We start from the raw sequence: 57671 nt of genomic DNA, 5'->3' as shown, positions 1-57671 counted from the left end.
ATTCATTTTCATTTCCTTTCTTTAATCCTTTAGTAGTTTTTCTATAAATGGAAGGGTGATTCCAATTAATGCTGGTAGGAAGATAATAATTACAAGCATTGAAATTATCGCACCTCTTGCCAAGAAAATACAAATAGTCGAAACAATCTCCATTTTTGAATAGATACCAACGCCAATTGTCGCCGCAAAAAAGGCTAGGGCTGATGTAACAATTGATTTTGAAGTTTCCCTGACTGAAAGGTCGAGGGCCTTTTCGAGATTTCTGTGCTTTTTATATTCAAAGAGGAACCTATCCATCATCAGGATTGAATAGTCAATGGTTGAACCTAATTGAACTACCCCTATAATTATCGATGTAATAAATGGGATGGTGTGGCCAAAATAAAATGGGATTCCCATATTTATAAAAATAGCTAACTCAATTGCAGCAATCAAAACTATTGGAATTGCAAGTGACTTAAAGACTAGGGCAATGATTAAAAATACCACTGCGATTGATACGATATTTACCATTTTAAAGTCCCTGTCTGATAATATTGTCAAATCCTTTGTAAGAACTGCTTCACCAGTGAGCTTGCCCTCTGGGTCATGGGCCTTTACAATCTTATCTATAGCTGAAATTTGCTTATTTACCTCATCTGAGGCTGTCTGATATTTGGAATTTACCATTATCATCTGATAGCCAGCTTGCTCAAAATTCTTCTTAAGCTTATCTGGTAAATATTCGCTAGGTAGGGTTAGGCCTGTCATAGAATTTATACTAAGTACATTGTTAACCCCATCCACATTTTCAATTTCTTCAATCATGGAATTAACAGATGTCTTTGATAGGTCATCTTTTACTACTATAAAGTGGCTTGAAGCCATCTTGTAGTCCTTTTTCATCTTATTTAGCGCAACTATTGAATCCAAATCTTGAGGGAGAGACCTATCTAAGTTGTAGTAAAGGTCGGTATTCCTTGACCCGTAGATAGCTGGTAGGAACAAGAGCAAAAATACTATGAAGAGTTTCTTCCTATTTTTAATTGTAAAATTGGCTGTTCTTTCAAAACTAGGTAGGTAGACCTTGTGGTTAAACCTATTTACAAGTTTTTCTGCCATCAAAATCATTGGTGGTAAGACAACTACTGTTGAAATAAGGCCCAAAAGTACGCCCTTACTCATTACCAAGCCAATATCTTTACCAAGGCCTAATTGCATAAGTAAGAGGACCAAAAATCCTGCAAAGGTAGTAAGGGATGAGGCAAAGATAGACGCAAGGGTTGAATCAATGGCCTTGGCCATAGCCTCGTTTTTGCTTTCATTTTTCCTCTTCTTTTCTACATACCTGTGATAGAGGAAAATCGAATAGTCTGTAGTAACAGCCAGCTGCAAAACAGCTGCAATAGCCTTGGTAATATAGGAAATTTCCCCAAGGAATAAGTTGGTCCCAAAGTTATACAAAATCGCATAGCCAATATTTAGCATAAACAAAAATGGGATAATAGTTGATTCGTTGGCAAAGGATAAGACCACAAGGGCAAGTGCAACAGCAAGAGCCACATAGATTGGAGTTTCCTTATCAATCAAATCCTTAGTATCCTTAACCAAAGAAGAAATCCCGCTTAGGTATTTTTCCTTAGACTCAAGGCTCTTTATGGCATCAATAGCCTCCATAGTCCTTATAGATGAAGATGATTCAGAAAATTTAACCATAAGCAGGGTAGAATCCTCCGCATAAAAGGCATCCCTGATTTCATCTGGCAAAAATTCATTTGGAACCGTATCGCCAAGTATAGAAGACTTGGAAATTACATCCTCCACCCCATCAATCTTAAGGATTTCATTTTTAAGCACATCCGCATCATGGTCAGTCCCCTTAAGGATTAGCATGCCCGTAGCAGCATTTTTAAAATCCTTATCCAAGATTTCCTGGCCCTGGGTGGACTCTAGATCAGCTGGCAAATATGACAAGATATCATAATTGACACCAGTAGACTTATATCCTATCCAAGAAGGAATGAGCAATAAGGTCATAATAAGTAAAACTAATCTTGGATGATAGGAAATAAATTTAGATATTTTTTTCATTTCTAACTTCCTTTCTAAATTCGGACTAAATAATTCAGCCACAAGCTAAGACCTAAAGATTCTTTAAAATTGGCTTTTATGAAATATTCCTACTAGTAAAAGGCACTTAATAAGTTATGATTCATAATATATTATTTACACTTTATTAAGAAACTTAATATTGTAAATGTTTTTAAGCCATCTTTTAAGAAATAATAGGTCTTAACTTATATATCTTAAAATATATTTTTCATGTCCTGGCTATATAATACGCCCGCCAACATAATGTTCAAGTTTTGAAATAATATGATTTATAATTAATAAAATATAAATATTTATCTATTATTGAAAAAAAGTCCTAATTTAAGCCAAAAGGCCAAGAAGAAAAATATTTTAAAAAATTAGATTTTATAAAAAAGAATATAAAGAAAACCCTAGCCAAGCTAGGGTTAATAGTGTAATAGTAGTTAATATTTAGTTAAATGTATTTGTGGGATTTGCAAGTCATAGCTTGGCTATGGCTATTTTCACAGACTAATGAGCCTATTAATCGTATAGGCCTGCATCCTCCATTACCTTTCTTAGGGTAGCGGCAGACTTGTCCATTCTTTCTTGCTCTGTATCTGTTAAAGGCACGTCGATTACCCATTTTGCCCCATCCTTGCCGATTACTGTTGGCACTCCTATATAGATGTCCTTTTGGCCATATTCGCCATCAAGATAGGATGATGTGGAGTAAACTGCCTTCTCATCATTAATTATAGCTTGGGCTAGGCGGGCAAGGGCTGCTCCTATTCCGTAGAAGGTTGCACCCTTCTTATTAATAATCTCATAGGCTGCGTTTTTAACCTTATCGAAAGTAGCTAATAGCTCCATCTCATCGACTTGCGAATGCTTAGACACCCATTCGTATAGTGGAAGGCCACCTATATTGGTATGGCTCCAAACAGGGAATTCTGTATCTCCATGCTCTCCTAGGATATAGGTATCCACACTTCTTGGATCGATACCAACAAGCTTGGCTATTTCCTTCTTAAACCTAGATGTATCAAGGCTTGTACCAGATCCTATAACCTTGTTGCAGTCTGCACCTGAATATTTCCAGGTAGCATAAGTTAGGATATCAACAGGGTTGGCAGCTACTAAGTAGATTCCTTCAAAACCTGAATCCTTAATCTTGCCAATCATATCCTTAAAAATCTTCAAATTCTTATCTACAAGGTCTAGACGGGTTTCGCCTGGTTTTTGTGGTGCACCTGCTGTAATTACAACAAGCTCAGCATCAGCACAATCGCTATAGTCAGCCTTATAAATCTTCTTAGGTCTTGCAAAACTTAAAACATCAGATAAGTCCATGGCATCGCCCTCAGCCTTATCCTCATTGATATCTATAATTCCAAGCTCTCTGCCGATGCCCCAAAGGGTAGCAGCATAGGCAAAAGATGAACCTACAGCTCCATCACCAATTAATATAATCTTACTATCTTTAATCATTATTTTTCCTTTCAATCTATTCTACTCAACGTTTCTATAATAATTTTATCAAAAATATAAAAACTTACTATGACCTAGGTCACAAAAAGAAAAAAATATTTTAAAGAGAATCGAGAACTTCCCTAGCCATCTCAATTTCTATGCCGACCGCATAAGAATAATCGCTAAAATCCTTGCCAAAATTATTATAGGAGGTCTCTGTTTGGTAATAATCTCTAGCTGACATATGGAAAGACTCAATCCCAGTTTTTTCGTAAATCTCCTTGATATTTGAAGAATTTATTCCAGAACCAGCCATAATTTCGATTTTGTCACCGTATTTTTCTTGCAAATCTCTTATTAAATCTAAGCCATCTATAGCCTTAGGCTTCTTGCCAGATGTAAGAATTCGCTCAACTCCCATCTTAATTAAGTCCTCAACCTGATCTTCCCCACCAATTGAATAATCAAAGGCCCTGTGAAAGGCCACAGACTTTGGATAGGCCAGATAAACAAGTTCTTTCATAGTTTCTATGTCAATTTTGCCATCAGCATCAAGGACACCAAAGACAAAGCCGTGGATTTTCATATCCTTAAAGGCCATAATCTCCTCTTTCATCTGGGCAATTTCTAGCCCATCATAGGTAAAATGCCCAGGACGAGGCCTAATCATCACATATTTTTCAATATCAAAAGACTCGCACATCCTAACAAGTCCAATGGATGGAGTAAGACCATCAAGGTCAAGAGCTGAACAAATCTCAACCCTATCAGCCCCAGCCACTACAGCTGAAATCATCGAATCATAAGAATCAATACACACTTCTAATTTCATAAGCCCTCCTAAATATTATCCTGCCTCAAATTCTTATAAAGGCCTGGTATAAATAGTCCCAAGACCTCTTTTTGTATATCCTTATTGTCCAAAAGCAAGCTATAAAAATCCCTATTTTGGTCAAAGCCAGCAATCAAGGCATCTTCTACATCAGAATAGAAGGAAAATCTAAAGTCATCCTCGCTATTATTTCTCGCTGACTTTCTAAGGTCATCAGACCTCATCATCAGGTCCCTAATCTGCATGATAGCCCTTGATGCCTCATCCACATCCAGATTCAACCCAGTCCTAGCATTTATATCATCAATTATTTCAGAAAGCTTTTTCTTATTATCAGACCCTAGGCTTCCCCTACCCATATTCATGGTTTCATAGGTCACATATTACTGGAGGACATCGATGATAAAGCCCTCCTCGATGGCTTGCTTCATGGAATATAGGTGAAAGGCCAGCTCTCGGCCCTGCCTATCCTTGCTTCAAAACATCTTATATTTTTAAATTACCTTTAGAAAAATTTATGGTAGAAGCATGAAGAATCTTTCAAATCCCAAGCGCCTTGTTTTACATAAAAATTATAGGCTCGAGAATTTTTTAAAGTAGTGAAAAATGCACCGCTTATACCTCTTTCCTGCAATTCTTTTATACTTGTTTGGTAAAGTTTTTTTGCCAGACCTGTCCCCCTATATTCTTCAGAAATGAAAAACTCATCAATATAAAAAGTTGATTCAGTCGCATATCTTCTTATATGACCAATTATTGCACCAATTATTTTATTTCCATCGACAATTAGATTGCCAAAAAATTTAGGAAAATCTGAAATATCGGTTAAAGATTCTAGGGCTGTTTCTGCTGTCCATTTATCATTCCAAGGTGGACCATTATAGACATCTACCATTAACTTTGCTAATTCTTCTAAATCTGATTTTGATATTTTTCTAATTTCCAAATTTTTCTCCTTGAGATTTCTTAATCAAATTTATTTTATAATCCCAGTAACACCACTAGCCAAGCTTGGACTATGGATACTATTGGAATTAGTAATGGCATCAAGATAAAATGTTCCTTAATGGCCAAATGTTTCATCCAATTTCCAAATTTGTAGTCCTCATGCCCTTCTGTGCCTGGTATGACTATCCTATCCTTGTACTTTCCTTGGAATAAAAGTATATCCAACAAAAGGAAATCTCCAAAGTTTAATATTATCCACTGAATATAGCTCATCCAGAAAAAATCTCTAAGTCCTCTTGTTCCCGTATGTAAAAGAGAGGCCACTCCATATATCAAACATATTATTGAAATTACATATGTAAGTATGAAATTTATTCTTTTTTCTCCCTTTGTCATTTTTACTGGAGCCGAATTTTGAATTGCCTTTGGATAAGAATCGAAGAAAAATCTTGGGTTAATCAGTACAAAAGCTGCCACTGAACCGTTAAAGATAGCAGCCATTGCAATTCCATCTAATATTGCTCTTGTTATATCCATAATATTCTCCTTATTTATTTTCTAAAAAGTTTTTTAGTTTCTTAGCGTATTCTTGAGGGTGTTCGTGGAGAAATTGTCCGTGGCCCATTCCTTCAAATACTGCCTTTGCATTTTCTACCTTTGCATACTCAAGCATCTGATCCTTGTTCTTTAAAACATTTTTTGACCCCAAGAAGTCTTACTATTTCTGATGCAATTTTATAAGTCAAACTCATTTCACACCTTCATTAATAATCATTTATAAGTTTTTACCAATACTTATTTTTGTAACTTAACTTTATTCTCTATCGCCTGTAATAAAATAATCACAACAATCTGCTCCATTTGCTATGGTATCTTTTCTGTGAAGTATTCCATGCTCAAGACTTATCATAAGCTCATCAAGCTCACAAAATAGGGGCATTAATTCATCGACACCCAGCTTCTTTGTGTAAGCACAAATGGGACAGCGTGTAATTCTATAATAACAAGCACCCTCATAGGGTTCTCCCACAAAATCAACCTTAAAGGATGTAGGATAGAGCTTTTCTTTTTCATCTGTATACCACTTGTAATACTTAAGAATATTTTTCTTATTGGCCTGTTTTCCAATCTTAGTATTGAGGTTGATTAAAGAAAAATACCATTTAAAAGAATAAAGAGTTCTTCGCATCATCTCTTGAATGATTTCTGGTGAAATTTTTTTCTCACTTGCTATATATGGAGCAACAAAGACAAGGGCGAACATCTCATTGTATGCCATTGGATTGTCATCGCCGATATCATCTGCCTCTTCTATTAATTTTCGATAAATTTTTTTACTCTTCTTAATAATTTCTGAACTATATACTTTATCATACTTTTCTGTAAGAACTTTCTTCATTGGACCTTTAAATAATAAGAAATAAAAAGCTTTGTATTTCATCTTGCACACCCTATCAACTTTCTAAATTTGTCTAATAATTTATATACAATTTTATTTTCTCCCAATAAGAAGAGTTGAGCCGTAAAGTCCCAAGAATAAGGCTTCTTTGTGACCCATAAAAAGCCCCTTTGTTGTATCAATTAATTGCACATCTTCGTAGCCGTCTTTTTTAAGCTTTTCGATAAATTTATTCATATCTCCGTATCTTGACTTGCTCATCAGATCATGGATAACAAAAACTCCACCTTTTTTTAGCACACGCAATGTCTCCAGTAAAAGTTTTTGTTTGTTTTTCCCACTTATATTGTGATAAACGTAGTTGCTTGTTACTGCATCAAAACTTTCATCTTCAAACGGAAAATCCACTGCATTTCCTTCTTCAAATCTCACATTCTCTACTCCCTCTAATTTTGCATTATTTTTACAGAGTTCTTTAGAAAATTCAGTTTTATATGAACCTTTCCATATGTCACAGCCCACCATGGTCGCCTTTGGATTTCTCTTTGCACAAGCTATAGTAAGAGCTCCACTACCACATCCTACGTCAAGTCCAAGTCCACCATCAGGAATTTTTACATAAGCTGCAGTCTTTTCTATAATTATTTCGGCAAGCTTTCTTTTTCCATTGTAATCAAAAGCCCTATATAGTAATCTCATCCAAATTGCAAAAAAAGTAAGTTTCAGCGTTGCATATCCAAAAATAATGGCAAAGATAAGACGAGTTCTTCCGCTAAATACAAAGTCACTAACACCAAGGGCTATAAATAGGATAAAAGCCACGAGGCTTGCAAGTATTAAATTCCTTAACAAGCTTTCAGGAACCCAGTTTTTGTAGTCAGCTTTTGTTTTCTTGTTGTCAATAAAATTTAATTTTCTCATAAATTTTCTCCTGTAAATAATAAATTTAATCCCTGACTTATAAGCTTATAAATTCATATTTGTATAGTTTATCAATAAGGTTAGGTAGTAAACAAAATATATTAAGTTAAACCAACCACCGCGAATAATCATATGCAAACCCTTTGGAAATCTATCAACAAGGGGAGTGAGAATCAAAAGAAATATGGGTGTAAATAGGGCTTGCCATCATAATCATTAGGATCATAATATAAGGTCATATCTCCCAAAAACATCAAGAAGAAGCCCAAATGACCTATCAATATAGTCTTGTATAAAGTAACAGTTAAAGGCCTTCTTTTATCGCATGATATCAATTATCACTTTCATTGTATCATATAAGACTGGTTCCTTTCAAATATATAATCTACTGCCTTAAACTAAGAAAAAAATAAAGGCAACCCGAAAATATACTGACCCCGAAAAGTTAGACCAAAAAAATAACCAAAGGAGGTAAATTTTTTAATGGCAAAATATAGCACAGAATTTAAAATAAAAGTAGTAAAGGAATATTTTGAAACAAATATCTCATATAAATCTTAATCAGAAAAATATAAACTTTCTCATCAGTAAATAGTAAAAAGATGGGTAAATGCATACAAGTCACAAGGCTATGAAGGGCTAAAAGTAAAGAAAAAAATACACAATACAGTAAAGACATGACTTTTTCTTGTATTTTAGATTCTATTTTTGACATAAATCCTTGCCCATACTCCTTTCCTACAAATTGCATTTTTATTGCTACTCTTCCTTGTAGTCTTTAAAAATTTCATCCTTAGTCGGCTCAAGGACGAATTCAAATCTCCTAATTATTGTCATTGGGATGATGACATCCCCGTATTTGTCAGGCATATAGACGCCCCTTAATTTATTGGCTATGGCCCATATAAAATTAGCTTCCTGGCTTATGTCTATTGACTAATCTGGGTCGATATTGCCAGTAGCTGTTAAGTTTTCAGTCATGATTTCTCCTCTGTTTACGATTTCTTAGCTTTATTATATAATATTCTCCCTGCTTATATATATATCAAATTATCTTAAAATGTCCCGATTTAATTTAATAGGTATTGAAGTAACTTTAAGGATAGTCTTAGTCTATCTTGTATTATTAATACTTGTATATTCTCTTTTAAGTTTGCTTTAATATCCCCCATTAACTTTCTTTTAATATCCCCCTTTAAATTTATTTTAATATATAAGCAAATCCTGTGGCATAAAAATAGAGCTAAGCCAAGGCCTAACTCCGTTTTTGTTTTTAATTTTTTATATGTTTATAAAGAGCGCCTATTAGGTTGGCGTCGTTGAAAAATTTGCAGTTGATTACTTTTGGCACCCTTAGGTCAAGTCCCATTGAGTCGTATATTTTTTCTAGCTCTTCTTTTAGGATTGTATGGGTCAATTCTTGCCTGCTTATGCCTCCGCCTACGGCAAAGATTTCTGGGTTTAGTACTAAGTTTAGGTTATAGATCAAAAAGGCTATGATTGATAGGTAGGCCCTTATTTCTTCTAGGGCTACTTCATCGCCATTTTCTGCAAGGGAGAATACATTTTCCCCATTTGCATTTTCTTTTGATAAATTTAGCCTTTCTACCACTTTTCCCACCATTTGAGGCACACTTGCTATGGCACACATGGAATTTTCCATTTTTCTTTCTGCCATAATATTTGTAAGGATAAAGGATAATTCTCCTGCTATTAGGTCACTTCCCCTGTAGATCTTTCCATCTATCATGATTGCCCCGCCTATTCCTGTTCCTAAGACTAGGGTCACAGAGTTCTTATAGGCTTTGAGATTTCCTTGCCAATATTCAGCTAGGGCTGCGCACCTAGCATCATTTTCTACTGTCACAACTTTGCCAAATCTCTTGCTTAATTCATCAACTATTGGCCAATTTTTGATATAGGCAAGGCTGCCTCCATTTACCATAAAGCCTTTTTCTGAATCTATGAAGCCTGGCATGGATAGGCCTATACCACTTATTTGGTCCTTGTATTTTTCTACTATATTTTCAAGGGATTTGACAAAGTCTTCTCTATTTGTCCTTACTGTGTCAAATTTTCCCCTTTCTTTAATTTCGGCCTTGTAATCCATCAGGGCATATTTGCTGTAGGTGCCGCCTACATCAAAAACTAAATACATTAGTCAAGGTCCTCGCCATTTGATTCTATCACTTTTTTGTACCAGTCAAATGATTTTTTCTTAGATCTCTTGAGACTTCCCTTGCCATAATCATCACGGTCTACATAGATAAAGCCGTATCTCTTACTCATTTCACCAGTGGATGCTGATACTAAATCTATTGGTCCCCAAGTTGTGTAGCCTATGACATCTGCTCCGTCAAGCTCTACCGCATCTTTCATGGCCTTGATATGGTCTCTTAAAAAGTCTATCCTATATTCATCATCCACATAGCCATTTTCATCAGCCTTATCGACAGCTCCTAGTCCGTTTTCTACTACAAATATTGGCTTTTGATACCTGTCATAGATTTCGTTTATGGTTGTCCTAAAACCTAGTGGATCTACTTGCCAACCCCATTCGGTTTTTTCTAGGTATGGATTATCTACTGTGATTTGTAGGTTAGATTCTGAAAGCTTGATGTCTTTGTCAGCACTTACTGTTTTTGTGGTGTAATAGGATATTGATACAAAATCTACCGGATTTTCCCTTAGGATTTTCTTATCTTCTTCTGTAATTTCTGGTAAAATTCCTTTTCTTTCAAGCTCTCTTAGTTTATAAGTTGGATAATAGCCCCTTACTTGTACATCTGTAAAGAAATAATTATCTCTGGCTATCTTTTGTGCATGGAATATGTCTTCTGGGTTAGATGTGGCAGGATAAATTGTTCCTGAATTTAGCATGCAACCTACTTTTATCTCTGGATCTATCTCGTGTGCAATTTTTGTAGCGTAGGCGCTTGCCAAGAACTCATTATGGATGGCTTGGTACATGGTCTTTTCAATGTCTTCACCCTCTTCAAAGCATAAGCCTGCTCCCATAAATGGTGCTGCAAGGATTACATTTATTTCGTTAAAGGTTAGGTAGTATTTGACCTTGCCCTTAAATCTTGTAAAGATTGTCCTTACGAGATTTTGATAAAAATCGACAACTTTTCTATTTCTCCAGCCCCCATATTCTTGGATTAGATGCATTGGAAAATCGAAATGGGTTATGGTAATTAAAGGTTCTATATTATATTTTAGGCATTCATCTATGAGGTCTTCATAAAACTTTAGACCAGCTTCATTTGGCTTTTCTTCATCGCCCTTTGGGAAAATTCTTGTCCATCCTATTGAAAACCTATAAACTCCAAAGCCCATTTCCGCAAAAAGAGCTATATCTTCCTTGTACCTGTGATACATGTTTATGGATTCCTTGGCTGGATAAAAGTGGTCATCATCAAATTCAAACATCTTTTTTCTGCCTGTAATTACATCGACCCTGTCTTCTCCCACAGGACATAGGTCAACATTGGCAAGACCCCTGCCATCTACATCATAGGCTCCTTCGCATTGGTTAGCAGCTGTTGCTCCTCCCCACAAAAAATCATCTCTAAATGTCATCTTACTCTCCTTATTTTTCATAAAAATTTTATGCAAAAACTATCTTCTTATAAAAGTACCCAATTATAGGGTCTAAAAATCATAAAAATAAAAGCTTAAGCAGGAGATTTTGCTTAAGCTTTTTATTTTTAAAGGTCTTGGGATTTTATTATATTAACCTGGCAAGATTTCATGGCATCTATGGCTGTTTGGTGGGCTGCTTCGCTTGTGGCCTTGCAGAGGTCTTCTATGACTGTGACTTCTGTATCAAGAAGGGCATTTTTGATCATAAGGGCGTTGGAAATCACGCAAATATCTGTGCAAATTCCTACCATATAAACTTTGTCAATTTTTTCTTTTTTGTTTAAAGCTTCTAGATATTCGACAAGCTCATAAGAGCCGAAGGATGGCTTGTCTATGATTTTTTTGCCCCTGGTGTCAATTCTTACTTGCCATCCGTCAGTCCCCTTTATGCAGTGGGTTACTGGAAGGTGCTTGCCTTCAAGGCTAGCTAGGTAATCATCATCGTGGGTATCTCTTGTAAAGATAACTTCCCCATCAAAATTTTCTACTAGCTTATCAATCGGATCAACTATCGCGTCATTGCCAGCATTGCCTAGGGCCCCATCTATAAAATCATTTTGTAAATCCACTACTATTAGTACTTTCATTTTTTATCTCCTAACTTTCTAAATCAGCGATTTGCTCATCTAATTTATCGGATATTTTTCCTACAGTATGCCTAAGTTCTTTGAGAGCCAGTAAATTTTCTTTTATCTCCCCTTGGACTCTGATATCGGTGAAGATATTGTCAAAGATTGTGTCAAAAAGCTCATCTGATAGCCTATCTGGCACGCCTTTTGGCAAGCTTATACCTACATCGCTAAGCTCTTTATTTAAAGATTCTAAATTTTTTGGCAGGTCCTTTAAAATATCATTTGCCTTGCCTATCTTATTTCTTTTTACGAGGCTTGGAATAAAATCTCCTCCCAAAAGGTCAAGGATACCCCAATTTGAGGCAGAATTTAATTGCTTTATAGCTTGGTCAATTTTGTCAATCACAGCCTCTGCGGCCACCTTTGCTTCCTTTAATTCTTTTAACCTATCCACGCTTGCCTCCTTTGTTGATTAGCTATAGTCTATTAATAATTTTAAATCCTTCATAATTTTATTTACGACTTACCTATATTATAGCACAAAAATCTATGTGGTGTTTAATTATATTTTTATGCAAATTTTATGTTTACAAATTATCTGCAAGGGTATATATTTAATACACGATATTACGTAAATTTATGGAGGATAATATGAAATTAACTGAAACAGTTCAAACTGCAGATTGGAAAGCTGAAAAACACGTTCCTTTTCTAGAAGCTAAAAGAGAAGGCAACCTACTTCACATCAAGGCATTTGTAGGTGAAGAAATTGCCCATCCAAATACACTTGAACACCATATCGCTTGGATCAAAGTGTTCTTCAAGGCTGAAGGAGCTAAATTCCCAATTGAAGTTGGTTCTTATGAATTTAAGGCTCATGGCGAAGATGAAGTCTTCTCAATTCCAGAAGTAGAAGTAAGCATCCAAACAGAAAAAGCTGGCGAAGTTTATGCCCTAAGCTACTGCAATATCCACGGCCTATGGGAAAACTCTATAGAAGCTTAATTATATAACATTGAAAGCGAGGATTTAATTCCTCGCTTTTTTGGTGCTTATTTTATTCTAAGAAGATTTTTTACTTCTTTCTCATCTACATCAGCAAGGCTTGATACTGGCCAGACTGCTTCATTGTCCTTATCTATTAGTTTGGCCCTGATGCCTTCTTTGATAGCGCCTGTCTTTAGGCCGTATCTGATTATATCTAGGTCTAGGTCGATTGTCTCCTTGCGGGTTAATTTTTTGCCTAGGAAATATTTTTCAAATTGGACCTTAACCATGAAGGGGTCTCTTGATTCTAGGACTTCTAGGCTTTCTCTTGCAAAATCATCATCAGCTTCTTTAAGGCTAGCTACGATTTCTTCTACAGAATCTTTAGCGAAGTGGGTCTTTATCTTGGCCTCATTTTCTATATTTGGGCTGGTGCCTTCTTTTATGGCAAAGCCTGAAATTTCATTCTTTATGTCCCCTATTAAATCTTCGCTTGTTTCTGATAATCTTACTATTATTTCTAAAATCTCTTGATAATCTTTATGATTTATTAGGATATGAGCAAGCTTATTTTTTACCAAATCTATTGGATATAGCCTTGATCCTATTAGGCCTACATATTGGCCGAGGGCCCTGTCAAGCCTTGATATATAATAACCTACGGATACATCTGGCACAAAGCCTAGACTTGTTTCTGGCATGGCCCAGTTTGTTGTTTCATCTGCTATGATTAGGTCAGAGTGGATGGTAAGGCCAATTCCCCCGCCCATGGTGATGCCAAACCAATGGCTTATGATTGGCTTTGGATAGTCCATGATGTATTTATTGAGGTCAAATTCCTTTTTGAAGAATTCTTCCTTCTTAGTTTCTTCATCATTTGTAAGATAATTATAGTAAATTTCTTTTAGATCTCCACCTGCTGATAGACCCTTTTCTGCATGAGAATCAAAAAGGATTGCTCTTATGTCCTTATCTTCTTCAAATTTCTTAAGGGCTTTATATATTTCATCGACCATCTGGCCATTTATGGCATTTAGGGCCTCTGGCCTATCTAGGTAGATTATACCAATTTTATTTCTAACTTCTGTATTTATCATATATCCTCCAACTTTATTCTTAATCCTATCTTATATATACCTATTAGCTCGCAGGGTTAAACAATTTTTTGCAATCTTTGCATGTTGGACTTAAATGATTTGTCATAAAAAAAGAAGCCCCGAGGGACTTCTCTTGATATTTTCTTAGTTTTTGGCATTTTCTGCTGCGTTTTCGCCTGCTATCTTACCAAATACTGTGATGTCTGTCATTGCTACAGATCCTAATCTGTTTTCGCCATGGATACCGCCTGTTACTTCGCCTGCTGCGTATAGGCCTTCTATCCATTGTCCGTCTTTGTTTAGGACTTTTGCTTCTGTGTTGATTTTTAGACCACCCATGGTGTGGTGAACTGCTGGAGCTGCCTTCATCATGTAGAATGGTGCATCCTTTACTTGCCAGCCTAACATTCTTAGGTTGAAGTCTGGGTCTTCTTCCTTGGCTGAGTTTTCGTTGAAGGTTTTTACTGTTTCTAGTAAGGCATCCTTGTCTATGCCAAAATGCTCTGCTAATTCTTCTAGAGTGTCTGCTTTTACCATTAGGCCTCTGTCAAAGAGTGATTTTGCTTCTTCTGGGTTTGATGCCATGGTGCCTGTCTTTTCGTTTGATGTTTCATCCCAAAGAACATAGCCTACATAGTCTGTTTGAGCCTTGATTGCCATTGAGATTTCTCTTCTGGTACCTAGCTCTTCTACAAATCTCTTACCTTCTTTATTTACTAATAAAGCTCCACCAACTAGTCTTGTATCGCCGCAGTATAGAAGTTTTCCTGTTTCTACGTCACATACTGGGTAAAGTTGGATTTTATCCATATCTACTGTGTCTGCACCTAGTTTTTCAGCCATAGTGATACCATCACCTGTTGCTCCTGGTGAGTTTGTTGATAGGACGTGTTCGTCAACTTCCTTGTCATTTTCGTAGCACATTTCAGCATTTGCACCAAAACCACCACTTGCAAGAACTACTGACTTAGCATTTACTACAAGTTCGCCATCTTTTGTCTCAGCCTTAACTCCGCAAACCTTTCCGTCTTTAGCTAAGATTTCTTTTACGTCTGCTTCTGTAATTACATCTATGCCAAGCTCTTGGCATTTCTTTGTGTAATTTTTGATTAGCTCGTTACCTGTGTGGGCTGCTGGTATTAGAGATCTTTTTACTGAGTGACCACCAAAGAACATTAGTGAATCTAACCACTTAACTCCTATGTCATCTCTTAACCAGTAAGCATCTTCTGTAGCCTTATCTGCTAGGACCTTGATTAATTCTGGGTTACCACCAGCTTTTTCTACGTCTTCTGCAAATTTTTCCTTACTATCTTCGATGCCTTCTTTTTCTTGAAGTTCATTGGCTGGGGCTGCGTATTCACCACCAGAAATTAGGGTATTACCACCAACTGCTGATAGTTTTTCAAGTAGGACTACATTTGCTCCTGCTTCCTTGGCAGATACTGCTGCTGCAAAACCTGCACCACCACCACCGACTACTACTACGTCTACATCTTTTTCTGTAGTTTCGCCCTTGGCCTTTTCAACTTGGCCTTCGTAGTTTTTAACATCCCTACCGCTTGCTTCTATAGCAGCCTTAACAGCTTCTATAAGGGCAGTAGATGTAACTGTAGCACCTGAAACTGTATCTACATTGATAGAGTTATTAGCTATGATTTCTTCAACAAGCTTGTCAGCTGCCTTATCTCCAAGACCTTCTGTCTCTTCGTGAGTAAGGTCGATTTTTGCAATCTTATCTCCATCGAATGTAACAACAGCCTTTAGGTCTCCATTCATACCTGCTGCAGTTCCTTCTCCAGTTTCCTTACCTGCACTCTCTTCTACCTTAGTATCTTGATTATCTCCTGCCTTCTTATCAGCTGTGTTAGATCCACAAGCAGAAAAAAGCATAGATAGTGATAACAATAATGCTAACGTTTTACTTTTATTCATATTGTCTCCTTTATATGTATTATGCTAATATTATAGTAAAGATTTACTTTTTGTGCAAGGCTTTGAAATAATTAGTTAAAGCATTTTTTATAAATATTTAATAAAACCCTAAATTTATGCTTAAATGCATAAATTTATAAGGCAGGTAGAATAAATAAACAATTGTTTTTTTACAAATCATGATAGAAAAGGCAAGGTTAGTACGAATATATAGGTGAAGGAGGCAATGATGGATGATTTAAAAATAATAAAGGGAATTAAAAATAAAAACGAAAAGTACCTTAGAATCTTCATCGACACCTACGGCCCGGTAATGAAAGCATCTATCTACAAGGTCTTGACCTTTAATGATAATCTGAGGATGGAAGTCTTAAATGAAGCAGTCCTAGCAGTCTGGGATAATATAGGATCCTTTGACCCAGAAAAGTCATCCTTTAAGAATTGGTGCGCAGGTGTGGCTAGATACAAGGCCATCGATGCCCTAAGAAAGGAAATAAGGCATAAAAGCGTAAATTTAGATGAAATCTCAAATTATCTAGAAGATGATGATGAGATTTACCTAGATAATACAGATGAAATTCTTAAGGTCCTTGATGAAAGGGATAGAGAAATTTTTAGGAAATTATTTATAGAGGGCTTCTCCTACGACGAAGTGGCTAAAATCTACGACATATCAAAGGCAAATCTCTACAACAGAGTTTCAAGAGGTAAGAAAAAAATAAGGAAGGAGATTCAAAATGAAAAATGTTTATGATGAAATTAATAATTTAGAATTTGAAAGCGAAGAGTATAAATTAAATGATATAGAAAAGGAGTCTTTATATAAAATGGCAAAATCTTATAAGAAAAATTCAAAGAAAAAATATATAGCAGTGGCAGCAGCTCTCCTTCTTGCGGCAGGCCTTACCGTTCCTCCTGTAAGGGCACAAGTTTCCAAGGCCTTCACAGACATAAAGGTCACCATGATGGAAACAATCGGGGCAAGCCCTGAGTCCTATAAATATGTAACAGAACTTCACAAGCCAATAGAAATAGGTAATCAATCTATCGTTCTTGAAAATCTTGTAATCGAAGATAACAAGATTTACTCAACTATTCTTATGGATCCAAAAGGAAAAAGCATAGAAGAATCAAATGAAACAGCAAGTATCTACAAAGTTGTAATAAAAGGCGAGACTTACAAGGCTTGGGGTTCAAGTGGATCAAAAGGAATGTCAGACGATGGCAAGGCCTTTGTTTCAGAATCAATGACCGATTTTGATAAGGTTTTTCCTGAATTAGACCAGGCTGATATTGACCTATATATATCAAACGGAACAGCTAGCGAGGTTGTATCAATCAAAGCAAGCTCAAATATAGTTAATAAGGAAAATAAAGTCCTAGCCAAGGATTACAAGCTTGAAAATGGGGGAAGTATCAGACTAATGAAGCTAAACCCAATCACCATGACCGCTATAATTGAAGGTCTTGATCCAGATTATGTTTACGAACTTGAAGGAGTCGACAAGGACGGCAAAAAAATCGAACTTGACCTAAGGACAGTTTCTGATGGAGTATTTACCTTTATCTACAATAAAGACTTCTCAGACCTTAGCTTAGATGAGATAAAAGATGGCAGGGAAATAGACTTTAGCCTATCAAGATCAAAAATAAATGAAAACTCCGGCAGACTAACAGACGGTAACTACGAAAAGGTGGAAGAATTTACTCTTTCAGCAAAATAAACATCAAAAAAAGTAGGTGAGATTAAAATCACCTACTTTTTAATATGCATAATCAAGCATCTTTTTGGTCATATAAAGCTGGTAAGACGCAGCTATTGCAAATAAGTTTAAAAATTTAATGCTCAAGCTTACAGAAAATGAGATAGCAAGACCCATGAGGGCAAATGACCCATAAAATAGATACTTATACTTTTTATCAATGCTTTCTAAATAATAATTTGCTTCCTTATTAAATTTGATTCCTAGGCTTTTTTGATAAAATAAAGCTATAAGTGACCAAACTAGGGTGGCTACAAATAGGTACCAAGTATCATAGACCCTAACTTCATAAACTACACCGACCATCAAGATGTACATGATAACCATAAGTCCTAAATATGTATTTTTTTGTTTATTAGATAAATTTCTAGCCATAAGATTTCCTTTCTCTTTACTTTTTATATTTATACCCAATCTCCCCCCTTAATCAAAAAAAAGAAGGCCGTGGCCTTCTTGATTTTTTATATAATTTTTCTAAATTGTCCCACATTTGTAGGATTCTCCCATCAATTCACTAATTGAGATGAGTTTTACTAACTAGGCATTTATTATTACTTCAACTTGCTCTTCTAGGACGTCCTTATTGTGTTTGGTTTCTGATGAGTAGGCAAATATTAGGCCCTCATCTTCTATGCCTAGGGTTTTTTGGACTTGTTTTAGGTGTTTTTGGACCTGGCCCTTTTTGATCTTGTCAAACTTAGTTGCGATAACAAAGCCCATGTAGCCTGATTCTAGGATCCAATCATACATTTGCTTATCCAGGGCTGTTGGCTCATGGCGGATATCTACCAAGAGGAAGACCTCTTTGAGATTTTCCCTCTCGTGGAGGTATTCATTTATTAGTTTATCCCACTTGGCCTTTTCGGCTTTGGAGACCTTGGCATAGCCATAGCCTGGCAAGTCTACCAGCCTAAAGGCATTGTTTACCCTATAAAAATTGATTGTTCTGGTCTTGCCTGGTTTGGAACTGGTCTTGGCAATGGCCCTCCTATTTGAAAAGGAATTGATAAAGGAGGACTTACCGACATTTGACCTACCTACAAAGGCAATTTCTGCCAAATCATCATTTGGCCACTGGCTCTTAAAACCTGCAACTTGTTCTAATTCTATGTCTTTTATCTTCATATGAGGGCTCTTTCTATGACTTCTGAGACATTTGAAACTGGGATGAAGTTAATCTTATCCCTGATTTCCTTTGGTATATCTTCTGTATCTCTCTCGTTATCCTTTGGAATAATCACATTTGTGACCCCATAAGAATAGGCTGCTAGGGCCTTTTCCTTAAGACCGCCTATGGCTAGGACATCACCTGTGATTGTGACCTCCCCTGTCATGGCTAGGTTATTTCTCACCTTCTTGCCTGTGAGAGCAGAGGTGATAGCTGTGGTCATGGTTATACCTGCTGATGGACCATCTTTTGGTGTTGCCCCTTCTGGAACGTGGACGTGGATGTCCTTATCTTCATAAAACTTATCTTTAATACCAAGCTTGTCAGCATTTGACCTGATGTAGACAATAGCTGCTTGGCCAGATTCTTTCATGACATCTCCAAGAGAGCCTGTAAATTCTACATGTCCTTTACCTTCCATAACATTGGCCTCAACTGTAAGCATAGTACCACCCACAGATGTCCAAGCTAGGCCATTTACAACGCCTATCTTTTCTTCCTTAGATATGTGATCGTCTATAAATTTCTCACGGCCCAGGTATTTGATGTAATTATTCATAGTAACTCTGACAGACTTCTTACCTTCTAGGATTTCCTTGACTGCCCTACGGCAAATCTTGCCAATTAGCCTTTCTAGCTCCCTAACACCTGCTTCTCTGGTATAGTTTTTAATGATTTTTTCTATAACATTGTCTGATAGGGCAAGCTCTTCATCGCTTAGGCCTGTATTTTTCATTTGCTTGGCTATGAGGTATTTCTTGGCAATGTTCATCTTCTCACCCATGGTGTAGCCTGATAGCTCGATGATTTCAAGCCTATCGTAGAGGGCATCTGGGATTTGGTTGATGTCATTGGCTGTGGTTAGGAAAAATACATCCGATAGGTCAAAAGGTATGTCTAGGTAGCGGTCGATAAATTTATCGTTTTGCTCAGGGTCTAGGACTTCAAGAAGAGCTGATGATGGGTCACCCCTAAAATCAGATCCTAATTTATCAATCTCATCTAAAAGGAAGACTGGATTTTTAACCCCTACCCTGTTGATATTGGCTAAAACCCTACCTGCCATAGCTCCTACATAGGTCCTCCTATGGCCTCTAATTTCTGATTCATCTGTCACACCGCCCAGCCTCATTGAGACAAATTCACGGTTTAGGGCACGGGCTACAGACTTGGCAATGGAAGTCTTTCCCACTCCTGGAGGGCCTACAAGACAGATTATTGACCCCTTTACAGACTTATTTTTAATCCTAACGGCAATTGATTCTAGGATTCTTTCCTTGACATCTTCAAGGCCGTAGTGGTCTGTATCAAGGATTGTGCTTGCCTTTTTGATATCAAGGCTTTCCTTAGATTTTTTATTCCAAGGTAGGCCAACTACAAAGTCTAGATAAGAAATGATTACCCCATAGTCTGGGCTCATCTCTGGTATGGAGTCAAGCCTATCTAGGTCTTTATTTAGGGATTTCTTGCTTTCCTTATCAAATTTTATCTTGGCAATTTTTTCCCTGAACTCATCCACCTCATTATCAGCCTGACCTGTTGTTTGATTGAGTTCCTTCTTTAAAACATCCATCTTCTCCCTGAGGTAGTATTCCTTTTGGGATTTGTTTATATTGTCAGTTACTTCCTTTTCAATTTCTAGACCTAGATTTTTAAGCTCGATTTCCTTATCAATTGTCCTGTGGAGAAATTTCATCCTTTCAGTAATATCAAGCTCACTTAAAAGCTGATAGTATTCCTTTGGAGAAAGGTCTAGGTGAAAGCTAATTAAATCTACTAGTCTGTGATAATTTTCAACTTCTACCATGCCATAGGATATCTCATCCATGATATCTTCGTTAATTGAGACATATTCCTTAAAATCTTCTAGGAGGAGTTTTTTGAGGGCTTGTAGGGTGTCGGTGTCTTCCTGGTTTTCTTCTAGGTATTCGTAAACTTCGACATCAGATCTTAAAAAGCCTTCTGCGACCTTTAGTTTCTCAAGCTTACCTACACCTCTTGCCTGGACAAAGACTCTAATCTCGCCATTTGGCATGGTGAAGGTTTCCTTAATGGTCGCAACTATTCCATATTCGTAAAGGCCATCTTGCTTAGGATTGTCATCGAAAATGTCCTTTTGGTTTAGTAAAAATATATCTTCGTTATTTAGCTTAGCATTTTCAACAGCATTTTTTGAGATGGACCTAGCGCAATCAAAATTAAGCATAGTAGTAGGCATTACCCAGTAGCCTCTTAAAGGCACCAATGCTAAGTTTTCTTGTGTTATTTTATATGTTTCTTTCATAAATCTTCCTTACGTTTAAAAAGGGAAATGACTAGCATTCCCCAATTTTACTCTTATTTCTTTTTATATTCTAGCTTGCTAGGATCATCTATAGCTTCTTTGGTTACTAGAACTTCTTTTATTTCATTCCTGGATGGTATGTCAAACATCACATCAAGGAGGAGATTTTCAAGTATGGTCCTAAGGCCCCTAGCTCCTGTTTTTTGCTCGATTGCTTTTTTGGCTATAGCCTCAATAGCATCATCTTCAAAGCTTAACTTGACATTATCAAGGTCAAACAGCTTTTGATATTGCTTGATGACTGAGTTTTTAGGCTCTTTTAGGATTCTCACTAGGGAATCTTCATCTAGGGCATCAAGACTTACTATTATTGGCACCCTACCGATAAATTCTGGTATAAGGCCAAATTTGAGCAAGTCTTCGGTATTGACTAGGCTTAGGTCTGTCTTTTCTCTTTTGGAAATATCTGCCCCAAAGCCGATGGTCTTATCGACTTGTCTTTGGTTTATAATATCCCCTATTCCTTCAAAGGCCCCACCTAGGATAAAGAGAATATTGGTGGTATCTACCCTGATATATTCTTGGGATGGGTGCTTCCTGCCTCCTTGTGGAGGGACATTGGCTTCTGTGCCTTCTATTAGCTTTAGAAGGGCTTGTTGGACACCTTCCCCACTTACATCACGGGTTATAGATGGGTTTTCACTTTTTCTAGTAATCTTATCTATCTCGTCTACATAGATTATTCCAATTTCAGCCGCTTCTATGTCATAATCAGCTGCTTGGACTAGTTTTAGGATAATATTTTCTACATCCTCACCCACATAACCTGCTTCGGTAAGGCTTGTAGCATCTGCTATTGCAAATGGCACATTTAACTTTTTGGCTAGGGTTTGGGCAAGGAGGGTCTTACCAGAACCTGTTGGTCCAAGCATTAAAATATTTGATTTTTGTAATTCTACATCCGTATCTTCAACATTGGATGTAATTCTTTTGTAGTGGTTGTAGACTGCTACTGATAGGGTTTTTTTGGCTTCTTCTTGGCCTATTACATATTGGTCAAGGTAGTCTTTGATCTCCCTTGGTTTTGATAGTTCAAAATCAAAGGCAAAATCATTCATAGCATTTTCTTCACCCTCAATAATTTCTGAGCAAAGTTCCACGCATTCATTGCATATATAGCCATTTGCTCCGGCAATTATCCTCTTTACTTGGCTAGAATCTTTACCACAAAAAGAACATCTCACTTGCGTTTTATCCATTTCTGCCATATTACTTATTACTTTCTATAACTTTATCTATTAGACCATATTCTAGGGCTTCTTGAGCACTCATGGCAAAGTCCCTGTCTGTATCTTTCTCTATTTGGGCAAGGTCTTTGCCAGTATTTTCTGCTAGAATCCTATTAAGGTTAGCCTTAATTTTTAGGATTTGCTCAGCTTGGATAACTATATCTGACGCTTGACCTTGGGCCCCACCTGATGGTTGGTGGATCATGATGTTGGAGTTAGGTAGAGAAAATCTCTTGCCCTTGGCTCCTGAAGATAGAAGTACTGCTCCCATTGATGCTGCTTGACCTATGCAGATTGTTGATACATCTGGCTTGATGTAGTTCATTGTGTCATAAATTGCAAGGCCGCTTGTTACAACGCCGCCTGGGGAGTTGATATAAAAATGTATGTCCTTGTTTGGATCTTCACTTTCTAAAAATAGAAGTTGGGCAATTATTATATCACTTACCTCATCACGTACCTCTCCAGATAGGAAAATTATCCTATCCTTGAGAAGTCTTGAATATATATCATAGGCTCTTTCGCCTCTGTTTGTTTGTTCTACTACTGTTGGTACTAAATAATTTTTAGCTAACATAAAGCCTCCTTTATAAGGATTTTCCTTATATTCAGCTTAAAACTAGGTTAATTATTTTGCTTCTTTGTTTTCCTCTACGTGTTTGTGGTATTCTTCATGAGGAAGAGCCTTAGCCTTACTTACTAGTAATTCTACAGCCTTTCTTCTCTTGATATTTTCTTCTAGAGTCTCATCAGAAACATTTTTAGCAAAGATTTCTTTGAATTTTTCAAAATCATCTACACCGTAGTTTTTAGCTGTTTCTTTTAATTCTTCTTCTTTTTCTTCATCAGATACTTCGATACCTTCTTTGATAGCAAGTTCATCTATTACAAGATTTGCCTTAACTCTAGCTTCAGCACCTTCTCTATATTGGTCACGGATAGCGTTGATATCCATCTTTGTCATTTCAATATATTGAGAAAGTGTTAGACCCATTTGTTGAAGTCTTTGATCTAGATTTTGAAGGTCAAAGTCGATTTCTCTGTCTACCATTGATTTTGGAGCGCTAACTTCACTTACTTCTACTAGAGCTGCTACTGCTTGGTTTTGCATTTGGCTTTCAGCAAAAGATTTCTTATCATCTGCTAGCTTTTCTTTTAGGTTGTTTTTAAGTTCTTCAAGTGTATCGAATTCTGAGATGTCTTTTGCAAATTCATCGTCAAGTTCTGGAAGTTGTTTTTCTGTGATTGAGTTGATTTCAACAACAAATTTAGCATCCTTGCCTTGGAATTCTTTTGCTTGGTAATCTTCTGGGAAGGTTACGTTGATTTCAAACTTATCTCCTACCTTGTGACCGATTATTTGGTCTTCAAAGCCTTCGATAAAGGTGTTTGAACCTATTACTAGGTCATAGTCTTCTGCCTTGCCACCTTCAAATTCTTCATCATCTAGGTAGCCATCAAAGTCTATATTTACCTTGTCACCTTCTTTTGCTCCCCTATCTTCTACTGAGATAAGTCTAGCATTTTCTTCTTGTTGGTGAGATAGTTCGTGGTTTACATCTTCTTCAGTTACTTCACCAGATACTTCTTCTATTACAAGATTATTGTAATCACCTAGTTCTGGGTGTGGTTTTGTTTCTACTTCTACCTTGAAGGTGATGTCTTTGCCTTCTTCGATATCATCTAAGTCTACTGATGGTTGGTCGATTACTTCTAGACCTAATTCTTCTACTGCCTTTTCGTATGGTTCTGGGAATACTATTTGGATAGCATCATCGTAGAAGATTTCTGGGCCGTACATTTTTTCAAGAACTCTTCTTGGAACATGGCCTGGTCTAAAACCATCTATTCTGTATCTTTTCTTATTTCTCTTATATACTGTGTCAGTTGCTTTTTTAAAGTCATCATAAGCTACATTAAATTCAAATTTAGCTATGTTATTTTCGTGTGATTTTAATTCTGTCATTTTCTCCTCCGTGAAAGTTCATACTCATTGAAATAATATACTACATTTTTATCTAGCTATCAAGAAACTAGCCCATTTCTCTTATAAATTTAAGGATTGCGGACTTATTATTAGGAAGTTTTTCCTCAATAACATTTTCTTCTATTAATTTAAGCAAATCGCCCAAGGCCTTGCCTTCTTTGTAACCGAGTTTTATTAAGTCCTTGCCATTTACTGCTAAATCCGACCTATTAAGGACCAGTTCCTCTTTTTCTAGATTTTTTAAAAGCTCGTGGGCATTATTTATATTTGCTAGGTCCTTGTGGACTGTTGCTAGCTTATCAGCCTTTTGCAAGTCAAGGAGCCTTAAGAGGTCTTCCTTGCCAAGTTTTCTTAGAAGCCTTTTGATAGACTTTTCTGTATAGGTATTGGCCGCATCCATATGCCTTCTAATAAGGTTTTCTTCAGATTCTATAAGCTTTTTAGAATATTTTAAATCTCTAAGCCTTGCAATGGCAAGGTCTGCAGACAGGTCTTGGTGGCCAAAAAATCTCCCATTGCCCTTTTCATCAAGAAAAAAGCAATCTACCTTGCCTGTATCGTGAAAGATGGCGGCAAGTCTTGTTATTAGGTCTTTTTCTGTATTTCTTAAAACTTCTAGGCTGTGTTCATAGACATCTAGGTAGTGGTGGGGCGAATGTTGGTCAAAGCCGATAGTTCTATATAGTTCTGGGAAAATCTTAGCAAGTAGACACAATTCTTCTAAGAGTCTTATCCCATAAACTGGATTATCAGCTAGCAAAATTTTATTTATCTCACTTGCAATTCGCTCTTTTGAAATAAATTCAATATTCGCTTGTTTTTCTATTATGGCCTTTTTTAGACTATCCTCGATTGTAAAATCAAGACAAGTTGCAAACCTCACAGCCCTAAGGGCCCTCAGGTAATCTTCTTCAATCCTCTCTTTAGGATCGCCAACAGCTCGTATTATCTTAGCTTTTATATCAGTCCTTCCGTCAAAAGGGTCGATTATTTCTCCACCCCTTTTAGCCATAGCATTTATGGTAAAGTCCCTGCGGGCCAAATCTTCATAAATATCATCAGTAAAGGATACAGCTACAGGCCTTCGCTTATCTAAATAGATTGAGTCGGACCTTAAGGTTGTTATCTCATACTCATCAAATCCTGCAAGAACTTTGATTGTTCCAAACTTTTTTCCAATATCAACTAGGGTAAAATTCTTAAAGACTTCCTTAATCTGATCTGGCCTTGCAGTCGTTGCTATGTCTACATCTGATGAAGGCTTTCCCATTATTTCATCTCTAAGGTAACCTCCCACAAGATAGGCTTTAAAGCCAGCTTCTTCTAGGCTTTTTAAGATAAATTCCTTATTCATCCTCGGAACTATCTTTCTTATTTACATCTATCCTGTAATTTATCACATCTTCCCCATCATAAACTTCTACACCATCTGGTAAATCTAGTTTTACTTCTCCGGACTTGCTGGCCTTGATGTTTGATACATTTACTGGGAAGGTTGAGATTTTACTTATATTTTTAAGGCTTTGGCCCTTTATTACAATCTGATCAGGCCTTAGGGTCTTAAGGCTTGCTTGATATCCTTCGGCAAGTTCACCCCTTACCTTTAGTTCTACCTTTACTTTTTTTGTTTCATAAACTAAGAAGGAAAGGTTGATATCCTTATGGTCTAGGTCAACTCCTTCAACTGTCTTTCCGCCCTTATCAAGGACATTGACATTTACATTATGAATTTTGCCATCCAGATATTCGGCATCATTGATGTAGGCTTCGATTCTGTCGACCTTATTTATTATAGATTCTGGTCCTGAAATCTGTATTTCCTTTGGCCTTTGTTCATTTACCTCGACAAGTTTGCCATCTTTTAACTTATCATCTATGACAATATTTACCGGCATTGACTTTGTGATTATCCTTTGGATATTAAGGTTTATACTCTTTGGGTCTATGTGGTCGACATAGATTCCTGTTGGAGTATCAATGTTTACATCGAGGGAGTTAATGCCTTCTTTGACATTTGCAACATTTATTGAGGCCTGAATATCAGATTGGTCAAGGCCTATAAGGTTATTTCTGGAGCCTGTTAGCCTGACTGATACAGTATTTGCCTCATCCTTGCTGACAATGGTGTAGCCATTATCTTCAAGCTTATCCTGGTTTTGTATAATAAGCGGAAGGTTTCTAAAAGTCCTATTTGCTGTTGGATTGGTTGAAGTTGTGACAAAGGTCCACATCACTACAGCCACTATAATTGATAGGATTATCAGTTTATTATCGCTTTTATCGTCAAATTTTTTGAGTTTTTCTAGAAAGCTATTCATCTTTTTTTAGCCCCTTTTCGCTGATTTCATTTCTTAGTCTAATTGTTAGAGATTCTTCATCAAAATATCTGTTGATTACACCATTTTCAGCTACAGATATATTGCCTGTCTCCTCTGAAACTATGATTACAACCGCATCAGACTTTTCTGTAATGCCTATAGCCGCCCTGTGCCTAGTGCCAAGCTCCTTGGCAATGGTATTGGATTGGGAAAGTGGCAAGTAGCAAGCTGCTGCTGTGATTGTGTTTTTTCTAATAATAACTGCCCCATCGTGGAGAGGGGTGTTTGGTATAAAAATATTTATAAGAAGTTCACTAGAAATATCTGCCTCAAGCATGGTTCCTGACTCAATTATATCAGAAAGTCCTACTTCTCTTTCAAGGACAACTAGGGCTCCAATTTTTTGACGAGAAAGGGAGCTCATGGCAGAAACTATTTCCTTGATTGAATCCTCATTTCTCATATTTTTCTCAGATCCAAAGATAGACCTACCCCTACCAATCCTCTCAAGACCAGTCCTAAGCTCAGGCTGAAAGACTACGATAATAAATACCAAAGATACAGTTAAAAACTGGTTCATAACCCAGGAAACCGTATTTAGGTTGAGCATATCAGCAATAGAGGCGAAAATTAGGACAAAGATAAGTCCATATAAAACCTGCTCAGCACGGGTGTTTCTAAGCAAGGAAAAAAGCTTATAAACAACAAAGGATATAATTGCAATATCAATAACATCTGTGACTCTTATTAACATAAGAGATGTAATAAAATTATCTAAAAAATTCATATTCTCACTCCTAATAATATCCTACTTCTTTTTGCTAATAAATTACACTTCTTATGGATTTTCTTTAACAAAAAAGACCCTGGCATAAGCCAAGGTCAAAATCTGTATTTATTTTATCCTAGGTCAGAAACCTTTCTTTTAGCTTTTGGCCTAAAAATCAAGCTCATTAAGACAAAGGTTAGGGCAAAGGCAAGCATTATTCCCATATTGGGCAGAATTGTGCTTAGGGCTGGATTTTCTATTAGCATATTATTATTTTTTATATAATAATAAGAAGGTAAGATTTTTCCTATATTTAGGGCAGTCTTTGACAAAAATTCCTGAGGGACAAAGGCTCCGCACAAAAATGACGAACCCAAGCCCACCACCTGCATGATAGCCGACATTATATTTTCACTTACTATAAGATTTGCAAGCATAACAGCCATGGCTACGACAGTAATGGTAAAGATCAAAGAGTTTAAGATCATGAGGTTGGTGTGACTTGCCTTAAAATCGTACTTGTAGATTAGGGCAAAAAGAATGACATAAAATAGCCAAACTCCGATGCCTGTCACTATATGGCCCAGAATTAATTCCAAATTCATCCTAGCCTTTGACATGGCAGAGACCTCATTTCTCATGGCAATAGTAGATTTCTTATAAATCTTAACTATAGTTGAAACTATAAGGATTACTTGTGATAAGATAAGATAATTTAAAAAGTTAAAATAAAAGAGGGAATCATCCTTGTTTTTAACCTTATTCTTATCCTTTAAATCCACTTCTATCTTCTTATCCAAATCCTTACTTGCAAAGTCGATTGCTTGAGCTTTCTCAAAACCTGCCCTTTCATAAGAAGCCACCTGGTTTAAAAACTGGTTGATATTCTCCTTTACAGCCATCCCATACATATCATTTGGGGCATTTTTAAAATCTAGCTTCCTAGTTTGGTCAAAATCTTTAGGAATCACGACAGCTGCGTTTATCATCTGGTAAAAGAGCTTATCTTCAACTAGGTCTTCATCCATTTCCCTTATCATGGTGTTTTTATCAAGATAGGCTACTAGGGCCCTTGATAAGTCAGTCTCAGCCTCATCATTTATGTAAATGTCAGGTTTTACACTTACATAAAAATCTCTCTTAACAAACCTTGTCGAAAAAATCAGAAGGAGGCCAAAGATAGCTGAGTAAAGGATTATGGCAAATTTGTGGCCTGCTGCAAGCTTAAAATAATTTTTAAAGACTCTCATATTCTTTACCTCGCATAAAATACATAGATCCTAAGATTAGGGCCAGGGTCACTAGGCCAAGGTAGACCATATTTTGATAAAATCTACTGGTCTCTTCATAATAATAGAGGGCATAGATAGCATCTGTTACAAGAGCTACGGGATTTATCCTATTTATAATAGGGATTTTTTCTTCAATTATAATTTTCATATCAGACATCATCATGCCTGCCAAAAAGCTCATAAGCATGGATATGGCTATGCCTAGATTTATCTTAAACTCGATTGACTTTTTATTTGAAACTCCAATAAAAATCCCAAAGACAATTCCTGTAAGGGATGAAAGCCCGCTTAAAAGGACTAAAAGTCCCATCCTATCCCCAAAGTCTATCCCGATTACTTTTTTCAAATATCCTATAAATATTAGGGTGATTGCAAAATTTATTAGCCAGCTTGCTAGGATTGATGCGCTTAGGGCTCGGCTTTTTCTAAGTGGAGATATGGTATTTCTCTTGGCATTGACAGATAAATTGGCCTCATATTGATAGATTACGAAAAGTCCCCACATATAGCCATAGATTGTGGTCATGCCTACTAGGGTGTAGAAAAAGGTATTTATCGGGTCCATGTTTTTTCTGGACTTATCATTTATAAAGTCATCCACTTCCAAGACCTTGACAAGGTCTGCCTTAGGATTTTCTGCCATGACCCTTTTTACCATTTCAGATTTTTGCAAGTAGGCATTAAGGATTGTCTCCACAATTGTCTGGCTTATGCCTGATTTATTGGCATAGACCCTATCAAGGCTATCTACATAGACCTTGACCTTGTCATTTTGATCTAAGATATTTTTGTCAGTGGCTTTATGGACCTTAAAATAATCCTCATCTTCCATCTGGTCTAGGAAATTTTTGAAATTTTCATCAGCTAGCAAGCTCTCATTAACACCTATATCTATCCTTTCAAATTTGGCCTGAGTGGACAAATTGCCAAAGGCTAGCTTAAATAAAATCGCCAAAAGAAAGGGGAAGATCAAGGCCCAAAAGACCATGGCCCTTTCTCTTAAAAGATATTTGAGTGTGTACTTAAATGAATGCAAAAACATACTAATCCCTCAAATCCTTGCCAGTAAGCTCTAGGAAAACATCGTTTAGGCTTGGTTTTTCTACGCTTATTGACTTATATTCTATGTTTTTTTCTTCTAGGAAGGTCATGAGTTTTACTAAATTTTCATCTCCCTTGGAGAAGTTTAGCCTTAAGATATTATCCTTGTAGTCAAGGCTTATTAGGTGGTCAAGACCCCTTAGGTCTTTAAGGATTTCCTCACCTATATCACTTGCCTCAAGGCTTATCTTTTCTGTAAGGTCAATCATATCCTTAAGCTCTCTGGATGTGCCCTTGGCAAGGACCTTACCCTTATCGATTATGACTATATCATCACAGAGAAAGTCTACCTCATCCATATAGTGGGAGGTATAGATTATGGTTGAGCCCTCTTGGTTTAGTTTTTTGATTCCCTCAAGGATGTTATTTCTTGACTGAGGATCAACGGCTACTGTCGGTTCATCTAGGATTATGATATCCGGCCTATGTGCTATCCCGCAGGCTATATTTAGCCTTCTTAAAAGACCGCCTGAAAGTTTTCTTGGCTTAAATTTTTTAAAGTCATTTAGGCCAACTAGTTCTATGGCCCTCTGGACAAGGTCTTTTCTCTCCTTCTTATCCCTTATATAAAGTCCGCAAAAATAATCTATATTTTCATAGACGCTTAGCTCGTCATAGACTCCCACATCCTGGAAGACTACACCGATTTTTTCTTTAATATCATAGGCATCTGGCCTCATTTCCTGGCCATAGATTTTGACACTGCCCCCATCTTTTTTAAGGAGAGATAGGATGCAAGAAATTGTTGTCGACTTGCCAGACCCATTTGGGCCCAAGAGTCCCAAGATTCTTCCCTTTTTGACATCTAAATCAAGGCCGTCAAGGGCTTTTACTTCCTTATAATTTTTGACAAGCCCCCTTACTTCTATGAGATTTTCCATTGCTTTGCCCTCCTATATTCTTACACTTATATTAAACCTCCAATGATATATACTTGTAAAATTTATGTAAAAACAATGTAAAAAACCGCCAATGGATTCCCATCAGCGGCTTTCTTTAAAGTTTCATTGAGTTTTGTCTGCGTCTTAGTCTTGTGATTGTAGCCTTTTCGTCGATTTTAACCATTGACATGTCTATTACTGTGTCCTTTTTGATATCTACTATGGCTTCTGTATTTGGTGTTATAAGACCTATTGGAAGGAGGTCTTCATTTAGGCACCTGTCATGGCTGGTTAGCTTTCCAAAGACCCTGTCAGAGCCGATTCCTTCAAGCTTTTCACCCTTTTTGATATCCCTTTTGGCTACTGTTACAGTATCTGCTACCTGGCCATGAATTGGAGCAATAGATGGCTCATTTTCTACTACTGCATCATAAATTGTGATTGGAGCTTCTAGACTTGTTAGGTGGTAAGGTCTATACAATAAATAGTTTGGACCATCGCCAAAACCTAAGAATTTCATAAGATCTCTTACATCTTCCTGATCGCTTGTTACTATTATAAAGACTCCTGGAGCCATGCCTGGTGAAAAGTCAACTATTCCATAAGAGTTTAATACTCCACCATCAGCCTTAAGTTTAAAGTCTTCTACTGCCCTTTCCGGACTTGTTGTAATGCCGTGGCAACCAAAGGTATCTGGCAAAAATCCTAGGGCATTGCAGACAGCATTTAGCTCAATCATTGTATTTGTACCATCTACAAAGCTTGTTAACATTCTAGGAGATAAGCCTTTTTTCTTAGCTTCTTCTTCAAGAATTTCCGCTGTTGCATAGTTATCAAGTGGGTTGTTCTTGCCTTTTGCAGCTACTAGGACTTTTAGGCCCATGCCGTAGGCATTGTCTACTAGGTCAATTATTGCACCTGGCTCATCACCAAGGATGCCAGTATAAACAACTCCAGCCTTTTTTGCCATATCGTGTAGGACAGGTCCAACAGTCGCATCACATTCTACATTGAAACTAATCATATGTTTGTGGTATTGGATTGTTTTTCTGGCAATAACTGCCCCAAATGGTGGGTTGCCAGTACAGTCAACAACTGCATTTATCTGTAAAAGCTTATAGGCTAGTCTGTGGTTAGTTGATACTGCTACAAAGCCCTTTTCTAGAACCTCATAACCCTCGTTATAGTCATCTGTGTAGATGATTTTATCCTCGCTAATACCAGCCTGAACTAGGGCTTTTATAGCCTTTCTAGGATTCCTATCTACAACTAGCTTTACTTCCATAGCGTCTATCTTTGATAGCTGGCTTATAAGAGAAGCCCCCATCTTGCCACAACCAATTATGGCTAGTTTGATGCTTTCTCCATTATCTTTCATTTCTCTTAGATTTCTATTTATCTTTAACATCTATTTCTCCTTTTTAAACAAAAACTAGTTTTTGTTTAGGTAGTCGGCACAAGCCTTTGCGCTTGAATATGCCCACTGTATATTATATCCCCCACAGGCCCCATCCACATCCAAAACCTCGCCTATAAAGTATAAATCTTTTATATTTTTGGACTCAAAGGTCTTGGGATTTACAAATTTTGTATCAATTCCCCCAATTGTAACTTGGGCATTTTCCACATCATTTATCTCTTTTATCCTAAATTCCAAACCTTTAAGGCTTGCGGTGATTTTTTTAAGGTCCTTAGCACTTAAGGATTTTGCCTTGATATCTTCTCTAAGACCTGTGCTTTTTACTAGGTCAAAAATAAGCTTTTCGTTTATAAAGCCTGTCAAAAGCTCTCTAAGGGTCATATCTTTATATTTTCCCGCAAGAGCAGATAAAATATCCAAGACTTCCTTAAAATCATAGGCACTTAACAAGTCTAATTGTACCCTAATATCACTATTTTTAAACAGACCGTAGGAAATTTGGTTGGATAAATCAAGGATGGCTGTTCCTGTTAGGCCGTAGGGCTGAAAGATTACATCATCAGTAGAAGAGTTTATAAATTTACCGTCAATATATAAGCTCGCCTTGGCTGTGACCCTGACCCCCTTAGCTCTCTTTGAGAGAGGGTTTTGGCACTTATAATTAGTAATAGCATATGAAAAATCTCTTAGGGAATGGACTTTTTTAAGGATTTTAAAAATCTTGCCATCTGACCCACTTCCAGGTAGGCTCTTCCCTCCACTGGCTATTACAAGCCTATCGTAGGCATATTTGGCATCTTTTGTGATGACAAGTTTTTTCTCAAAGTCAATATCAAGGACATCTGCCTCAAAGATAAATTTGCTATTCGCCCTCATAAACAAGATGTCCCTCACAGTTTTTGAGCTAAGGGTTTGAGGATAGCACCTGCCTGATGGAAGATTTGTAGTTAGGATTCCTAGACTATTTAAGTAAGCGATTAAATCCTTGTTATCATTTGCTCTTAGGGCATAAGAGTAAAAGCCCTCATTGGATGAAAAATAAAAGTCATCTGAAAGATTGAGGTTGGTGAAATTGCACCTGCCATTGCCTGTGGCTAAAAGTTTCCTGCCAGCTTGGTCATTTTTATCAAGGATTAGGAGGTCTTTTTTATAAAGACCTGCAAAAAATAGGCCAGCCGCCCCCGCCCCTATTAGGATTGTCTTCATAAATCTTCCAAGACCCTTCTGATGGTTTCCTTTTCCTTGTAAGGAGTTTTTTCATTGCCATGAAGTTTGATGAAATCTTCCTCGCCCTTGCCAAGGCAAAGGACATAATCGCCAGGCTTTGCCATTTTTATAGCAGATCTTATGGCGTCTTCTCTGTCTTTTACAAGACTATAGGCCCCGTAATTTTCCCTAAAGCCTGCTACTATATCTTTTGAAATATTTTCGTAGCTATCAAATTTAGGATCGTCAGTGGTAATCATGGCATAGATGTCAAAATCTGATACAGTCTTGCCGATTAGGGCTCTAAATTCTTCATTCCTATCGCCCTGGATACCAAAGACTGCGATTTTCTTGGCATCTTCTGGCAAGGATTTAAAAATCTCCTCATAGGCCCTTGGTGTGTGGGCAAAGTCTACAACTAGATTTATACCTAGGTCATTTTCTATATATTCAAATCTTGAACCCACTCCTGGGAAATCTGTGATGACCCCTGCTATGTCTGTAAGGCTTGCCCCCATCATCTTTAGGGCTGCGATGGCTGCAAGGTTGTTGTAAAGCTCAAAGTCTGCTATTGTGTTAAGCTTAAATTTTACCCCGTTAATGCTAAAGTTCATAGTTTTTTCTGATTTTTCTATATCTACCGCCCTGATATTGGCTGTATCAGATTTGCCAAAGCTTATGGCATCTGGGAAGATGCTTAGAGCTTTTTGTCCCCATTCATCATCGGCATTCACTATCTTTATTTCCGAGTTTTCAAGCAAAATCATCTTTGCCTTAAAATAAGCTTTCATGGTCTTGTGATAGTCTAAATGTTCTGTGGAGAGATTGTTAAAGATACCGACCTTAAAGTTAATCCCAAAAAGTCTGCCCTGGTCAAGTCCATGACTTGATGCCTCTAGGGTTAGGTATTTAATTTCCTTTTCTAAACATTTATTTAAAATCCTATTTATCTCTGTGATATCTGGAGTTGTATTTGAGGTAGGGATTATCTCTCCTGCCACATTTGCCCCATCTGTACCTATATTTGCACAAGGACCAAAGAGCCTTTCAATAAGATAAGCAACGAGTTTGCTAGTTGTGGTCTTGCCATTGGTTCCTGTTACTGCCACAAGGTCCATCTTTCTTGATGGGTAATCTGATATTATATTTGAAAGTTTTGCAAAAATTTCCCTTGGATTTTCTACCCTTATATAGGTGACATTTGGGATAAATTCCACATCTTCTGAGTGGACAATGGCACATGCTCCATTTTTTATGGCATCAGCTATATATTTATGGCCATCAAAGATTGACCCCTTTACTGCCACAAAGATGAAGTTTTTTTCTACCTTTAGGGAATTATTGGTGACTCCCCTTATCTCTAAGTCAGGGCCCATTCTTAGGCTTTTATATTCAATTTTGCTTAAAATCTCGCTTAATTTAATCAATGTAGGATATAACCTTTCCTTTCTATGGCTTCTCTAATTTTTTTGACATGGTCCCTGCCATTGGTCTCTAGGGTTAGCTCTACATTTATATTCTTAAATCTAGATGCTTCCTTGAAGCCGTCGTGTTCTATTGATATTATGTTGGCCTTAGTTGATGTAATTAGGGTGAGTAGCTCATTTAGCTTTCCTGGAATATTAGCGATTTCTACATCTATCCTTGCAATTTGGCCAATTTCATATAGTCCCTTATTTATAAGTTGGCTGATAAAGGACATATCGATATTGCCGCCGCTTACCAGGCAGACTACGTTTTTGTTAAAAAAGTTTAGCTTATCAAGAGCTGCTAATGGGAGGATTCCTGATGGCTCTGCTATTAGTTTGTGCTTTTCAATTAGCTTTATAAAGGCCATGAGGATTTCCTCATCTGTTACTGTAATCCAGTCATCTACCACATCCTTGCAGATTTCGTAGTTTAGATCACCTACTCTTGCTACAGCTGTACCGTCTGCTATGGTATCTACACCTTCAAGGGTTACGATTTCGCCTCTTTTTATAGATTCTTTCATGGACCTGGCTGAATATGGCTCAACACCTATTACTTTTATAAGTGGTGATATTTGCTTGATGCATTTGGCAACACCTGATATGAGCCCGCCCCCACCTACTGGCACTATTACATAATCTACGTATTTGAGTTCATCAACTATCTCTAGACCAATTGTACCCTGGCCCTCGATTACGTCGAGGTCATCAAAAGGTGGAATAAAAGTATAACCCTTTTCCTCAGCTAGTTTTAGAGCGTGTTCCTTACATTCATCAAAACTTGCCCCATGTAAAACTACTTCAGCCCCGTATTTTAAAGTCCCGTCGACCTTGATCATTGGAGTATGTTCTGGCATACAGATTACAGCCTTCATGCCCAGTTTTTTGGCAGAAAATGCTACACCCTGGGCGTGGTTGCCAGCTGATGCTGTGATTATTCCCTTAGCTGCCGCCTCCTTATCAAGCTTAGATAGCTTGTTATAGGCACCTCTTAGCTTAAATGATCCTGTTTTTTGAAGGTTTTCTGGCTTTATGTAAACGTTGTTATTGCATCCTTCAGAAAAAACTTCGGAATAAATCAAATGTGTAGGGTTTGTTACTTCACTAACTCTTGCTCTTGCTTTTTCAAAATCAAACATAATATATCCTTTCATATTTATTGTATATTTTTATTATAACATGTATTTTGACATTTTTTAAGTTAAGTGTAAAATCTAGTCAAGATTTGTTTAAAAGTAGGGAGAAAATACAGTGAAGAAGATTGATAATATTAAAATTTATACAGGAACATTCATCCTAGGCATCCTAATCTTAACTATTTGTTTTATCTATAGATATTCATACATAGATATTTTAGGCTTTAAAAGGCCCCTTGCCCTGGCCAGTGTAATTTGTGCAGGCCTTGGTATATTAGGAAGTCTTATTGGCCTTATAGATGGGGTAGATAAGCACTTTAGGTCACCAATTTTAGGGCTTATCGTCCTTAACCTTGTGCTGATTTTTACCTATCCCATCCTAATAAGCCTAGAAAAGGCCCTAGCCCCTGTGGCAAGTCCATACAAGACCACATCGCCTGAAATCGCTCAGTCTACAAAGTTTAAATCTGACTCATCCTTCATAATAGAGGGTAAGCTCTATCAATTCCCGCTAAAACTAAAAAATTTCACCCAAAATGGCTTCACCTATTCAACCAAGGATGAAAATGGCAAAATCATAGCCACAATTTCACGAGAAGGAGATTCCTACCATCCAAACCCTACCTGGTTTACAGATGGGGTAAATAACGAAGTCTACAAGGAATTTTACCTCCTGGAGGCCTACTTTAATATGGACCTGGATTCTATAGAAAATAAGGAAATTAAAAGTCTTAAGGCCTCAGTTATTAATAACAACAGGGACTTTGAAGTAAGGGGAGTAAAGCTAGAAGATTCTATCTATGATCTTCAAAATAGGTTTAAGGATGAACTTACAGAAGATCCAAATAATCAAAATCAAACAATGAAGGCCTACTACCTAGTGGCAAGTGATGGCTACAAGATAAAATTAGAGACCCTAAATGGCATAGTCCAATCCATAGAAATCTACAAAGAGTCTGACCTTTAGGGCAGGCTTTTTTCTTGGAGTATAATAGAAGAAAGGAGTATCTGCAAATGGAAATAATCGAAAAAAGTCTCATAAATTTATTAAAAAATGACTACAGTAAGTCTGGTAAAATCTCAAAAGAAAAGCTCTACGCCAAGACATATGCCTATGATGAGAACCTAATCCGTCTACTTTTATCGGATAAGCTTATAAGGGATAAGTTTTTTGTAAAAATAGATCAGACCTATATTTTTAAGCTCAATGAATTTGTAGATTTTATAAATAACCACGACCTAGTCTGCTCCAAAGAAGAGATAATAGATGATATAGGATATTTTTTCTACCCCTATGATTATGAAATAAAAATCGACGAGATCCCAACATCTTTCCTTGATAATATCTATCTAGAAAACTCATCTCGGATAGATTTTAAATTTCAAACCAAATTTCTTCTAAGATACAAATCAAAGGATGAGAATAAGGAAATAAGAGAGCTTGGTCAAATCAAAATCTACAGGGAAGCTGATTCCTTTATAGATACATCCAAGGAAAATCCAATCAAAACTAGGACCTTTGACCTCTTAAGGGAAGACTTTGGCCACTATAGAGAAATTATAAAAATAAGTAATAATCTTACCGGCTATATTTCAGTCTTTGCAGACCCTTCTTATTATATAAGCTTGACAGAAAATCTGGGCAAAGCTAAGACCAAAAAGGTTCTTGAAGGCCTAAATGACCTAATCCTCAAAGACACTTCCTATTTTGATAATAAGAATATGGGCTACCACACCCTAATCAAGGACTCCCTCCTTAGGGAATTTGACAGTTTTAGCCTATCCTTCCTAAAGATTGCTAATGTCTTAAATGATTTTTACGGGCCTTATAAGCTTATAGATATATTTGCCAAGGTAAACGAAAAAATAAAAATAGCCAGGTATAAGGAAAACACCTACACCTATGAATTTGTATCCCTAGCCCTCGATCAGCTAAAAGACATAAGCCAAAGCAAGGTCAAAAGGCCTCAAAGTTTTTATAGGAAATATCTTTCTTGCCTAGAAATCGAATTTAGGGACAGCCTAAATATTTTTTCAAAGCTCAACGACTTTTATAATAAAATAGGGTCTAGTTCTGATAAATTAGCCGCCTTTGAAGAAGCTATAGTCTATGATATAGATCAATTGATAGAAAAACTAACCATAAAACCCTCTGATTATGAAAATCTCAAAAAGGATAGTAAAAATTTTCGCATAGGCCATTACACTTCCCTAGACAATCTCCAATTTCTAATCGATGATAGCATAGAAGAAATCGATGAAAAATATAGAAATAGGCTAAGACTTACCAATGCTAGGATGTTAAATGACCCGATGGAAGGCAAGGCCCTATTTGAATTTTTAAACGATGGAGATAGCGACTACCTGGCCAGGGATAATAACGGAAATAATAAAATCTATCTCTTATCAGCCTCATCTGCCGCTGATAGCCTGCCAATGTGGAAGCAATATGCTGATGATACCAAGGGAGTCTTTTTAGAATTTTCTAAAGAATTTGTAAAGTCAGTCATAAATGATAAGAAAATCCAGCTGATTAAGGTATTTTATATAGGCGATGGCAAGGAAGACCCACAAAGTGCTGAAATCTACGGACTTCTTAATAAATTAAAAATGGATTATAATTTCTATCTAGAAAAGATAAAGGAGACCTACAAGCTTGGAGAAAAAAATAAGTCCGAGCTTTTAAGGGCTATAAATAACGAAATTTATTTAAAACTTGATAAGATTTCCTATTATTTCAAAAAGGACCACTACGCCTACGAAAGCGAATATAGGATCCTTGTAGACCTAGACCAGGACCAAAACAGGGGTTATTTTAAGGAAATCAAATACACTAATAGGACCTTTCCTCTGCCATTTCTAGGCACCTACCTAGAAGATTACGACCTTAAATACCAAAGACTAATCTTTGGACCAAAGGCCATAGACAAGGACTACCTAGTCCCTTACATTAAATATTGCCTGGGCAAGGATATAGAAACTGTAAATTCAAACATAAGATATAGATAAAATAAGACAAATAAAAACTAGATGACAAGGAGAATTTTCCTGCCATCTAGTTTTTTTAATCTAATAATTCTTTAAGTCTGCCTGTGACCTTATAATCAATCTTTTTAAGTTCTTTTATAGATTTAACTCCCAAAAGGGCCATGACTTTTACAAGTCTTTCCCTAAGCTCTAGAAGATAATCATAGCAAGCATCGTAGCCTCCGAGGGTCAAGTATCTCAATGCTTCACCGCTTATAGCCGTCATATCAGCTCCTATTATTAGGGCCTTGGCCATATCTAGGGCATCTTTTATACCGCCTGAGCCTATGATAAATAGATCATCTGATAGGCTTCTAGCATCAATTATTGCCTTGGCTGTTGGCACTCCCCAAGAGTAAAACTCCTTATAATCTTCCTCAAAATCTCTCATATCTTCGATTTCGATGAAATTTGTGCCGCCAGAGCCGGCTATATCTACATATTTAATTCCCATATCTAAGAGGGTCTTAACAGATGCTTTTGAAAGGCCATTGCCTGTTTCCTTTACAATTATTGGGATATCTAGATTTTCATTTAAATTTCTAATATTGTCCTTCCAGCCCCTGAAGTCCCTATCACCTTCAGGCATGAAGAGCTCTTGGGCTAGGTTTAGGTGGACTTGCATGGCGTGGGCATCAATCATGCCTGCTGCGTTTTTGAAATCATCTAGGCTTCTTTCAGCTCCTAGATTGCCTATCCTTACAAGGTCCTTATCCTTTATGAGGCTAAAAGATTCTACCGAATCTTCTTCCTCAAGACCAATGGCTTGGCTGCCTAGGGCCATTGGTATGTTTAAGCTGGCACAGATTGATGATAGGTCTTCATTTATATCAGAGCTTACCTCTCCACCCCCTGTCATGGCATTTATCATGACAGGCATGGATATCTTTTTGCCTAGGAAGGTCACGCTTGTGTCTATCTCGTCTAGACTTAGCTCTGCTAGGGAATTATGCTCTATATAAATATCATCTAAAAGTGTTCCCCTAATAGGTTCTGTCTTTAGATAATTTTCTATATGTTCATCTTTTCTTTGTCTTCTTTTACTTGTCATCTCTACTCACCTTCTGATTGACCTTCTCCATCTATGCTTGGCATAGGTTCATATTCTATTATGTTTGATTCATTGCCTGAAGGAGCTTCCTTGGCCGGACTTTGATTTGGTTCTGGTTTGGCAGGAGTTGGTCTTTCTTCTTCTACAGGCTCTGTGCTTTGATTGTGGCTAGGTGTCTGTTCATACTCTTCTTCATGAGAATTCTGATAATTGTAGTTATTATTTGAATTATTATTGGTGTTATTTTGCCTATAGGTGTTGTTGTTATAGTTATAATTATTATTATAAGAAGGAGCTTGATTATAGACTGGAGCCTCATTGCTTGGTTGTGGCTTGGCTAGGTTTGGTATGAAGGTTTTAGTATCTGGAGTACTTTCCTCACTACTTTCCTCTTCATCGTTTGTTACAAAACCTGAGTCTTCTTCCTTCCATTTTGATAGTTTAAAGTCAGCAAAGACCTTATCTCTTATGGCCCAAGTTTCTTCTACATCTGGTATATAATAGCTTGTGGAATTTATAGTCTCTTCATGGCCTGGAACTGTGAATGTTTCTACCTTATCTGATGAGAAAGTATCTATATTTGATAAGAGATCAGCTATTACTGACATTGGTAGGTTGGTTTTAACATATTTGATGTAGGTTGAGGCTATTGTCATCAAATTCATTTGTTTAGATTTTTTGACTGCTTGGTCTACCATGGCCTTTACAAAGTCTTGTTGGGCTCCAACCCTTCCTATATCTCCTGTTAGATAGATGTGTCTGGTTCTTAAGTACCACATGGTCTGTGTTCCATCGAAGTGGTTCATACCAGGTCTGACATGAATGCCCCACTTATCTATTTCAACGCCTTCTGGCACTTGGTAATCTACTCCACCTATAGCATCTACTATGTCTACTAGGGCCTTGTAATTTATTTGAACATAATAATCTATGTCAAGACCTAAGAAGTTTCTTAGAGTCTGGATAGTTAGCTCTATACCTCCAAAGGCATGGGCGTGATTTACCTTATCAAAGCTTGTTCTAATCTTAACCCTAGAATCTCTTGGTACTGATAAAAGCTTAATTGTTCCATCCTTGGTGTTGGCCTTAAGGAGCATTATGGTATCTGTTCTGGTAAAGTCTTCGTTATTTTCCTCACCTGCTGCCTGGTCTACACCGACCATCAAAATTAAATATTCATTGTCACTTTTCTTTACGGCATTATCTTCAAAGCCACTGCCCGCATAGGTTGGATCTGTCCTTTGGTTTAAGAAATCAAGGGCAAATTTGCTGCCTATAAAAGAAAGGGCAAAGACAAAGACGATTGCCAAAATCTTTTTTATTTTCATAATTTTCCTTTACTTGTAATCTTAGGTCATTATACCCTAAGTTCTAGGCCTGATACAGAAATTATAAAAAAGATTCCCCAAGTTAATTTTAGATCAACTTGGGGAATCTTTTATTTTACAATTTTTATTACAGATGATTTAAGATAAAGACTTCCAAAGCCTTCTACCTTGCCATCTAGGTCGTGGCCATTTACTTCTTCATCTAAAATCCTTACATTTGTGACCTTGCTTCCTTGTTTTACAACTTCAGAGCCCATCTTAAGGTCTTTGATAATTGTGGCCTTAGCACCATTTTCTATAATATTTCCTACAGCATCTCTTAGTTTTTTCTCTTCTTCTACGACTGGCTCTTCATCTGACCACTCGTGAAAACATATCGGGCAAACATACATATGGCCATCTTGGTAGGTGAAATCTTCACCACAGGCTGGACATTTTGGTAAATTTGTCATTTTTTCCTACTTTCTTAATTCTTTTACTAAATTTGAAATTAATTTGAAATTAGAATCCTTGCTGTCAATTGCAAGGTCAAATAAGATTAATTCTGTATTTACAAGGACTGCTCCCATGTCTCTTAGGGAAGCCTTAGCACCATCTTTAAGCTCATTGGTAAATGATTCAATGGCATCATCTACATAAAAGACATTTAGACCTAGATCTAGAAGGCTTCTTATAGTTTGGTAGATGCAGATGTGGCCTTCAGCTCCTGTTACTACAACATTTTTAATATCATTGTCCTTAATGAAGTCCAAAACTTCTGGAATTAGGGCATTAAAACTTGTCTTTGGGAATATTTTCTCATCGCAAAGCTCAGCAAGTATTCTCTCATCTGACCTGCCAAGGCCCTTTGGATATTGTTCTGTGGCTATGATAGGAAGGTCATAGGCCTTAAAGGCCTTTATTAGGCCGACTGTATTTTTTGTCACCCTCTCGCCTTCTTCTACACTTGTCATTAACTTTGGTTGGATGTCTACCACCAAAAGTAGGGTTTTACTCCTATCTGTGTAAAGGCCATCACTAGCTAGGCTATTTGTATAAAATTTGCTGTCTAATTTTCTTTCCATAAATCCCCCTGTCTTAGGTCTTTTTCCTTTAGCATCTTGTCAATTTTTGTTAGAATCTTGCCCTTGTTCTTAGCCCGGGAAGGATAAGCTATAGCATCCCTCAGCCCATCTCCTGTTAGCCTATTAATTACTATATCCTTATCCAAATGAGTGAGAATTTCTACTATAGTATCTACATAAAAATCCTCTGTCATGTCATAAGAAAGGTCATTGTCCCTATAGAATTTTTCAAGCCTTGTATCCTTTTCTATATAGAGGTTGTGGATTTTGATTCCCCAGGGCCTAATCTCATTTATATAGTTGATGGCTTTTTTGTAATCATCAATATTTTCATAAGGAAGTCCTATTATCAAATGGACCAAGGTCTTAATTTTCCTGGCATGTAATTTACGAATTCCAAAGTCAAAAGTAGCATGATCATAGCCCCTATTTATAAGCTTAAGGGTCCTATCATTTACACTTTGCATGCCTAGCTCTACTATGAGAAAGGTCTTCTTGGATAACTCTTCCAAAAGGTCAAGAACCTCGTCATTTAAACAATCTGCCCTGGTTGCAATGGCAAGACCTATAATATTTTCTTCTTCAAGTACACCATAGTAGATTTTTCTTAATTTGTCAATGGGCCCGTAGGTGTTTGTAAAATTTTGAAAATAAGCAAGATAAGCCTCATTCCTACCTGCTTTTGACAGGCGAGCTTTCTGGTAGACTATTTGATCATGTAGGGATTTTTTCCCATAAGTCCATTCTCCTGATCCTGATTCTGAGCAAAAGATACATCCATCACTTGACAGGCTTCCGTCCCTATTTGGACAAGTAAAGCCCCCGTCAAGTGGGAGCTTTATAATCTTTTTATTAAATTTAAGCTTCATATAGGAACCAAAATCCCTGAAGCGTTTTTTATTTATCTCCATCATCTTCCTCTAGCAAATATATATCTACGCAGGCCTTTGGCGAAATCCTCTTTTCTATGCCATCTTTTTCGATGATGGCAGTCATATCAAAAGGGTCAAATTTTACAATTTTTACCCTATCACCTATATCGATACCCATGGACTCTGCATAATTTAAAAGACTACGCTCATCCCTTATCCTTCTTATGGTGTAGGTCGCTCCTGCCTTAGCTTCGCTCATCCTCACTAGGTCACGACCCGTACCTTCGTTATTTATATAGATAACTGATCCGTGGGGACAATATTTAGGGTGACCTAAAAAGTCGTTTAGCTTATCTAAAAGGTCATCCGGTGTGGCTGATTGGAGCTTATTTGCTATTTCGTGGACGTCTTTCCATGAATAATCCAAGGTCTCCTGGAGAAAATATTCCCAAAGCCTATGCTTAGATATTAATAGCCTTGCTAGGCTTACTCCCTTATCTGTCAGAAAATTTGTCTTATCATCCTTTATGAGGCCCTCAGTCTTGAGTTTCTTAAGCATCTCTGTGACTGATGGTGGGCTTATGTCAAGAGCTTGGGAAATATCCTTGTTGGTGATTTTATCATTTTCCTGCATCAATTTGTATATTATTGTTAGATAGTCCTCTCTTTGAGGATTGATTTTTTCCATAATTTCTACTCCTATCTAAAATATACTTCTTTATGATGATTAAAGCTAAATAGCTTGCCATATTGATTGTTGCAATCATACCTGTTATGGATACATTAAAATTAATGGCAAGATAAAAACCTATGCTTGGGTTTATAATTGAAGCAAGAGTCGCTAGCAAGAAAGCTTCCCTAAGACTTCTTGCAAATAAAAGAGCAATTGCAGCCGGCCCTATGAAAAATGAAATTACAATTATTGCCCCGACATTGTTAAAGGATGTTACTGCCACAAAGGATGTAATTGTCATCAGGCTATAAAAGATAAGACCTGTTGAAATTCCAACAAGGGATGCAAATTCTTCATCAAAACTTCCTATCTTTAATTTCCTATAAAATATGCCTATGAAAGCTATTACGCATATTAGGCTTAAGGCCGCTTCAAGGATTGATTTTGACATCTCTATCCCAAAAATTTCCGTCCTTATCATGGATGAGAAAATCACCTCGCCCATCATGACAATATCTGTATCTAGGTGGACATTTCTAAAAAATTTACTAATCAGGATGACCGCTATTGAAAATAGAAGGGGATAGACTATGGCTGTGGCATCATCTAGCTTGGCAAGTTTGAGCTTGCCAATAGATTCTATCAAAAACACAGTCACTAGGCCCATAAGGCTTGCCCCGATTATTAGAAGTGGACTATCTAAATCCCTAACTAGAAAAAAGGCCAAAACTATGCCGAGTAGGACTGAGTGGCTTATGGCATCTGTCATCATAGATAGCTTTCTTAAAACCAAAAATATTCCAAGCAGCGAACATGATATGGATGTGAGTATTAAAACTATGAGTGCATCTGTCATTACTTCCTCCTTAGAATTTTTATGATTTGGGCAAGGATGGCAAAGCTTGCCTGGATAATTATTATGGTAGGCCCTGTCGAAAACCCGCTATAGATTGTTGAAATATAAGAACCTATAAAGGCTGAAAGGGCTGAAATTACAATAGATATGGCCAAAACCCTGCCAAAGGAGTGTGAAAGCTTACTAGCTGCGAGTGTCGGTAGAACCATAAAGGATGCAATGAGAATAACCCCAACTGCCTTTATGCCCACACCTATGGTTAGGATTGTGATAAATAATACCAAGCTATCCAGGATTTTTGTATTTATATTTACCATATAAGCAAATTCCGGATCAAAGAGATAGGCCTTGATATGCCTGTAATTTAAGGCAAAAATTATCAGGGCAATAAGAAGGACTCCTCCTATTAGCCAGATGTCATCTTCCAAAAGATAGGCAGCTTGGCCGAAGATGTAATTATCAAGGCCAGCTTGTCTGGATGATGCAAAGGCTGGATTGCCCTGAATATAAGACTTTAAAACAAGTCCTAGGCCAAAAAATCCCGACAAGTATATGGCCATATTTGCATCTGGGCCAATCTTTGTATTCTTGCTTGAATATTCTATCAAAAAATAGGAAAGAGCCGCAGATAGGCAGGCCCCAATCAATAGGACCCAACTAGACTTCATACCTGTTAGGATAAAGGCTAAAACTAGGCCTGCATAGGTCGAATGGCCCATGGCATCGCCGATTAGGGATTGGTCCTTGTAGACATTGATAATTCCCACAAGGCTTGCAAGACTTGCAAGGAGAATTGTCCCTATGGCTATGATTTTAAATGAGTATGAAAATAATACATCCATATTAGCCCCTAAATCCCTTATCTATCTGACTATCAATGCCATCCACATTAAGAGGACCTGAATATTGGACTCCTCCATTTAAAACTAGAAGGTGGTCAAAATACCTATTTAGACTATAGATATTGTGGTGGACTGATATAATTGTCTTGCCCTTGGCCTGGAGGTTTTTAAATTCCTTGGCTATTATCTCTTCTGTCTTGATATCAACTCCTGTGAGGGGCTCATCAAGGATGTATAGGTCCACATCTTGGGCTAGGGCCCTTGCTAGAAAGACCCTCTGCTTTTGACCACCAGAAAGCTTTGATATTTGTCTGTCCTTTAAGTCAGCTATGCCCATTTCTTCCATGGCATGGTCGATTTTCTCCTTATCTATAGCTCTTAATTTCTTAAAGGAACCCAAATAAGGGAATCTTCCCATCTTTACAACATCATAGACCCTTATAGGGAAGTTCCAATTGACCGAATCTTTTTGGGGAACATAGGCTAGGTCAAGCTTGGCATCCTTAAGGTCTTTGCCCAAAATCTTGACCTCGCCCGAGTCTTTTTTAATTAGGCCAAGAACAGCCTTAAGTAGGGTGGACTTGCCTGCTCCATTTGCTCCTACTATGGCTGTTCTTGAATTTAGGGGGATAGTGAGGTCTATCTTAGAAAGTACCTGGTTTTTTTCGTAAGAGACGGAAAGGTTCTTTACTTCAATTGCAGGTCTCATTTAAGCTTACCTACTATTAAGTCTACATTGTGTTTGTACATTTTTATAAAGGTGTCAGCTTCCCCGCCTTCTTTGGATAGGGAGTCTGAATATAGCTCTTGACCCTCGCCTGATACTACCTCTGTTTCAAAACCTTTAGATTTTACAACATCTCTTAATTTTTCCATTCTTTCTGGATTTGTTGTTGATTCTGCAAAGATTGCCTTAATCTTGTGGTCTGCTATAAAGCTTGCAGTATCTTCAAGGTCCTTATTTGATACTTCAGAATCTGTTGAAACTCCTTGTGGGGCTAATACTTCAATCTTATATCTTCTTGAGAAATAATTGAAGGCATCATGTGGGGTGATTAAATATCTTGACTCTTCTGGGATTTTTGCAAGCTCTTTTTTGTTATATTCATCAAGATCATCGAGCTCTTTTATATACCTGTCGTGGTTTTTGTCAATTTCTTTAATCACTTCCTCATCATCTTTATAAAGCTCTTTTAACTTGTTAGCTGTATTAGTGAAGGCCTCCTTGTATAGGTCTATATCAAACCAGAAGTGTGGGTCTACTATAGTCTCCCCATCTTGGTCCATTTGACCAATCTTATCCTTAGGGAAGGTTTCGGTTACTGCATAGCCGCTTGCTTCTAGGGCATCTACCATCTTGCCTTCAAAGTGAAGTCCGTGGTATAAAACTAGGTCGGCATCCTTTATCTTGTTATAATCTTCAGGCTTTGCAACATAAAGGTGTGGGTCTTCTCCAGCTGGGATAATCATAGAAAGATTAGCCCTATCACCTATTAGTTCCTTTACCATATCGGCTATAAAAGTAGTTGTAGCTGTGATGTTTTTCTTTGAAGGATTTGAACTCTCTTCGCTCTTTACTTCTTCTTTTGTCTCTGCACTTTTGTCAGTATTATTTGTTTTAGCTCCGCAGCCTGCAAATACAAGTAAGGCTAAGAGGCTAAATAATATTTTCCTTGTCATAATAACTCCTTTTAAAATTTTTCTTAAGTTTATTATAACATCTTTATTTATTTTGTCAAAATATATTTTTAGGTATACCTAAAAATATATTCAAGCAAAGAAAAACCAGGAAAACTTAAGCTTCCTGGCATTTTTATTTTAATTAAAGATTTAATTCAGCTAGGTCGTGACCTGTATCTTCTGCTATTGATTCAAGGACTACCTTGCCGTCATAGAGATTGATTCCACTCTTAAGTTCTGGGAATTTCTCAACAGCTGCCGCAAGTCCTTCCTTTCCGATTGCCTTAGCATAGAGGGTTGTGGCATTAGATAGGGCGTAGGTTGATGTCATAGCTACTGCACCTGGTATATTTGCTACAGCATAGAAGATTACGCCGTATTTATTAAATACTGGATCAGTGTGGCTTGTTGCGTGATCTTTTGTGATATCTGTAGAACCACCTTGGTCTATAGCCACATCCACTACTACAGAACCTTCCTTCATTTTCTTGACTGTATCTACCTTTACAAGTTGAGGAGCACGTCTACCTGGGATTAGGACTGTAGAAATAACTAGGTCCGCCCCACTTACTGCCTCATCAATGTTTAGAGGGTTTGAATAAAGGGTTTCAATCTTATCTGGGAAGAGGTTGTGAAGTTTGGTTAGGGCATCGATATTTACATCTAGAACTGTTACCCTAGCTCCCATACCTACTGCTATCCTTGTTGCTGCTGTACCTACTGTACCAGCCCCTACAATTACAACATGGGCAGGTCTTACTCCTGGCACACCTTGAAGGAGGATTCCCCTACCACCTTCTGGTTTAGTTAGGTATCTTGCCCCTTCTTGGACAGCCATCCTACCAGCAATCTCACTCATTGGTTGAAGAAGTGGTAGCTTTCTATCCTTCTCTACAGTTTCAAAACCAATTGCAGTTACCTTTTTCTTTAGCAATTCTTCTGTAAGCTCAGCATTTCCTGCTAGGTGGAGGTAGGCATAAAGGATGAGTCCTTCTCTGAGGTATTTGTATTCTTCCTTAAGAGGCTCCTTGACCTTATAGATCATCTCAGCCTTCTCCCATACATAAGCAGCCTTATCAATTATTTTTGCACCTGCTTCTTCATAGTCCTTATCGCTAATTCCAGAGCCCTCACCAGCTCCCTTTTCTATTAAAACTTCATTTCCATTTTTAACTAAATCAGCCACAGCACCTGGTACTACAGCCACTCTAGATTCTTGGTCTTTAATCTCTTTAGGTATTCCTATAATCATTTTATATCCTTTCTTAATCTGTTAAACTCGTCTTTACTTCTACATTATACCGGTTTTAGGCCTAAGAATAAATTCTTCTTATAATTTTTTTATAAAATATGCTAATTTCCTTGTTAATTTATAAGTTTATCGAAATAAATTTAGCGATGTTTTAGGGCTTTGCGAGTAGATTGACAAGAAAATATTTATTTTTGTAAATCATAAAAATGCGGATAAAATAATAAAATACTATTATGAAAGGAGATACATATGAAAGATTTTTTTGAAGCAATTAATACATTTCTTTGGGGAGCCCCCCTTATTCTTGGCATTATGGGCACTGGCCTTATCTTGACTCTTGTTTTGGGCGGCCTTCAATTTAGAAAACTTGGCTTTGCCCTTAGGAATACTCTCCTAAAGGTGTTTGATAAGTCACATAAGGACCATGACGGAGATATTTCTCCTTTTGCGGCCCTTTCTACTGCCCTTGCTGCTACTGTCGGTACCGGCAATATCGTAGGTGTCTCCCTTGCCATTATCTTGGGTGGACCTGGGGCTATCTTTTGGATGTGGGTGGCCGCTATCTTCGGTATGGCTACCAAATTTTCCGAGGTAAGCCTTGCCCTTGCCTTTAGGGAAAATAAGGACGGACGCTTTGTGGGTGGACCTATGTATTACATTAAAAATGGTCTAGGAAAGAATGGCCTTGCCAAAACTTTCGCCCTATTTGCTGGTATTGCTGTTTTTGGTATAGGCAATTCTACCCAATCAAACGCTATAGCAGGTGTCCTTAAGAGCAATTACAATATCAATCCTCTTATTACAGGCCTTATCTTGGCTATTATTGTTGGCTTTGTAATTGTTGGAGGGATCTCTTCAATAAGCAAGGTTACCTCAAAGCTTGTCCCTCTTATGAGCCTACTTTATATACTCGGTTCTATTTATCTTTTATTTTTAAATAGGGCCTATATAATTCCGGCTTTCAAGTCAATTTTCCTAGGAGCTTTTTCACCAGCTAGCCTTGGCGGATCTTTTGTCGGCCTTACTTTTAAACAAGTTATTTCATCTGGTGTTGCTAGGGGTGTTTTTACCAACGAAGCAGGTCTTGGTTCTTCACCTATAGCCCATGCAAGTGCCTCTACAGACCACCCTTGCCGCCAAGGGCTTTGGGGAATGAGTGAGGTTTTTGTTGATACAATTATTATCTGTACCATGACAGCCCTTGTCATCCTAACAAGCCAAATATCATGGACATCTAGCTCTGATGCCTCTAGCCTTGTGGCAAATGCCTTCGCAGAGTCCACAAATTACGGGTCTTATGTAGTAAGTATTGGCCTAACTCTTTTTGCCCTATCTACAATCATGGGTTGGGCTTATTATGGAGAAACCGCCCTCACCTATCTTTTTGGAGATAAGATTGTAATTCCTTATAGGATTTTGTATATAATCTTTGTCTTTGTTGGTGCAAATGTTGATCTGGGCCTTGTTTGGATTATTGCAAATATCCTAAATGCCTTAATGGCCCTACCAAACCTCTACGCCCTAATCATGCTAGGCCCTGTAGTTAAAAGGCTTGCAACTGACTTTTTTAAAGACCCAACAAGGATTCGTAAATCACCTGATGAGTACAAAGACCTCTTAAATATAAAATAATATAGTATAATACTAGTATGATTAAATTAATTACTATTGATGTGGACGGTACACTTGTCACCCCACTTAAGAGACTCAGCAAAAAAAACATAGAAGCAATCGATAGGGCAAGGGATATGGGAGTCCATATAGCCCTAGCCAGCGGCAGGCCATATCATTCAATGGAAAAATATATAAGAAGGCTAGGCCTAAATAGAAAGGGGCATTTTACAGTCTGCCAAAATGGTTCATATATCTTTGATAATGCGACCGGCAAAGCAATTGGAGGAAATTTCCAAACTATTGATGATCTTAAAAAACTTGATGACCTAATGACTCCTTATGATGTAGAAGTATCCGCTATGGATGATATAGGTTTTTATTCAAGGCATAAAGAACCAAATTTTTATACTCAAATGGATGCAGCAATCAACCAGCTAAAATTAACTAAGATTGACTACGACAAAGTATCCAAAGACAAGGACTTCGGTAGATTTCTGATTTTAGGCTCAAGAGCAAGTATAAATAAGGTTCTTAAAAACAAACTAAAAATCCTTAATGAAGATTATTATGCAGTCCAAACCGCACCCTTCCTCATAGAGGTCATGAACAAAAAGGCCAACAAGGGCCACGCCGTAAAGCTTATGGCGGAGATGTTAGATATCACTCCTGATGAAATCATGTCCATAGGCAACGAGAAAAACGACATACCAATGCTAGAGCAAACTGGCTTTCCTGTGGCCATGGCAAATTCAGTCGATGAATTAAAAAAACACGCCAAATTCATCACCAAGTCTAACCTACAAAATGGTGTAGCCTATGCTATAAACAAGCTAATTGACAATAATTTAGAAATTTTTGAATAAAAAATGACTAAGCGAAAGTTTAACTTTTGCCTAGTCATTTTTTTCATTCTAAATAACCCATAGATCCTTTAAGGTCATTTTTAAGTTCATGTCTAATTTCTTCAAGCCTTTTTATAAGAGTTTCCAGATTTCTAAGGCTTACAACTACATCAAATTGCCTAAATCTCATCGAAGCCCTAAGGCCAATATCGGTAAATTTATTAGTCACCTTGCCCGATTCGCTCATCTTTGATGGGAGCCTTAAAAATCCCGCAAGATTTGTGTCATTATCAATATCATAAACCATGAGGTCAGCCTCAAGTTTAAGCATAGACTTTTGGACCCTGTCGATATTTTTGTTCATCTTATCAATCTTTGATCCCCTTATAAAATTACCGAGGAAATTGCCCCTAAGCCAGGAGCTTGCAGAAAAATCATATTTATTGTCAATAGACTGTAGGCTTTTAATCACAATAGCCCTAGTCTGACGCACCTTTCTTAAAATTTTATCAGTCTTAACTAGTTTTTTTTCTAAATTAATTACTCTTTCAGTCATATAGCCTCCTAGGTTCTTAAATAATTTATACCCATTTTTAGAAATTTGAACAAAATTTTATGATTAGTATAATTTATATGTATTTAGTAAAAGAAATGAGGAAAAAATGGCAGATATTTTATACTACAAATCCCACTTAAATAGTGATTTTGATAAATTTAAACAAATTTGCGACACCCACGATGTAAATATAATAGAAGTAGACGAAAAGGAAGTAGACCACCTAGTTGGCTACCTTTTAGGCCTTGAGGGCTTTGCTGAAAGCAAAAAGGAAGTAATAGATAAAGAAGCAAATATCGACTTTGACTTCATCCTATTTTCCAATTTTGACAATCAAAAGATGTTTGATGTAATCGATGCCCTTAGAAATAATCAGGTCAATGTACAACACAAGGCAGGAGTTACAGAAAATAATATCAAGTGGTCCCTAAGAGAGCTTTTAATAGAAAATGACAGAGAAGCAAGGACCATGGGCCTTATCCATAAGATAAATGGCCAATTAGAAAAGGCCTCAAACCTTAAGGAAAAATATGGTGAAGATGCCAAAACCAAGGCCCTAATCGATGAAATCAAGGCCTTTTTCAAAGATTCATCTATCTTTAGCATAGAGATGGCCAAGACCTACTACCTAAAATTATTAGATGAAAATATAAGGGTAGAAAACGAAAATAAATAATCATAAGAAAAACTAGCGAATTTTTATTTGCTAGTTTTTTAACTTATACATATAAAGCTAACAAAGACTTCATTTGTGGTATAGTGATTAAGAGACAGTTTTGCATACATAAAAAGAGGTGAGCCAATGTCAATAATAGATGACATAAAAAATATATTTACCAAAGAAGACAAGATATTTTATGCCCCAATTAAGGGGGAAATTACAGAAATAAAAAATTGCCGCGACCTAATTTTTTCTGAACAAATCGTAGGGCCTGGTGCTCTTATCATAGCCGATGAGGGCAAGGTCTTTGCCCCATGCGATGGCAAGATTACGATGGTTGCCCACGGCAAACACGCTATTGGAGTTGAAAGTAAAAGAGGCATCCAAGTCCTAGTCCATGTTGGCATAGGGACAGTTGAGCTTGAAGGCAAGGGCTTTAATGCATTCGTAAAATCTGGCCAAGAGGTCAAAAAAGGCGACCTCCTTCTAGAATTTGATCTTGATGCGATCAAAGAAGCTGGCTATAGCCTAGAATCCCCAGTAGTTATCACTAATCCAACCATCAAAAAAGTTAAATTATCAGAAGCAGAAAATGTAGAAGTAGGAGACGAGCTCTTTAGCCTATAATATGACTAAAAAACTAATTGCAGTAGACCTGGACGGGACCCTACTAACAAGCACAAATACCATAAGTAAGAAAAGTAAAGAAACCATAGAAAAAGTCCTAGATTTCGGCTATAAGGTCGTAATCATCACTGGTAGGGACTTTTACGGATCGATCAAGGTCGCAAAAGAGCTTTTTGATAGGCATGAAGGCGGCCTTGTAGCAAGCTCAAATGGCGCCCTAGTCTTTGACCTTTCCAAAAATCAGCCAATCATAAACCACACTATCCCAAGAGAAGTCGTGAAGGAAATGATTGCTTACGGCAAAAGCCTTGGCCTTAATTACTTAATTTATCACGATAATAAAATCCTTGCAGAAAAAGATGATGCCTACGACCTAGACTTTCTCTCAAAGAAAAACAAGCTAGAAGTAGAAATCATAAAAGATTTAGCAGATAAGCTTGATTTTGACCTAAACAAACTTTTATTTTCGGCAAAACCTAGTCTAATTGAAAAGGTAAAGTCAGATTTTGAAGAAAAATTTAAGGGTAAGGTAAACCCGATCCATTCTATGCCCCAATTTCTAGACTGCATGCCAGCTGGTATTCACAAGGGCAGAAGCCTTTTGGAAATAGCTGACTTTTATGGAATTGACCACAAGGATACCCTAGCCTTTGGCGATGAAATCAACGATGAAACCATGATAGAGATGGCAGGCACTGGAATTGCCATGGCAAATGCCAGTGATTATATCAAAAATCTTGCCGATGATATCTGCCCGACAAACGATGATGACGGCATAGCCCTATATTTAGAAAAGAATATTTTGTAAGGAAAAGAAAGGAAGAAAATGACGAAACTAATTGTAGTAGACGTAGACGGAACACTTGTAAATAGCAAGAGTCAAATTACAGAAAGGACAAAAAACGCCCTAATAAGGGCAAGCAAAGAAGGACATGAGGTCATGATAGCCTCAGGAAGGCCTACTTCTGGAATCTATGCCCTAGCTTCTGCCCTCAAATTTGACGAATTTGGTGGTCTTATCTCATCCTTTAATGGTGGCATGCTCTATGATTATAAAGAAAAGAAGATACTAGCCAACCATCCAATGGACTTAAGTCTTGCCAAAGAAATCCTAAAATTTTCCAAAAATCTTGACCTAGAGCTAATGGTGCCAAAGGGAGATTACATAATAACAGATGATGCTAGCAAGCATTATAGCAATTGGGAAGCCCAAAACCTAGGTGTCCCTCTTAAGGAAGATAAGACCATCAGAGATAGCATTGACTTTGAGCCAAATAAGTTCCTCTTCGCAGCAGACCCAGAAAAAATTGACGAGCCTCGCCAAAAATTAATAGAAAAATTTGCTGACAGGACTGTCCAAGTCCAATCATTGAGGTTCTACCACGAAGTCATGCCCCTTGGCCTATCAAAGGGCAATTCTGTCCTAGAAGCAGCCAAGATCCTAGGCATAGGTACAGATGATATCCTAATCTTTGGCGATGAAATGAACGATATAACAATGTTTGAAATCGGCGGAACAAGGGTTGCCATGGGCAATGCAGTTGACCATATCAAGGAAATCGCCGATCACATCACCCTATCAAATGATGAAGACGGGATAGCAGCCTACCTAGAAGAATATTTATTTTAAGGAGAAGATAATGAATGTAATAATAGCCCAATCCGGTGGACCTACATCAGTAATAAACTCATCTCTTGCAGGTGCTATTGAAGGTGGCATAGACAATGACTTTAACCATATCTACCTATCAAATAACGGCATCGAAGGCATCCTCAAAGAACATATAGAAGAAGTCGACCAAGAAATCTTTGCCAAGGACAATTGCGGCAAAAAACTTATGGCCAGGCCATCATCAATACTTGGTTCCTGCAGGTATAAATTATCAGATGATCTAGACCACCCAGACTATGCCAAAATTTTTGAAGTCCTAAGGAAAAACGCCATCGACCTCTTTATCTATATTGGCGGCAACGACTCTATGGACACAGTCACAAAACTAAATAAATACATGGTAGAGAAGAAAATCGAAGACATCCATGTCATAGGATGCCCTAAGACAATTGATAACGACCTAATGGGTATGGATCACTCCCCAGGCTACGGATCAGCTGCCAAATACATAGCATCCACAATCAGGACAATCAGGACAGATGTCGATATCTATGACCTAGAAAGCGTGACCTTTGTGGAAATCATGGGCCGCCACGCAGGCTGGCTTGCAGCAAGCTCTCTTGTGGCCAACCACAAGGCCAAAAAAGATCAGGTCAACCTCCTCTATATACCAGAAGATGAGAAATATCTAGATGATATCTTTGATGAAATAAAAGAGGCCCTAAAGGCTGAAAACAACCTCATAGTAGCCCTAGCTGAAGGCTTTAGGGACCTAGAAGATAAGCTAAACGAAGAAGTCTTTTCAAATAGTAAGGACGGTTTCAACCACCCTGTAGTGGCAGGAGTTGGCGAAAGACTAGCAACTATGGTTAGAGAAAGGCTAGGAGTCAAATCCAGGGCAATAGAGCTAAACACAGTCCAAAGGACCAACACCCTAATAAGTAAGACAGATGCAGAAGAAGCCTACAAACTAGGCTATAGGGCAACAGAGCTAGGAATCGACCACACCAACCTAGTCCCAGTCTTAAGAAGAGCAAATAATGATAATTATGAAGTCACCTACACAGAGGTCAAACCATCAGAAATAGCCAACAGAGAGATGATGATTCCAGTAGATTGGCTAGGTGATAAGAAAACCTTAGAAGAAAAAATGATAAACTATTGCCTCCCACTAATCCAGGGAGAAGTAGCCCAGACCTACCAAGACGGCATGCCAGTCTTTATTGAGAAAGAAGATTTTATAAAATAAAAACAAATTCCTATGGCTTTCAGCTGTAGGAATTTTTACTATAATAAAAATGAAATTATCTCGAATATAGACCCATGCCAATCTTATCCCGAGAGATTTGAGGGAACGAGTATTAGAATTACAACATTCCCTCGCTTCGACCGAAGTGGAGAAGCCTATTAGAACTGCTAAGTCTTTATTATTTATTTTAATCCATGAACCACTTTATTTTCACAAGCCTTAGAATTTATGCGTGCGCTGCTCTTAGAAAATCATGGATATAAGTATAGCTAATAGGTCTCTCGACTACGCTCGAGACAAGGGAACTTTTATATTAGCTATTTTATTAAATTCTATACTCATTAAATAAAAACTCTATTACAATTTTCAATTCTCTCATCCTCCACTAATTAAAAAATAAACATTTTTTTGAATTTTTAAAAGCTAAGGTATAATGATAGTCTGAATTACATACAAGGAGACAATTTTGAACAAGAGAAATAAAGACATACTTATTAGCGGACTTGCCCTTTTCGCTATATTTTTTGGTGCGGGCAATTTAATTTTTCCACCCTATCTGGGTGTCATAACTGGAGATGGATGGGCTTCTACCATGCTAGGATTTTTGCTAGCAGACCCTGTTATTCCGATTTTTGCAGTAATCATGACAGCCTTTGCTGGAGGGCGTGCTGTAGATATCGGCAAGCGAGTGGGCCCCAACTTTTCTAACATTTTAACTATAGCATCTATCATCTGCATAGGTCCTGCCTTTGCTATCCCAAGGACAGCAGCTACTACCTATGAGGTAGGCTTTAAGTCCTTTTTCCCAAACCTACCTATCTGGACTGTAACTTTAGGATTTTTTGCCATCACCTTTATCCTTTCCTTTAGGGAAACAAGTGTAGTAAATATCATAGGCAAATATATAACACCCTTCCTCCTATTTTTCCTATTTGTATTAATAGTTAAGGCTATTATTAGTCCAATAGGAATGCCAGTTCCTAGCGATGTTAAGGATGGATTTTTCGTAAAAGGATTCTACGAAGGCTACCAAACAATCGATGCCTTTGCCTCTCCCCTTTTTACTGGTATTGTCGTAACAGACATGATTAGAAAGGGCTATGGCAAGACTAATCAAAAGGAAAAAATGTCTTTTATCATAGCTGTAGGCTGTGTGGCATCAGTTTTTCTAGCCCTAGTCTACGGAGGACTTACCTATCTAGGGGCTAATGCCAGTGGGATATTTTCCCAGGCAGACTCCCGTGTAGAAATCCTAATAAACCTAGTCTACATGGTCCTAGGAAATTTCGGCAAATTTGCTATAAGCATCTCAGTAAGCTTAGCCTGCCTTACAACAGCCATCGGCCTTACCTCATCAGCTGGTAATTTCATCGAAAACTTAACAAATGGCAAGATAAAATATCTTTACACAGCAATCTTTGTAACCCTAGCAAGCTTTCTCATCTCATCTTTGGGTGTGGATGCTATAATAAACCTTGCAGCTCCAGTCCTAAATATAGGCTATCCAATCATAATTTGCCTGGCCTTTTATATGATTTTTGATAAGAAAGTCCCTTACAACATGGCCTACATCCTCATGGTTACAGCAGTAATTATAACAGCTGTCATAGAAACTTTTGGCAAAAAATTTGGCCTTATAGGACTTGTAGACCTTATACAAAACCTACCCCTAGCAAAATTTGGCTTCACCTGGTTCATCCCTTCCCTAATATGCTTCATCCTTGGAATAATTTTAGGAAGGCTTGGCCTAGGCAAGAAAGTGACCTATAAGTAAATACTTAAAAAGACGAGCATTAAGGTGACCCCATAAAGTTGGACCTATTAGCAGAGTTAGTGTTAAAGCTTACTCTGCTATTTCTTTGTCCTTTCCTACCCCTAGGGGTAGGAAATTTTTATGCTGCATTCTTCTTTCTGTATTCTA

56 protein-coding genes and 2 pseudogenes (2 of these 58 only partly in view) are annotated in these 57671 nt (G+C 37.4%); 13 read left to right on the top strand and 45 right to left on the bottom strand.

All coding sequences use genetic code 11. The features are described from left to right. On the bottom strand, positions 1 to 6 hold the 5' end (the start) of the coding sequence (locus NH286_RS04720; protein WP_265237298.1) for a hypothetical protein. 2292 nt of this gene lie to the left of the window's left edge; the window shows 6 of its 2298 coding nt (coding positions 1–6); the start codon lies at positions 4 to 6; its stop codon lies off the left edge, out of view. After that, positions 1 to 2070, bottom strand: a pseudogene (locus NH286_RS04715) (efflux RND transporter permease subunit) (it extends 2 nt beyond the left edge of the window). Before NH286_RS04715 ends, NH286_RS04720 begins: the two are co-directional and overlap by 8 nt. A 525-nt stretch (positions 2071 to 2595) precedes the next feature. Continuing rightward, the gene (locus NH286_RS04710; protein ID WP_106461823.1) at positions 2596 to 3540 is read right to left on the bottom strand and encodes an L-lactate dehydrogenase; all 945 of its coding nucleotides are present in this window, start codon (positions 3538 to 3540) and stop codon (positions 2596 to 2598) included. Between the two features lie 103 nt (positions 3541 to 3643). Then, positions 3644 to 4357: a copper homeostasis protein CutC gene (locus NH286_RS04705; RefSeq protein WP_265237293.1), complete on the bottom strand. Its 714-nt coding sequence runs from the start codon at positions 4355 to 4357 to the stop codon at positions 3644 to 3646. A gap of 8 nt (positions 4358 to 4365) precedes the next feature. After that, positions 4366 to 4722 (bottom strand): hypothetical protein, encoded by a 357-nt coding sequence (locus NH286_RS04700; RefSeq protein ID WP_265237291.1) that lies wholly within the window; start codon positions 4720 to 4722, stop codon positions 4366 to 4368. A 140-nt stretch (positions 4723 to 4862) separates the two neighbouring features. Further along, positions 4863 to 5303: a GNAT family N-acetyltransferase gene (locus NH286_RS04695; RefSeq protein ID WP_265215233.1), complete on the bottom strand. Its 441-nt coding sequence runs from the start codon at positions 5301 to 5303 to the stop codon at positions 4863 to 4865. Positions 5304 to 5338: 35 nt separating this feature from the next. Further along, positions 5339 to 5842: a hypothetical protein gene (locus NH286_RS04690; protein WP_265237289.1), complete on the bottom strand. Its 504-nt coding sequence runs from the start codon at positions 5840 to 5842 to the stop codon at positions 5339 to 5341. Positions 5843 to 5852: 10 nt separating this feature from the next. Beyond that, a pseudogene (locus NH286_RS10660) lies at positions 5853 to 5948 on the bottom strand (alpha/beta hydrolase); the annotation flags it as partial. A gap of 171 nt (positions 5949 to 6119) precedes the next feature. After that, on the bottom strand, positions 6120 to 6746 hold the full coding sequence (locus NH286_RS04680; RefSeq protein WP_265215238.1) for an L-2-amino-thiazoline-4-carboxylic acid hydrolase: 627 nt from the start codon (positions 6744 to 6746) through the stop codon (positions 6120 to 6122). A gap of 51 nt (positions 6747 to 6797) precedes the next feature. Beyond that, complete coding sequence (locus NH286_RS04675; protein ID WP_265215240.1) at positions 6798 to 7625, bottom strand: class I SAM-dependent methyltransferase; 828 nt, start codon at positions 7623 to 7625, stop codon at positions 6798 to 6800. Positions 7626 to 8384: 759 nt separating this feature from the next. Continuing rightward, the gene (locus NH286_RS04670; RefSeq protein WP_265215251.1) at positions 8385 to 8531 is read right to left on the bottom strand and encodes a type I restriction-modification system subunit M N-terminal domain-containing protein; all 147 of its coding nucleotides are present in this window, start codon (positions 8529 to 8531) and stop codon (positions 8385 to 8387) included. A gap of 367 nt (positions 8532 to 8898) precedes the next feature. After that, complete coding sequence (locus NH286_RS04665) at positions 8899 to 9783, bottom strand: ROK family protein (protein ID WP_265237285.1); 885 nt, start codon at positions 9781 to 9783, stop codon at positions 8899 to 8901. Continuing rightward, a complete protein-coding gene (locus NH286_RS04660) occupies positions 9783 to 11207 on the bottom strand; it encodes a 6-phospho-beta-glucosidase (RefSeq protein WP_321160846.1) in 1425 nt (474 codons plus the stop codon). Before NH286_RS04660 ends, NH286_RS04665 begins: the two co-directional genes overlap by 1 nt. 128 nt (positions 11208 to 11335) lie before the next feature. After that, entirely contained in the window at positions 11336 to 11857 is a 522-nt protein-coding gene (locus NH286_RS04655) for a cysteine hydrolase family protein (RefSeq protein ID WP_265237283.1), read from the bottom strand. Between the two features lie 10 nt (positions 11858 to 11867). Then, positions 11868 to 12296: a hypothetical protein gene (locus tag NH286_RS04650; RefSeq protein ID WP_106461651.1), complete on the bottom strand. Its 429-nt coding sequence runs from the start codon at positions 12294 to 12296 to the stop codon at positions 11868 to 11870. 197 nt (positions 12297 to 12493) lie between these two features. Here NH286_RS04650 and NH286_RS04645 point away from each other — a divergent pair, with 197 nt between their 5' ends. Further along, positions 12494 to 12847 (top strand): desulfoferrodoxin family protein, encoded by a 354-nt coding sequence (locus NH286_RS04645; protein ID WP_265215250.1) that lies wholly within the window; start codon positions 12494 to 12496, stop codon positions 12845 to 12847. 47 nt (positions 12848 to 12894) lie between these two features. On the opposite strand, the gene NH286_RS04640 is transcribed toward NH286_RS04645, so the two are convergent. Then, complete coding sequence (locus tag NH286_RS04640) at positions 12895 to 13926, bottom strand: enoyl-CoA hydratase/isomerase family protein (RefSeq protein WP_265237280.1); 1032 nt, start codon at positions 13924 to 13926, stop codon at positions 12895 to 12897. Between the two features lie 144 nt (positions 13927 to 14070). After that, positions 14071 to 15861 carry a flavocytochrome c gene (locus NH286_RS04635; protein WP_265237278.1) on the bottom strand — a complete coding sequence of 597 codons (1791 nt, stop codon included), beginning with the start codon at positions 15859 to 15861 and terminating at the stop codon, positions 14071 to 14073. Positions 15862 to 16090: 229 nt separating this feature from the next. Between NH286_RS04635 and NH286_RS04630 the strand changes: the two genes are divergently transcribed. Both NH286_RS04630 and NH286_RS04625 read left to right on the top strand, forming a co-directional pair. Continuing rightward, positions 16091 to 16615 carry a sigma-70 family RNA polymerase sigma factor gene (locus NH286_RS04630; RefSeq protein WP_106461644.1) on the top strand — a complete coding sequence of 175 codons (525 nt, stop codon included), beginning with the start codon at positions 16091 to 16093 and terminating at the stop codon, positions 16613 to 16615. Further along, positions 16599 to 17585 carry a hypothetical protein gene (locus NH286_RS04625; protein ID WP_106461642.1) on the top strand — a complete coding sequence of 329 codons (987 nt, stop codon included), beginning with the start codon at positions 16599 to 16601 and terminating at the stop codon, positions 17583 to 17585. The genes NH286_RS04630 and NH286_RS04625 overlap by 17 nt, the downstream gene beginning before the upstream one ends. 39 nt (positions 17586 to 17624) lie before the next feature. Here NH286_RS04625 and NH286_RS04620 read toward each other — a convergent pair whose 3' ends face one another. The 16 genes from NH286_RS04620 to ilvA form a co-directional block, all read right to left on the bottom strand. After that, complete coding sequence (locus tag NH286_RS04620; protein ID WP_158698410.1) at positions 17625 to 17999, bottom strand: hypothetical protein; 375 nt, start codon at positions 17997 to 17999, stop codon at positions 17625 to 17627. A 162-nt stretch (positions 18000 to 18161) separates the two neighbouring features. Then, entirely contained in the window at positions 18162 to 18749 is a 588-nt protein-coding gene (gene yihA / locus NH286_RS04615; RefSeq protein ID WP_106461639.1) for a ribosome biogenesis GTP-binding protein YihA/YsxC, read from the bottom strand. Then, positions 18746 to 21076, bottom strand: a complete 2331-nt coding sequence (gene lon / locus NH286_RS04610) for an endopeptidase La (RefSeq protein WP_265237274.1) — start codon at positions 21074 to 21076, stop codon at positions 18746 to 18748. The genes yihA and lon overlap by 4 nt, the downstream gene beginning before the upstream one ends. 53 nt (positions 21077 to 21129) lie before the next feature. Next, a complete protein-coding gene (clpX, locus tag NH286_RS04605; RefSeq protein WP_106461635.1) occupies positions 21130 to 22344 on the bottom strand; it encodes an ATP-dependent Clp protease ATP-binding subunit ClpX in 1215 nt (404 codons plus the stop codon). A gap of 1 nt (position 22345) precedes the next feature. Beyond that, on the bottom strand, positions 22346 to 22942 hold the full coding sequence (clpP, locus tag NH286_RS04600) for an ATP-dependent Clp endopeptidase proteolytic subunit ClpP (protein ID WP_106461633.1): 597 nt from the start codon (positions 22940 to 22942) through the stop codon (positions 22346 to 22348). Positions 22943 to 22993: 51 nt separating this feature from the next. Continuing rightward, a complete protein-coding gene (gene tig / locus NH286_RS04595; RefSeq protein ID WP_106461631.1) occupies positions 22994 to 24331 on the bottom strand; it encodes a trigger factor in 1338 nt (445 codons plus the stop codon). Positions 24332 to 24398: 67 nt separating this feature from the next. Continuing rightward, positions 24399 to 25706, bottom strand: a complete 1308-nt coding sequence (locus tag NH286_RS04590) for a CCA tRNA nucleotidyltransferase (protein ID WP_265237273.1) — start codon at positions 25704 to 25706, stop codon at positions 24399 to 24401. Next, entirely contained in the window at positions 25699 to 26670 is a 972-nt protein-coding gene (locus NH286_RS04585) for a YbbR-like domain-containing protein (protein ID WP_265214142.1), read from the bottom strand. The genes NH286_RS04590 and NH286_RS04585 overlap by 8 nt, the downstream gene beginning before the upstream one ends. After that, a complete protein-coding gene (gene cdaA / locus NH286_RS04580; protein ID WP_265237271.1) occupies positions 26663 to 27457 on the bottom strand; it encodes a diadenylate cyclase CdaA in 795 nt (264 codons plus the stop codon). The genes NH286_RS04585 and cdaA overlap by 8 nt, the downstream gene beginning before the upstream one ends. Before the next feature lie 113 nt (positions 27458 to 27570). Beyond that, positions 27571 to 28689 (bottom strand): ABC transporter permease, encoded by a 1119-nt coding sequence (locus tag NH286_RS04575; protein ID WP_265237269.1) that lies wholly within the window; start codon positions 28687 to 28689, stop codon positions 27571 to 27573. Next, a complete protein-coding gene (locus tag NH286_RS04570) occupies positions 28676 to 29773 on the bottom strand; it encodes an ABC transporter permease (RefSeq protein WP_265237267.1) in 1098 nt (365 codons plus the stop codon). Before NH286_RS04570 ends, NH286_RS04575 begins: the two co-directional genes overlap by 14 nt. 1 nt (position 29774) lies before the next feature. Further along, positions 29775 to 30713, bottom strand: a complete 939-nt coding sequence (locus tag NH286_RS04565) for an ATP-binding cassette domain-containing protein (protein WP_265237265.1) — start codon at positions 30711 to 30713, stop codon at positions 29775 to 29777. A gap of 115 nt (positions 30714 to 30828) precedes the next feature. Further along, positions 30829 to 32121: an NAD(P)H-dependent oxidoreductase gene (locus NH286_RS04560; RefSeq protein ID WP_265237263.1), complete on the bottom strand. Its 1293-nt coding sequence runs from the start codon at positions 32119 to 32121 to the stop codon at positions 30829 to 30831. Positions 32122 to 32145: 24 nt separating this feature from the next. After that, positions 32146 to 33339 carry an aminoacetone oxidase family FAD-binding enzyme gene (locus NH286_RS04555; RefSeq protein ID WP_265237261.1) on the bottom strand — a complete coding sequence of 398 codons (1194 nt, stop codon included), beginning with the start codon at positions 33337 to 33339 and terminating at the stop codon, positions 32146 to 32148. Beyond that, a complete protein-coding gene (locus tag NH286_RS04550; RefSeq protein WP_265237259.1) occupies positions 33336 to 34766 on the bottom strand; it encodes a UDP-N-acetylmuramoyl-L-alanyl-D-glutamate--2,6-diaminopimelate ligase in 1431 nt (476 codons plus the stop codon). The genes NH286_RS04555 and NH286_RS04550 overlap by 4 nt, the downstream gene beginning before the upstream one ends. Then, on the bottom strand, positions 34763 to 35947 hold the full coding sequence (ilvA, locus tag NH286_RS04545) for a threonine ammonia-lyase (RefSeq protein WP_106461615.1): 1185 nt from the start codon (positions 35945 to 35947) through the stop codon (positions 34763 to 34765). Before ilvA ends, NH286_RS04550 begins: the two co-directional genes overlap by 4 nt. 112 nt (positions 35948 to 36059) lie before the next feature. On the opposite strand from ilvA, the gene NH286_RS04540 reads away from it, so the two are divergent. Both NH286_RS04540 and NH286_RS04535 read left to right on the top strand, forming a co-directional pair. Next, a complete protein-coding gene (locus NH286_RS04540; RefSeq protein WP_265237256.1) occupies positions 36060 to 36911 on the top strand; it encodes a hypothetical protein in 852 nt (283 codons plus the stop codon). Between the two features lie 47 nt (positions 36912 to 36958). Further along, complete coding sequence (locus NH286_RS04535) at positions 36959 to 38953, top strand: DUF2971 domain-containing protein (RefSeq protein ID WP_265237253.1); 1995 nt, start codon at positions 36959 to 36961, stop codon at positions 38951 to 38953. Between the two features lie 55 nt (positions 38954 to 39008). Here NH286_RS04535 and fni read toward each other — a convergent pair whose 3' ends face one another. The 11 genes from fni to ald all read right to left on the bottom strand — a co-directional run bounded on the left by fni (position 39009) and on the right by ald (position 48589). Beyond that, a complete protein-coding gene (gene fni, locus NH286_RS04530; RefSeq protein WP_265237251.1) occupies positions 39009 to 40022 on the bottom strand; it encodes a type 2 isopentenyl-diphosphate Delta-isomerase in 1014 nt (337 codons plus the stop codon). Between the two features lie 2 nt (positions 40023 to 40024). Beyond that, positions 40025 to 41350: an LCP family protein gene (locus tag NH286_RS04525; protein ID WP_265237249.1), complete on the bottom strand. Its 1326-nt coding sequence runs from the start codon at positions 41348 to 41350 to the stop codon at positions 40025 to 40027. Positions 41351 to 41460: 110 nt separating this feature from the next. Next, the gene (locus NH286_RS04520) at positions 41461 to 41802 is read right to left on the bottom strand and encodes a zinc ribbon domain-containing protein YjdM (protein ID WP_106461606.1); all 342 of its coding nucleotides are present in this window, start codon (positions 41800 to 41802) and stop codon (positions 41461 to 41463) included. A gap of 6 nt (positions 41803 to 41808) precedes the next feature. Continuing rightward, positions 41809 to 42414 carry an isochorismatase family protein gene (locus tag NH286_RS04515; protein WP_265237246.1) on the bottom strand — a complete coding sequence of 202 codons (606 nt, stop codon included), beginning with the start codon at positions 42412 to 42414 and terminating at the stop codon, positions 41809 to 41811. Then, positions 42399 to 43325: a TIGR01212 family radical SAM protein gene (locus NH286_RS04510; protein ID WP_265237244.1), complete on the bottom strand. Its 927-nt coding sequence runs from the start codon at positions 43323 to 43325 to the stop codon at positions 42399 to 42401. The genes NH286_RS04515 and NH286_RS04510 overlap by 16 nt, the downstream gene beginning before the upstream one ends. After that, positions 43312 to 43974 (bottom strand): metal-dependent transcriptional regulator, encoded by a 663-nt coding sequence (locus NH286_RS04505; protein ID WP_265237242.1) that lies wholly within the window; start codon positions 43972 to 43974, stop codon positions 43312 to 43314. Before NH286_RS04505 ends, NH286_RS04510 begins: the two co-directional genes overlap by 14 nt. Next, positions 43907 to 44815 carry a metal ABC transporter permease gene (locus tag NH286_RS04500; RefSeq protein WP_265237240.1) on the bottom strand — a complete coding sequence of 303 codons (909 nt, stop codon included), beginning with the start codon at positions 44813 to 44815 and terminating at the stop codon, positions 43907 to 43909. The genes NH286_RS04505 and NH286_RS04500 overlap by 68 nt, the downstream gene beginning before the upstream one ends. After that, on the bottom strand, positions 44815 to 45657 hold the full coding sequence (locus tag NH286_RS04495) for a metal ABC transporter permease (RefSeq protein WP_106461598.1): 843 nt from the start codon (positions 45655 to 45657) through the stop codon (positions 44815 to 44817). Before NH286_RS04495 ends, NH286_RS04500 begins: the two co-directional genes overlap by 1 nt. 1 nt (position 45658) lies before the next feature. Continuing rightward, positions 45659 to 46366, bottom strand: a complete 708-nt coding sequence (locus NH286_RS04490; RefSeq protein WP_106461596.1) for a metal ABC transporter ATP-binding protein — start codon at positions 46364 to 46366, stop codon at positions 45659 to 45661. Further along, entirely contained in the window at positions 46363 to 47337 is a 975-nt protein-coding gene (locus tag NH286_RS04485) for a metal ABC transporter solute-binding protein, Zn/Mn family (RefSeq protein ID WP_265237237.1), read from the bottom strand. Before NH286_RS04485 ends, NH286_RS04490 begins: the two co-directional genes overlap by 4 nt. A 142-nt stretch (positions 47338 to 47479) precedes the next feature. Next, positions 47480 to 48589 (bottom strand): alanine dehydrogenase, encoded by a 1110-nt coding sequence (gene ald / locus NH286_RS04480; RefSeq protein WP_265237235.1) that lies wholly within the window; start codon positions 48587 to 48589, stop codon positions 47480 to 47482. Between the two features lie 249 nt (positions 48590 to 48838). Here ald and NH286_RS04475 point away from each other — a divergent pair, with 249 nt between their 5' ends. Together NH286_RS04475 and NH286_RS04470 are read left to right on the top strand one after the other, a co-directional pair. Further along, positions 48839 to 50221, top strand: coding sequence for an alanine/glycine:cation symporter family protein (locus NH286_RS04475; protein WP_265237232.1), 1383 nt, complete (start codon positions 48839 to 48841; stop codon positions 50219 to 50221). Between the two features lie 17 nt (positions 50222 to 50238). Beyond that, positions 50239 to 51066, top strand: coding sequence for a Cof-type HAD-IIB family hydrolase (locus tag NH286_RS04470; RefSeq protein WP_265237230.1), 828 nt, complete (start codon positions 50239 to 50241; stop codon positions 51064 to 51066). 43 nt (positions 51067 to 51109) lie between these two features. On the opposite strand, the gene NH286_RS04465 is transcribed toward NH286_RS04470, so the two are convergent. Beyond that, on the bottom strand, positions 51110 to 51601 hold the full coding sequence (locus tag NH286_RS04465) for a hypothetical protein (protein WP_265237228.1): 492 nt from the start codon (positions 51599 to 51601) through the stop codon (positions 51110 to 51112). Positions 51602 to 51707: 106 nt separating this feature from the next. Here NH286_RS04465 and NH286_RS04460 point away from each other — a divergent pair, with 106 nt between their 5' ends. The 6 genes from NH286_RS04460 to brnQ all read left to right on the top strand — a co-directional run bounded on the left by NH286_RS04460 (position 51708) and on the right by brnQ (position 57524). Beyond that, a complete protein-coding gene (locus NH286_RS04460; protein ID WP_265237226.1) occupies positions 51708 to 52277 on the top strand; it encodes a DUF3783 domain-containing protein in 570 nt (189 codons plus the stop codon). Between the two features lie 126 nt (positions 52278 to 52403). After that, the gene (locus NH286_RS04455) at positions 52404 to 52889 is read left to right on the top strand and encodes a PTS glucose transporter subunit IIA (protein WP_265237225.1); all 486 of its coding nucleotides are present in this window, start codon (positions 52404 to 52406) and stop codon (positions 52887 to 52889) included. 1 nt (position 52890) lies between these two features. Continuing rightward, positions 52891 to 53697 carry a Cof-type HAD-IIB family hydrolase gene (locus tag NH286_RS04450; RefSeq protein WP_265237223.1) on the top strand — a complete coding sequence of 269 codons (807 nt, stop codon included), beginning with the start codon at positions 52891 to 52893 and terminating at the stop codon, positions 53695 to 53697. A gap of 18 nt (positions 53698 to 53715) precedes the next feature. After that, complete coding sequence (locus NH286_RS04445) at positions 53716 to 54519, top strand: Cof-type HAD-IIB family hydrolase (RefSeq protein WP_106461583.1); 804 nt, start codon at positions 53716 to 53718, stop codon at positions 54517 to 54519. Positions 54520 to 54529: 10 nt separating this feature from the next. Further along, positions 54530 to 55750, top strand: coding sequence for a diphosphate--fructose-6-phosphate 1-phosphotransferase (locus tag NH286_RS04440; RefSeq protein ID WP_265237221.1), 1221 nt, complete (start codon positions 54530 to 54532; stop codon positions 55748 to 55750). A 466-nt stretch (positions 55751 to 56216) separates the two neighbouring features. Further along, on the top strand, positions 56217 to 57524 hold the full coding sequence (brnQ, locus tag NH286_RS04435) for a branched-chain amino acid transport system II carrier protein (protein WP_265237219.1): 1308 nt from the start codon (positions 56217 to 56219) through the stop codon (positions 57522 to 57524). Positions 57525 to 57671: the final 147 nt, after the last annotated feature.

Origin of the sequence: Anaerococcus sp. NML200574 (assembly GCF_026131665.1) — a bacterium.
Lineage (GTDB): Bacteria > Bacillota > Clostridia > Tissierellales > Peptoniphilaceae > Anaerococcus > Anaerococcus kampingae.
The sequence above is the reverse complement of the archived record's forward strand: the minus strand, read 5'-3'. Positions and strand labels throughout refer to the sequence as shown.

Excerpts from the sequence above, each read along its gene's own strand:
- NH286_RS04705 (WP_265237293.1), bottom strand. The coding sequence starts at position 4,357 with ATGAAATTAGAAGTGTGTATTGATTCTTATGATTCGATGATTTCAGCT.
- NH286_RS04700 (WP_265237291.1), bottom strand. The coding sequence starts at position 4,722 with ATGAATATGGGTAGGGGAAGCCTAGGGTCTGATAATAAGAAAAAGCTT.
- NH286_RS04690 (WP_265237289.1), bottom strand. The coding sequence starts at position 5,842 with ATGGATATAACAAGAGCAATATTAGATGGAATTGCAATGGCTGCTATC.
- NH286_RS04680 (WP_265215238.1), bottom strand. The coding sequence starts at position 6,746 with ATGAAATACAAAGCTTTTTATTTCTTATTATTTAAAGGTCCAATGAAG.
- NH286_RS04675 (WP_265215240.1), bottom strand. The coding sequence starts at position 7,625 with ATGAGAAAATTAAATTTTATTGACAACAAGAAAACAAAAGCTGACTAC.
- NH286_RS04665 (WP_265237285.1), bottom strand. The coding sequence starts at position 9,783 with ATGTATTTAGTTTTTGATGTAGGCGGCACCTACAGCAAATATGCCCTG.
- NH286_RS04660 (WP_321160846.1), bottom strand. The coding sequence starts at position 11,207 with ATGACATTTAGAGATGATTTTTTGTGGGGAGGAGCAACAGCTGCTAAC.
- NH286_RS04655 (WP_265237283.1), bottom strand. The coding sequence starts at position 11,857 with ATGAAAGTACTAATAGTAGTGGATTTACAAAATGATTTTATAGATGGG.
- NH286_RS04645 (WP_265215250.1), top strand. The coding sequence starts at position 12,494 with ATGAAATTAACTGAAACAGTTCAAACTGCAGATTGGAAAGCTGAAAAA.
- NH286_RS04640 (WP_265237280.1), bottom strand. The coding sequence starts at position 13,926 with ATGATAAATACAGAAGTTAGAAATAAAATTGGTATAATCTACCTAGAT.
- NH286_RS04635 (WP_265237278.1), bottom strand. The coding sequence starts at position 15,861 with ATGAATAAAAGTAAAACGTTAGCATTATTGTTATCACTATCTATGCTT.
- NH286_RS04630 (WP_106461644.1), top strand. The coding sequence starts at position 16,091 with ATGGATGATTTAAAAATAATAAAGGGAATTAAAAATAAAAACGAAAAG.
- NH286_RS04625 (WP_106461642.1), top strand. The coding sequence starts at position 16,599 with ATGAAAAATGTTTATGATGAAATTAATAATTTAGAATTTGAAAGCGAA.
- NH286_RS04620 (WP_158698410.1), bottom strand. The coding sequence starts at position 17,999 with ATGGCTAGAAATTTATCTAATAAACAAAAAAATACATATTTAGGACTT.
- yihA (WP_106461639.1), bottom strand. The coding sequence starts at position 18,749 with ATGAAGATAAAAGACATAGAATTAGAACAAGTTGCAGGTTTTAAGAGC.
- lon (WP_265237274.1), bottom strand. The coding sequence starts at position 21,076 with ATGAAAGAAACATATAAAATAACACAAGAAAACTTAGCATTGGTGCCT.
- clpX (WP_106461635.1), bottom strand. The coding sequence starts at position 22,344 with ATGGCAGAAATGGATAAAACGCAAGTGAGATGTTCTTTTTGTGGTAAA.
- clpP (WP_106461633.1), bottom strand. The coding sequence starts at position 22,942 with ATGTTAGCTAAAAATTATTTAGTACCAACAGTAGTAGAACAAACAAAC.
- tig (WP_106461631.1), bottom strand. The coding sequence starts at position 24,331 with ATGACAGAATTAAAATCACACGAAAATAACATAGCTAAATTTGAATTT.
- NH286_RS04590 (WP_265237273.1), bottom strand. The coding sequence starts at position 25,706 with ATGAATAAGGAATTTATCTTAAAAAGCCTAGAAGAAGCTGGCTTTAAA.
- NH286_RS04585 (WP_265214142.1), bottom strand. The coding sequence starts at position 26,670 with ATGAATAGCTTTCTAGAAAAACTCAAAAAATTTGACGATAAAAGCGAT.
- cdaA (WP_265237271.1), bottom strand. The coding sequence starts at position 27,457 with ATGAATTTTTTAGATAATTTTATTACATCTCTTATGTTAATAAGAGTC.
- NH286_RS04575 (WP_265237269.1), bottom strand. The coding sequence starts at position 28,689 with ATGAGAGTCTTTAAAAATTATTTTAAGCTTGCAGCAGGCCACAAATTT.
- NH286_RS04570 (WP_265237267.1), bottom strand. The coding sequence starts at position 29,773 with ATGTTTTTGCATTCATTTAAGTACACACTCAAATATCTTTTAAGAGAA.
- NH286_RS04565 (WP_265237265.1), bottom strand. The coding sequence starts at position 30,713 with ATGGAAAATCTCATAGAAGTAAGGGGGCTTGTCAAAAATTATAAGGAA.
- NH286_RS04560 (WP_265237263.1), bottom strand. The coding sequence starts at position 32,121 with ATGTTAAAGATAAATAGAAATCTAAGAGAAATGAAAGATAATGGAGAA.
- NH286_RS04555 (WP_265237261.1), bottom strand. The coding sequence starts at position 33,339 with ATGAAGACAATCCTAATAGGGGCGGGGGCGGCTGGCCTATTTTTTGCA.
- ilvA (WP_106461615.1), bottom strand. The coding sequence starts at position 35,947 with ATGTTTGATTTTGAAAAAGCAAGAGCAAGAGTTAGTGAAGTAACAAAC.
- NH286_RS04535 (WP_265237253.1), top strand. The coding sequence starts at position 36,959 with ATGGAAATAATCGAAAAAAGTCTCATAAATTTATTAAAAAATGACTAC.
- fni (WP_265237251.1), bottom strand. The coding sequence starts at position 40,022 with ATGACAAGTAAAAGAAGACAAAGAAAAGATGAACATATAGAAAATTAT.
- NH286_RS04525 (WP_265237249.1), bottom strand. The coding sequence starts at position 41,350 with ATGAAAATAAAAAAGATTTTGGCAATCGTCTTTGTCTTTGCCCTTTCT.
- NH286_RS04520 (WP_106461606.1), bottom strand. The coding sequence starts at position 41,802 with ATGACAAATTTACCAAAATGTCCAGCCTGTGGTGAAGATTTCACCTAC.
- NH286_RS04515 (WP_265237246.1), bottom strand. The coding sequence starts at position 42,414 with ATGGAAAGAAAATTAGACAGCAAATTTTATACAAATAGCCTAGCTAGT.
- NH286_RS04510 (WP_265237244.1), bottom strand. The coding sequence starts at position 43,325 with ATGGAGATAAATAAAAAACGCTTCAGGGATTTTGGTTCCTATATGAAG.
- NH286_RS04505 (WP_265237242.1), bottom strand. The coding sequence starts at position 43,974 with ATGGAAAAAATCAATCCTCAAAGAGAGGACTATCTAACAATAATATAC.
- NH286_RS04500 (WP_265237240.1), bottom strand. The coding sequence starts at position 44,815 with ATGACAGATGCACTCATAGTTTTAATACTCACATCCATATCATGTTCG.
- NH286_RS04495 (WP_106461598.1), bottom strand. The coding sequence starts at position 45,657 with ATGGATGTATTATTTTCATACTCATTTAAAATCATAGCCATAGGGACA.
- NH286_RS04490 (WP_106461596.1), bottom strand. The coding sequence starts at position 46,366 with ATGAGACCTGCAATTGAAGTAAAGAACCTTTCCGTCTCTTACGAAAAA.
- NH286_RS04485 (WP_265237237.1), bottom strand. The coding sequence starts at position 47,337 with ATGACAAGGAAAATATTATTTAGCCTCTTAGCCTTACTTGTATTTGCA.
- ald (WP_265237235.1), bottom strand. The coding sequence starts at position 48,589 with ATGATTATAGGAATACCTAAAGAGATTAAAGACCAAGAATCTAGAGTG.
- NH286_RS04475 (WP_265237232.1), top strand. The coding sequence starts at position 48,839 with ATGAAAGATTTTTTTGAAGCAATTAATACATTTCTTTGGGGAGCCCCC.
- NH286_RS04470 (WP_265237230.1), top strand. The coding sequence starts at position 50,239 with ATGATTAAATTAATTACTATTGATGTGGACGGTACACTTGTCACCCCA.
- NH286_RS04465 (WP_265237228.1), bottom strand. The coding sequence starts at position 51,601 with ATGACTGAAAGAGTAATTAATTTAGAAAAAAAACTAGTTAAGACTGAT.
- NH286_RS04460 (WP_265237226.1), top strand. The coding sequence starts at position 51,708 with ATGGCAGATATTTTATACTACAAATCCCACTTAAATAGTGATTTTGAT.
- NH286_RS04455 (WP_265237225.1), top strand. The coding sequence starts at position 52,404 with ATGTCAATAATAGATGACATAAAAAATATATTTACCAAAGAAGACAAG.
- NH286_RS04450 (WP_265237223.1), top strand. The coding sequence starts at position 52,891 with ATGACTAAAAAACTAATTGCAGTAGACCTGGACGGGACCCTACTAACA.
- NH286_RS04445 (WP_106461583.1), top strand. The coding sequence starts at position 53,716 with ATGACGAAACTAATTGTAGTAGACGTAGACGGAACACTTGTAAATAGC.
- NH286_RS04440 (WP_265237221.1), top strand. The coding sequence starts at position 54,530 with ATGAATGTAATAATAGCCCAATCCGGTGGACCTACATCAGTAATAAAC.